This window comes from Nocardiopsis sp. LDBS0036 (assembly GCF_041228755.1).
Taxonomy (GTDB): domain Bacteria; phylum Actinomycetota; class Actinomycetes; order Streptosporangiales; family Streptosporangiaceae; genus Nocardiopsis; species Nocardiopsis dassonvillei.
The window spans coordinates 3,442,957-3,500,627 of sequence record NZ_CP141103.1; the positions used below are offsets into that span (position 1 = coordinate 3,442,957).

Consider the following 57,671-nt stretch of genomic DNA (forward strand, 5'->3'; position numbering starts at 1 on the left):
CCACCACCGACCTGGCCACCGTCCGCCACCGCGTGGACGACCTCAAGGCCGACCGCATCCTGTACGTGGTCGGCGCACCGCAGGCCATGCACTTCAAGATGGTGTGGGCCACCGCCCGCGAGGCCGGATGGCTGCCGGAGGGCGTGGAGACCGTCCACGTGCAGATCGGCAACGTGCTGGGCAGCGACGGCAAGATCCTGCGCACCCGCAGCGGCGCCCCGGTGCGCCTCATGGCGCTGCTGGACGAGGCGATCGAGCGCGCCGCCGCGGTGGTCGCGCAGAACCGCCCCGATCTGGACGCCGAGGGCCAGGCCGAGATCGCCCGCCAGGTGGGCATCGGCGCGGTCAAGTACGCCGACCTGTCGGTCGCGCACGACACCGAGTACACCTTCGACTTCGACCGGATGCTGGCCCTGACCGGCAACACCGGCCCGTACCTGCAGTACGCCCAGGCCCGGATCCGGTCCATCTTCCGCAAGGGCGGCCTGGAGCTGTCGCAGGCCAGGGGGGACATCAGCGTCTCCGAGGGCGCCGAGCGCGACCTGGCGCTCAAGCTGCTGGAGTTCGGCGCGGTGGTGGCGCAGGTCGGCGACCTGCTCCAGCCGCACCGGCTGTCCACGTACCTGTTCGAGCTGGCGCAGTCCCTGACGGCCTTCTACGAGCACTGCCCGGTGCTGACCGCTCCGAACGAGGCCGAGCGCGAGTCGCGCCTGGCGCTGGTCGCGGTGGCGTTCCGGGTCCTGGTCCAGGGTCTGGACCTGCTGGGCGTGGAGGCTCCCGAGCACATGTAGCGGAGCCCGCGCGGGTCCACCGGACGCGTGTGTGGGAGGAGGCCGGGGCGGCAGCGCCCCGGCCTCCTTCGTGTGCGCGCCGGCGCCCGTGGGCGCGCGGTCCTTCGCGTGCCGTGTCCACCCGGAAACGCACGGCTGACCGGTTCCGGCCGCCCAGGACCCTCCGGGAGATCTCACACGGCACGAATCGCCTCGTCAGAGGCGGTTCCAACACGTGCGCGGCCACCGAGTCGAAGATCTCGCCTCCGGCCGGGCCGGAACTCCGTTCTCCGTCGGGGCGTCAGACCTAAAGTATGTGGACAAAAGCCCCAGATAAGACAAAAGGGAGAAATCGGTAATGACAACCGCCTCCGCGCAGGTCGGTCCCGGACCCGGCACCTGGTACCTCGATCCCCTGCACTCCAGCCTGATCTTCGTCGCCCACTACCTGCGCTTCGGACGGGTCCAGGGCACGTTCGGCCAGGCCTGGGGCCGCGTCGCCGTCGCCGAGGAGCCCGAACGGTCCGCGGTGGAGGTCGTCCTCGACGCCGCCAGCGTCAACACCGGCGTGGGCGCGCGCGACGCCCACCTGCGCTCCCCCGACTTCCTGGACGTGGACCACCACCCCGAGCTGCGCTTCGCCTCCACCGGGCTGGAACCGGGCGGACGCAACCCCCACGCCTTCCGCCTGCACGGCGACCTGACCATCCACGGCACGTCCGTGCCCACCGTGCTGGACGCCCAGTGGGTGGGCGAGGCCCCCGACTACGCCTCCCCCGAGGACACCCACGGCCACTTCTTCTCCGCCACGACCCGGATCCGCCTCTCGGACTTCGGCGTGGGCGACGGCGGGCCGGTGCCCTGGGGAGGCCGCATGGTCGGCGACACGGTGGACATCGTGCTGGAGGTGCGCCTCCAGAACCAGGACCCCGCCCCCTTCCTCCGCCAGATCGGGCACGCGCCCTGAGGAGCGCGCCCGAACGGCCGGGGCCCGCGGGAGCCGGGGAGGGGCGGCGGCGGGCTCAGCCGCCCAGCAGCGCCTCGACCTCGTCCCGGGAGGCCATCGACGAACTGGCGCCGTGCCGCTGGACCGAGAGCGCGGCCGCCGCGGCGGCGAACCGCATGGCCTCCTCGGGCGTGCGGCCCTCCGCGCGGGCGACCGCGAACGACCCGCAGAAGACGTCCCCGGCCGCCGTGGTGTCCACCGCCTCCACCCGGCGCGCGGGAACGTGCAGCGGCTCGCCCCCTCTGCGGCCGTGGAGCGAGCCGTCCTCGCCCAGGGTCAGCAGCACCTCCGGAACCAGTTCCAGCAGCGCGGCCAGCGCCTCTCGCGGCTCGGCGCGGCCGGTGATCGCGGCCGCCTCGTGCTGGTTGGGCACCAGGACGTCCACCGACTCCAGGAGTTCGGCGGGCAGTTCGCGTGCGGGAGCCGGGGTCAGGTAGACCGGGACGCCCAGCTCGCGGCCGGTGCGCGCGGCCGAGACCACCGCCTCCACGGGCAGTTCGAGCTGGAGCAGCAGGGCGGCGCTGCCCCCGATGATCCCGGGGTCGCCCGCGGCCACGCCGGTGACCTCGCCGTTGGCCCCGGGCACGACGATGATCGAGTTGCCGCCCCCGCCGTCCACGACGATGTGCGCCACCCCCGACGCCCCGGGCACCGTGCGCAGCCCGGACACGTCGATGCCGCTGCCGACGAGGTTGGCGCGCAGGTCCTCCCCGAAGGAGTCCTCGCCCACCGCGCCGAGGAAGGCCACGTCGGCCCCGGCCCTGGCCGCGGCCACGGCCTGGTTGGCGCCCTTGCCGCCGGGCACCTGGCGAAAGGCCGTGCCCGTGACCGTCTCCCCGCTGGCGGGCACCTGTTCGACGTAGGCGACCAGGTCCATGTTGACGCTGCCGAAGACCGCCACGCGCGGTGCCGCGGCGCTCACTTGCCCGCCTCCCTGGCCACGGCCTCGCCGGTGTCGCCGTCCAGGCCCACGATGACCGGGGCGTGGTCGGAGGCGCCCTTGCCCTTGCGCTCCTCGCGGTCGATGCTCGCGCCGCTGACGCGGTCGCGCAGCGCCGGGGAGGCGAGCACGAAGTCGATGCGCATACCCCTGCGCTTGGGGAAGGCCAGGCCCTTGTAGTCCCAGTAGGTGTACACGCCGGGACCCGGGGTGTAGGCGCGCACGACCTCGTCGAACCCGGCGCCGACCAGCTTGTCGAAGGCCACGCGCTCGGGCTCGGTGACGTGGGTGCTGCCCTCGAAGGCGGCCATGTCCCACACGTCCTCGTCGCGCGGGGCGATGTTGAAGTCGCCGACGTAGGCGATCTGGGCGCCGGGGTCGGCGGCCAGGCTGGCGGCGCCCGCCTCGCGCAGCGCCTCCAGCCAGCGGAGCTTGTAGGCGTAGTGGGGGTGGTCGACCTCGCGCCCGTTGGGCACGTACAGGCTCCACACCTGCACGCCCCCGCAGGTGGCGCCGATGGCGCGGGCCTCGGCCTCCTCGGGGTCGCCGTAGCCGGGCTGGCCGGGGAAGCCGATCCGCACGTCCTCCAGGCCGACGCGGGAGGCGATCGCGACCCCGTTCCACTGGGACAGGCCGTGGTGGGCCACCTCGTAGCCGCGGTCGGTGAGGACCGAGGCGGGGAACTGGTCGTCCCGGGCCTTGGTCTCCTGGATGGCGAGGACGTCGACGTCGCTCCGGTCCAGCCAGGCGCCGATCCGCTCGGCCCTGGCCCGGGCACTGTTCACATTCCATGTCGCGATACGCACAGCAGAAGGCTAGGCCATGGCGGCGACGGGACCGGCCTCGCCGGGGAGCCGGTCCCGCGTGTCCGCCACCGCGCCTGCGGCCTCGCCGGAACCGCGCGGAGCGGGCCGCGCCGCCGCGGCGCCCGCGCGGCCGTCAGGGGTGGGAGCCCAGCACCCCGCCCACCGCCTTCGTGAAGTCCATCGCCTCCAGGTCGTGCCGGTACATGACCCACACCGCGTACCCGGTCCAGCCGGGGGCGCCGTACATCCCGTAGTGGGCCTGGGCCAGCAGCACGCGCTCCCCTCCGTCCCGCTCGTAGTCCGCCGGGGTCTGGACGAAGGGCGGGTCCTGCGGCGAGTAGGCGTACCCGCCCAGGATCAGGTCGGACCGGCGCACGTGCTCCAAGCCGTCGTACTGGTCCAGCCGGTGCTCCCGGTAGACCCGCTCGGTCTCCCCGTCCGCGACGACGGCGCCGTCGGCACCCGTCGGCATGCTCCAGGCAGTCCGGGCGTAGAGGGGGTACGGATCGGTGTGGGGGGTGCCCTCGTCGGGGACGCGTTCGACCGCGGCCGCCCCCGAGGGGACGTGGACCACGGCGCCGTCGCCCGCGGACCCCTCCAGGTCGCACCGGTTGGCGAAGAACAGCAGGTGACCGTCCTGCGGCAGCGGGAAGTCGAGCACGTCCCGGGGCAGGGCCGCGCAGTCCACGGAGGCGATGAGGTCCGGGAAGCCGTTCCAGTCGACGTCCGGTGGGAGGACGGGGCGGCCGCCGTACCGCCCGGCGAGGACCCCGCCGCCGCCGTCCGCGGGACCCAGCCCGATCTGGGGGCGGGCCAGGCGCAGGCCCGTGTCGACGGCGTGCTCCGGCACGCCGCTCCTGCGGGCCGCGTCGCGGTACTCCTCGAAACTGTCCATGACGGACATGCTGTCGCATCGGGGGGACATCCCGCCGCGCGGGTGCGCGCGTGACGGGAACGCCCGGTCGGGGGCGGCGCGGTGGAGGGCGCGGACCCCGCGCGGACACGGACGGACCCGCGGCGAGCTTGTCCAGCCCCTTGCCCGCCGAGGTGGACCCCGCGCGGACGCAAGCGGGCACGCGACGGGGAAGGAGAAAACAGCCCTGTGGACAACGGGAGCACGGGGCTCCGGGCGGGGAGAATGCGAGGAGGCGACCGTTCGTGCCCCGCTCCTCGGGGGCGCGGGGCACGGGAACGGTCGTGGCCCCGGTGCGGCCGTCCTCCGCACCGGGGCGTGCGCGACTCCCGGCACGTGCCCGGTGGTTGTCGTCGCGCTCTGTTGGACGGCTTCCCACCCCCGGAGGTTCGCATTGGGTCAAAGGTTTTTCGGCACTCCCCGCCGGTCCGACGCACGGGCCCCGCGGCCCGGAGGAACGGACTGTCGGCGGTCGGCGTTACGGTGGCGCAATGGCAGAACCGCACCCCCGCCGCGACGCGGAACTCTCCCTCTCCCAGGCGCGCAGGATCGCGCTCGCCGCCCAGGGGTTCAGCGACCCCCGGCCCGCCGGGAAGCCGACCCTCGCCCACCTGGCGCGGGTGGTGCGCAGGGTGGGCATCCTCCAGATCGACAGCGTGAACGTGCTGGCCCGCAGCCAGTACCTGCCGGTCTTCGCGCGCATGGGCGCCTACGACACCGCCCTGCTGGACCGGGCGACCACCTCCGCGACCGGGTCGGGGGCCGCGCGGCTGGTGGAGTGCTGGGCGCACGAGGCCAGCCTGGTGCCGCCCTCCACCCGCCAGCTCATGCGCCACCGGATGGAGCGCAACCGCGCCCAGGAGCGCGTGGGGTGGATGGACCGCATCCGGGAGGAGAAGCCCGAGCTGGTCAAGGCGGTGCTGGAGGAGGTGGTGCGGATCGGCCCGGCCAGCGCCCGGCAGGTGGAGGCGGCGCTGGCGCACGACGTGCCGCGCGCCAAGGACCACTGGGGGTGGAACTGGTCCGAGGTCAAGAGGTGCCTGGAGTACCTGTTCTGGGTGGGCGACCTGACCTCCAACGGGCGCAACGCGCAGTTCGAGCGGCTCTACGACCTGCCCGAGCGGGTGCTGCCGCCGGAGGTGTACGCGGCGCCGGAGACCACCCCGGAGGAGGCGCACCGGGAGCTGGTGTCGATCGCGGCCCGCGCCCACGGGGTGGCCACCGAGGCGTGCCTGCGCGACTACTTCCGCCTCAAGTCCACCGAGTCCCGGGCGGCCGTCTCCGACCTGGTGGAGGCGGGTGAGCTGGTGCCGGTGCGGGTGCGGGGCTGGGACCGCACGGCCTATCTGCACCGGGACGCCCGGGTGCCGCGCAGCGTGCGGGCGCGGGCGCTGCTGAGCCCGTTCGACTCGCTGGTGTGGACGCGCGACCGGGCGGAGGAGCTGTTCGGGTTCCGGTACCGGCTGGAGATCTACGTGCCCGCCGCCAAACGGGTGCACGGCTACTACGTGCTGCCGTTCCTGCTGGGCGAGGACCTGGTGGCGCGGGTGGACCTCAAGGCGGACCGCGCCTCGGGGACCCTGCTGGCGCAGCGGATCACGCTGGAGGACGGCGCGCCCGCCGAGACGCTGCCCGAACTGGTCGAGCAGCTGACCGAGATGGCGGCCTGGCTGGGCCTGTCCAACGGCGTCGGCGGCCCGGCGCTGGCCTCCGGCGGACGCTAGGCGCCGCCGCCCGTGGGAAGGGCCATGACCTGACCAGTTGCCACCGGAACGTCCCCTTCGCCCCGAAGGCGGTCGGTTGACCGACCGCCTCCTCCGGAAACGGTTGCGGTACACGGTCCACCCGGTGCCGCCCCGGCTCTGCCCTCGTAAAGCACCGGTCACATCTCCGGAAGCAGGGAGAAGCCTTCCATCGCCGCCGCGCCTCGGAGGTTCTTGTCGAAGGCGGCGAAAGTGGAGCACCCGGGGTCCAGCGAACGGATGGCCTTGCCCGAGGCCAACTGCACAGCGTCATACGCGCGCAGGCCGTGGACGGCCGTGAGCCGGACAGCCTCTTCGAGGACCTGCGCCGCCACCGTCACCGGAACGAAACGGGAAGGCCCTTCCAGGACGCCGAAGTAGTCCGCTTCGAACGCCGACACGAGGATTCTCGTGTCCTCGACGCCCAACTCCCCCATTCTCTGTTTCCGCCAGAGAGCGGCCGGCACCTCGACCCGGGTCAACTGTGACACCACGATCGGTCCCGTCACGCCGAGCATCACATCGCTGCCGTGCTCGACGGTGTACAGCTTGACCACAGCAGAGGTGTCCGCGAAAACGCTCATTCACGGCCTTCCGCGACAAGGTCCTCCAAAGGAGTCCCTCCAGCGGTCGCCCTGCGTGCCCTCTCGAACGCTTCCCTGCTGGGACGTGTCCGAGGCGTCCCAGAGGAATCGAGGAGCCCCGCCTGGGCGAGCTTGGCGCGGATCGCCTCCGCTTCGTCGCCCTCGAGTTCGGGGTCGGTCGCGGCGCTCAGTACACGCGTCAGATACTCGTTCATGCTGACGCCACGGCGCTCAGCGGTACATCTGACCCGTCGGACCAGTTCTTCCTCGGCTCTCCACGTCACCTGACTCATAAAGGAAGCCTAAGTGCTTGCATTCATGCATGCAAGCACTTAGGCATCAGGGTTGGGGAAGTTCAGACCCGCTCGATGATGGTGACGTTGGCCTGGCCGCCGCCCTCGCACATGGTCTGGAGGCCGTAGCGGCCGCCGGTGCGGTGCAGCTCTGCGACCAGCTTGGCCATGAGCACGGTGCCGGTGGCGCCCAGCGGGTGGCCGAGGGCGATGGCGCCGCCGTTGGGGTTGACCTTGGCCGGGTCGGCGCCCAGCTCCTGGATCCAGGACATCGGCACCGGGGCGAAGGCCTCGTTGATCTCGGTGACGTCGATGTCGTCGATGCCCAGGCCCGCCTTCTCCAGGGCGATCCGGGTCGCCGGGATGGGCGCGGTGAGCATGTACACGGGGTCGTCGCCCACCAGCGAGAGCTGCACGATCCGGGCCAACGGGGTCAGGCCGTGCCGCTCGACCGCCCGCTCGGAGGCGATCAGGACCGCGCCCGCGCCGACGGAGATCTGGCTGGCCACGGCGGCGGTGAGCGCCCAGCCCTCGCGCAGCGGCTTCAGGCCCGCCATCTTCTCCAGGGTGGTGTCGGGGCGCACGCCCTCGTCGCGCTCCACCCCGGCCAGGGGGGCGATCTGCTCGTCGAAGTAACCCGCCTCCAGCGCCCGGGCCGCGCGCCGGTGGCTCTCCAGGGCGAACTCCTCCAGCTGCTCGCGCTTGAAGCCCCACTTCTCGCACATGAGCTGGGCGCCGCGGAACTGGGAGATCTCCTGGTGGCCGTAGCGCTCGACCCAGCCGTCGCCGTACAGCCCGAGCCCGTTGTCGAGGGCGTACTGGACGTTGGCCCCCATGGGGACCATGCCCATGTTCTCCACGCCCGAGGCCACGACGAGGTCCTGGGTGCCGGACATGACGCCCTGGGCGGCGAAGTGGACGGCCTGCTGGGAGGAACCGCACTGGCGGTCGATGGTGACGCCGGGGACGGACTCCGGGAGGCCCGCGGAGAGCCAGGAGGTGCGGGCGAGGTCGAGCGCCTGCGGCCCGACCTGGCTGACGCAGCCCATGATGACGTCCTCGACCGCGGCGGGGTCCACCCCGGTCCGGGAGACGAGTTCCCTGAGCACGTGCGCCCCCAGGTCCGCCGGGTGCACGGCGGCCAGGGCGCCCTTCTTCGTCCCGACGGGGGTGCGTACTGCGCCGACGATGTATGCCTCGGCCACGGGGTCCTCCAAGGGCCTGGGTGACGGTTACGAACCGAACTGTATTCGGTTTCTCGGATCCGGCAAGCCCCCGCCCCCGCGAACACGGCGTCGCGCGGGTTGTCCACAGGGAGAGGCTTCCCGTGGCGGCGGACCGTGCTCGGTGCCAGTCTGGAGAAAAAAGCTGAGAAGGGGGGCTTGGGTCCCCCTCCCCTGGGGTGCCCTCACGCCCGGTGCGCTCCCCGCTCCAGGTGCCCGGCGTCCCCCTCGTCCCCCAGGACGTCGGTGGTGATCCGCTCCAGGGCGGCCACCACCTCGGGGTGCTCCTCGGGCCCGTAGTCGGCCAGCAGCGAGCGCAGCGCGGTGCGCTGGGCCTCGAACATCCTGCGGGCGGCGGACACGCCGCGCCGGCTGAGCTCCCAGGGCTCGCCCCCACCCGCCAGGTAGCCCGCCTCGACCAGCTCCCGGTGGACCGGCGCCCAGTAGTCGGCGGGCAGCCCGGACATCTCCACCAGCTCCCCGGGCGACAGCGGCCCCGTCACGCCCAGGTGGCTGAGCACCCAGCACGCGCGCGGCGAGACCTCCAGGCCCGCCGCCTCGCGCAGGCGCTCGTACATCTGGTCGGCACCCTCCCGGCCGCAGGCCCGGAACACCTCCTTCTCCACGTGCGCGACGGCGCTGCGGCTCGCTGCGGCCACGGGCGGGATGGACTCGTCCAGGTCCGGGGAGTCGATGGTGGTGCGCAGCGGGATCTGCCGCAGGAACAGCGCCAGCACGAACCCGGCCAGGGCGACCGGGACCGCGCACAGGAAGACGGTGTCCACGGCGTCCGCGTAGGCCTGGAGGAAGGACGCCTGCGCCTGCGGGGCCAGCTGGTCCAGGCTGCGCGGGTCGCTCTCCAGCGCCGCGGGGTCCACCCCGGGCGGCAGCTGGATCTGCGCGGCCCGCTCGGCCAGGTTGGCCGCCAGCTGCCCGGAGAAGACGGCGCCGAACACCGCCGTGCCGAACGACCCCCCGATGGAGCGGAAGAACGTCGCCGCCGAGGTGGCCACTCCCAGGTTCGCGTAGCTGGCGGCGTTCTGCACCACCACGACCACCACCTGCATCACCAGGCCCAGGCCGAGACCGAGGACGAAGAAGTAGAACCCCATCTGCGTCATCGAGCTCTCCGGGCCCAGCCGCGAGAGCAGGAACAGTCCGAGGGAGGTCACCGCCATCCCCAGCACCGGGTAGACCTTGTAGTGGCCGGTGCGGGTGACCAGGCGCCCGCTGGTGATCGAGGTCAGGAACAGGCCCAGCACCATCGGCAGCAGGTGCAGTCCCGAGGCCGTGGGCGACAGGCCGTGCACGACCTGGAGGAACAGCGGCAGGAAGGCCATCGACCCCATCATCGCGAAGCCCACGCAGAAGCCGATCGCCATGGCCACCACGATGGTCGGGTCGCGGAACAGGCTGAGCGGCATGACCGGGTCCTGCGCCCGCCGCGCGGACAGCCACCAGCCCACGCCGAGCACCACGGCTACGGCGCCGAGCCCGAGGACCTGCGACGACGTCCACGGGTAGAGGCTGCCGCCCCAGGAGGCGACCAGCGTCAGGCAGATCGCGGTGGCGGCCAGCAGCACGATCCCGGAGTAGTCGATGCTCTGGCGGCCGGTCGGCTGGCGGCGCGGCAGCACCACGAGCACCGTGACGAAGGCCAGCACCCCCAGCGGCAGGTTGACGTAGAACACCCACCGCCAGGACAGGTGGTCCACGAACAGTCCGCCGAGCAGCGGACCGGCCACGCTGGAGATCCCGAACACCGCGCCGAACAGCCCCTGGTACTTGCCGCGCTCGCGGGGCGAGACGACGTCGCCGATGATGGCGGAGGCCAGCACCATGAGTCCTCCGCCGCCCACGCCCTGGAGCGCGCGGAAGAGGATGAGCTGGAGCATGCTCTGGGCGGTCCCGCACAGGGCCGAGCCCGCCACGAAGACGGCGATGCACACCAGGAAGAACTGCTTGCGGCCGAACTGGTCGCCGAGTTTGCCCCACAGCGGCGTGACGGCCGTGACCGCGAGCAGGTAGGCGGTGATCACCCACGACAGGTGGTTGAGCCCGCCGAGGTCGGACACGATCGTGGGCAGCGCGGTGGACACGATCGTCTGGTCCAGGGCCGCCAGCAGCACGGTGAGCATCAGCGCGCTCATGATCACCGCGATCCTGCCGCTCCGGTGCTCCCTGCGCGCCCGATGCCTGGCCTCGTACTGGACCATGGCCCTCCCCTCCCCCGGCCGGGCCGCACGCGGTCCCGTCCCTCGGCTACCGGCTCCGCTGCCGCCACCCTAGGAAGCCGTCGCGCCCGCGCCCCGCCGGAACCGCCGGACGGGCTCCCACGGGCACGGGAACTTTGCCGGGGCTTGGACTGTCCCCTTCAAAACCGAATCTTGTTCGGTTACTGTGGCGTCACGCAGGAATCCCCGACACCCCGGAGCAGAGCATGAAGCGGGAACTCTTCGACGCCGACCACGACCTCTTCCGCGCATCGGTGGCCGAGTTCCTCAAGCGCGAGGTCACGCCCCGCCATCCGGAGTGGGAGAGGGACGGGATCGTGCCCCGCGAGGTGTGGACCAGGGCGGGCGAGGTCGGCCTGCTCGGCCACGGCGTGCCCGAGGAGTACGGCGGCACCGGGCTGCGGGACTTCCGCTACAACACCATCGTCAACGAGGAGATCTGCCGGGCCCGCGCCAGCGGCCTGGGCGTCACCCTCCAGAACGACGTCATGGCCCCGTACATGGTCGACCTGACCGACGAGGAGCAGAAGCGGCGCTGGCTGCCGGGGTTCGCCAGCGGCGAACTGATCACCGCCATCGCCATGACCGAACCCGGGGCGGGCAGCGACCTCCAGGGCATCGCCACCTCGGCGGTGCGCGACGGCGACGAGTACGTCGTCAACGGGTCCAAGACCTTCATCACCAACGGCGTCAACGCCGACCTGGTGATCGTGGTCGCCCGGACCGACCCCGACGCGGGCGCGCAGGGCTTCTCGCTGATCGCGGTGGAACGCGGCGCCGCCGGGTTCACCCGGGGCCGCAACCTCGACAAGATCGGCATGAAGGCGCAGGACACCGCCGAGCTGTTCTTCGACGACGTGCGCGTCCCGGCCGCCAACCTCATCGGCCGGGAGGGCGGCGGGTTCGTCCACCTGATGGAGAACCTGCCCCAGGAGCGGTTGTCCATCGCCACCTGCGCGGTGGCCTCCGCCGACGCCGTGCTCCAGCACACCATCGCCTACTGCCGGGAGCGGACCGCCTTCGGCCGTCCGATTGGGCGCTTCCAGAACACCCGTTTTGTTCTGGCCGAGTTGGCCACCGAGGTGGACATCGCCCGCACCTACGTGGACCGCGGCATCGGCCTGCTCAACCGCGGTGAGCTGACCGTGGAGGACGCCGCCATGGCCAAGTGGTGGACCACGGAACTGTGCAACAAGGTCGTGGACCGGTGCCTCCAGCTTCACGGCGGGTACGGGTACATGATGGAATACCCCGTGGCACGGGCCTGGCAGGACACCCGCGTCCAGACGATCTACGGTGGCACCACCGAGATCATGAAGGAGATCGTCGGGCGCGGCCTGGGTCTGTGACCGCACAACCCCCTCCCCAGAAGGGTCGGAGCTGGAATGAGCGGTGCTTGGGACGGCCTCATCGTCATGGGCCTGCTGGTCGTGCTGCTCGTGATCGGGGTGCGCAAGCTCCGGCCCCGGGTCCACATCCCGTGGACCACCAGCGGGATCGTGGTCTTCTTCGTCTTCCTGTGCCTGCTGCTGTGGGCCTGGTCCTGGCGCTAGACAGGACCCTCCTTGACGGGCGGGCCGGTGCCGCGGCCCGCTCCCCCTCCGCGACAGGCGTCAGCGGACCGCCGGCGGCCGCCGAAGGGACGGGCCCGGCGCGTCGCGGCGGTTCCACGACGGCGCCGGGCCCGCAGGCGGCGGGAGGCTAGTCCCGCCCGGCCTTCTCCCCGTCGTCGGCCCTGTGCTGCTCCCCGGTCTCCTCGGAGTGCATGGGCATCTCGAACCAGACCGCCTTGCCGTCCGGGGTCGGCCGCGCCCCCCACCGGCTGGCCAGCTGCTCGACCAGGTACAGGCCGCGGCCGCCCTCGTCGTCGGCGGCGGCGCTGCGGATGCGGGGCAGGCGCAGGTCGTTGTCGAAGACCTCCACCCACACCGTGTTCGCGCCCCGCCGCAGCCGCAGCAGGAACTCCTTCTCCCCGGCCTCCTCGGCGGGTTCGTCGGCCTCCTCGGCCACCGCCTCCAGCAGGTCGGTCCAGTCCTCGTCGAACTCGTCGGCCACCGCGTCGAGCGGGGTCTCGGAGTCCAGCACCCCTCCGCCGGTGAACTCGCGGTGAACCGGGTGCGGGGTGGCGTGGATGACGACGTTGGTGACGATCTCCGAGACCAGCAGGCAGGCCAGCTCGGCCTGGTCGCGGTCCACCCCCCACTCGCTGAAGGTGTGGGCCGCCATGTGGCGGGCCTCGCCCACGGTGGAGGCCTCCGAGGGGAACCAGCCCTCGCGCAGCGCCAGCTCCTCGGAGTGGGTGCGCACGACCAGCAGAGCGGTGTCGTCGTCGTGTTCGCCCGGGACGCTGTGCACGGCCGCCTCGGCGATCTGGTCCACGTCCTTGTCGGCGACCTCGGCCACCCGCTCCGCCAGCAGCTCGAAGGCGCTCTCGGGGTCCGCCCTGCCCCCGGCCGGGCGCCGGTCCACGAGCCCGTCGGTGTACAGGACCAGGGTGGCGCCGATGGGCAGGCGCAGGTTGGCCTGGTGGTAGACCACGTCCTCGCCCGATCCGCCCTTGGCCCGCACGCCCAGCATGCGGTCGGTGACCTCCAGGTCGATCTTCTCCACCGACTCGGAGGTGACCAGCAGCGGGGGCGCGTGCCCGGCGTTGGCGTAGGACAGCTCGCGCGACCAGGCGTCGTAGACCATGTACAGGCAGCTGACGCTGGGGATCCAGGTGCCGCCCTCCTCGTCCTCCTGGCCCAGCTGGCGGACCCACTCGTCGAGTTCGCGCAGGATGTCGGCGGGCTCGCGGTCGGCCTGGGCGAAGGCGCGCAGCGCGGCGCGCAGCTGGCCCATGACGGCGGCGGCGTGCGGGCCGCGGCCCTCGACGTCGCCGATGACCAGGCCCACGCGTCCGGCGGAGAGCGGGATGGCGTCGTAGAAGTCCCCGCCGATCTGGGTCTGGACCCCGTACCCGTCGGAGCGCAGCGGTCCCGCGGGCAGGTAGCGGTGGGCCGCGGTCAGCCCGTCCAGCCGGGGCAGGCTGCTGGGCAGCAGGCTGCGCTGGAAGGCCAGCGCGGTGCTGCGCTCCTGCTCGAACAGGCGGGCGTTGTCGATGGCCAGGGCCACGCGGGAGGCGATGGCGCCGACGAGGTCGCGGTCGAAGCCCCCGTAGGTGCTCTTCTGCCGCGGGGAGAGCCCGGACAGCGCCAGGGTGAGCACGCCCAGCACCTCGCCGCGGGCCCGCAGCGGGGCGGCGATGGCGGAGGTGACGCCGACCTGGCGCGAGACCTGGTCGGAGCGCGTGCTGGGCGAGTTCTCGAACAGGTACTCGCTGCTGACCACCGTCTCCAGGCGGCGCAGGGCCTGGGTGACGAAGTGGCGTTCGGGGTAGCGGACCTCGTCGCCGACCTCGAACCAGGTGCGCGGCGGGGGCGTCCACCCCTCGGCGTGCACCGACACCTGTCTGACCAGGCGGTCGCGGTCGTAGAGGTCGATGAAGCAGTGGTCGGCGAACTGCGGCACGAGGATGCCCGCGACCCCCCTGACCGTGGAGTCGAACTCCAGGGAGCTGGTCAGGCGGCTGCCGATGCGCTCCAGCAGGCCGTACTGCTCCTCCACCCGTCCGCTGCGCAGGGCCTCCCTGGCGATCAGGGTGATGCCGTCGATCTCGCCGGCCTCGTTGTGCATGGGCACGGCCTGGGCGCGCACGTGGATCCAGGTCGAGTCGCCCCGGAGCACCGCGAAGGTGCCCTCCCACGGCTCGCCGCGCAGGACGCGCCGGGCCAGCTGGGAGGCGTGCTCCCGGTCGGACTCGTGGATACCGATGTCGAGCAGGGAGAGGCCGACGTAGTCGCGACCGCCCACGAACCCGAACAGCTCGCGCGCGAAGGGGTTCCAGTAGCGCAGGAGGCTGGCCCGGTCGATGACGACGATGGCGATCTGCGCCTGGTCCGCCACGGCGGCCGCGGCGAGCGCGTCACCCTTGGGGAAGGGCTCACCCCACCGTGTCATCTAGCCGCCACCTCGCCGTCATGAGCTGCATACATGCCCGCTCCGGGTACCCCGAACGACCGCACCTTGGAGCGAGCGTAGCAACACCGTCAACGTTCCCGCAGCGCAATGTGACAATCCTGATGAGCAACCAATCAACGCGTCCGTACGGTTCACGGCTTGGCGACGAAGATGTGCCCGGCGACGAGCGCCGAGAGCTCGGTTTCCCCGGTCTCACCGTCGGTCACGCGGACCCCGTCGTCAGAGGCTCGCAAGACCACTTCCTGTCCCGGTTGTACCCCGGATCGGCGCAAGGTGAGCATGATGTCGGCGTCCGACTGGATCTGCTCGCTGATACGCCGCACGGTGACCGTGGTCTCGCTGTTCCCGGCGACGTCGATCATCGGGACGATCGAGTCGTCGGTGAAGGGCTCGGGGGAGTAGTCCTCCAGGCCCAGCTCGTCCAGGCCCGGGATCGGGTTGCCGTGCGGGCACACCGAGGGGGCGTTGAGCAGCGTGACCAGACGCTCCTCCACGGCCTCGGAGATGACGTGCTCCCAGCGGCAGGCCTCGATGTGCACGTCCTCCCAGGGGAGTCCGATGACGTCCACGAGCAGGCGCTCGGCGAGCCGGTGCTTGCGCATGACGTGGGTGGCCAGGCGGCGCCCCTCGGCGGTCATGACCAGGTGCCTGTCGTTCTCCACCCGCAGCAGGCCGTCGCGCTCCATGCGGGCCACGGTCTGGCTCACCGTGGGGCCGCTCTGGTGCAGGCGTTCGGCGATACGGGCCCGAAGCGGGACGATGCCCTCCTCTTCGAGCTCGAAGACCGTACGGAGGTACATCTCCGTGGTGTCGATCAGCCCGTGTGCGGTCAAGTCTCCCCTCCCAAGGCTCTGTGCCCGGCGCGCGGTCACGACGGGCACGGCGGGTCTCTCACAACACAGGCCGGGGCGACGTGATTCCCAGGGGCCGAGTGGGGACCGGGGCGTCCGCAGGACCGCGGGAGCGACCACCGATACACGCAAGCATATCGTGGCGCGGGGCGCCCGGATTTCTGCCCGGTCTCACGATGCGGATACGTTCTCCCCCTGCGGCAAGGGCACTTGGTCACGCAGACGGGGGCCTTCCAGCCCACCGCGTGCGCCGGAGGGGCGTCGGGCCGTCGCCCACCTGCGGGAACCGCCCCCGAACTCCCGTACGAAGCGGCCAAGATCACTCTCGGAAGCGGCGCGCGACGAGCGCGTCACCGGACGGCCCGGTCAGGGCGCCAGGCGCTCCACGCTCCAGGAACCGTCGGGTTCGCGCAGGTAGCGGAACCGGTCGTGCATGCGGTCGGCACCGCCCTGCCAGAACTCCACCTCGCTCGGCACGAGCCGGAAGCCGCCCCAGTAGGCGGGCCGGGGGATCTCCTCCTCGGCGGCCCAGACCGTGTCGAACTCCCGGTAGAGCCGGTCGAGTTCGGCCCGGTCCGCCACCGGCCGCGACTGGCGCTCGCTGGCCCAGGCGCCCAGCTGGGAGCCGCGCGGACGCGAGGCGAAGTAGCGGTCGTTCTCCTCGTCGCTGAGCCGCTCCACCCGTCCGGCCAGCAGGACCTGGCGCCGGATGGCGTGCCAGGGGAAGACCGCGCTGGCGCGCGGGTCGGCCTCCAGGGCCCGTCCCTTGCGCGAGGTGTAGTTGGTGAAGAAGCGCAGTCCCGTGCTGTCGTAACCCTTCATCAGCACGGTGCGGGCGCGGGGCATGCCCGAGGGCTCCACGGACGCCAGGACCATGGCGTTGGGTTCGGCCAGTCCGGAGTCGTAGGCCTCGTCGAACCACAGGTGGAACTGCGTCATGGGGTGGTCGGCGAGGCCGGAGCGCCTCAGGGGCGCGCCCAGGTACGGTTTGCGCAGTTCGGCGGGGTCTTGGTGGTCCACACGGGGCATCCTCTCGTGTCGGGTGCCGCGCGCGCCACCCGGACCCGCGCGTCAGGCGCATGCCGGTCCGGGGTCGACCGTGCCCGTGCTGACCTGGCCGCAGGCGGCGATCACGTGCTGGCGTTCGCCGTCCGAGCCCAGCGGGCCGACCACGACGAGCTGGACCATGCGGTCGCGGTACCAGTTGCCCTCGGAGGGTTCCCCGAAGCCGAGGTAGCCGGAGACGGCGGACAGGTTGTGCGTGCCCTGGATGTTCTCCACGAGCGCCTGCTGCTCCTGCTCGTACCCGGCGTCGGTGCCCAGGAACGGCGAGGGCCGCTCGGTGGGCGCGGCCGAGGCCTCCCGGGGCCCGTCGCTCTGGGGGAGGGGGTGGGAGATGCCCCGCAGCGCGCGTGAGACCACCTTGAGCGCGTCGTGGGCGACGGCGGCGTGGGTGATCGAGGGCATGCCGCCGTCGGCCGCCACGGCCTCGGCGTCGGTCCCCCGCTCCTCCCCGGTCTCCTCGTCCTCCTCCTGGCCGTTGTAGAGCTCCCCGATGAGGGCGTCGGCCTCGGCGTAGAAGGCGCGCTCGCTGCCGCGCGTGTACTGGCTCCAGGCGCCGCTGGCGGCGAGCGGGGTGTAGAAGACGGGGTACCCGGAGGCGTGGCCGAGCGTCTCGGCGTGGTCGGTGACGAACTTGGCGATGTCGTCCCCGCCGAGGATGTCGACCCCGGCCTCCACGCACATCCCCTCCTCCTGGATCTGGTTGTGGAAGTCCATGAAGTCGGTGGAGCGGCCCGCGAAGTAGATGACGTCGGGCGGGTCCTCGGCGCACACCCGCGACAGCTGGTCGGCCTGGGTGGGGCCGCCGTCCTGGTAGGGCAGCACGCCGGGGAAGGGGTCGGCGCCGCCGTCGGCGAGGGTGACGGGGTGGGCCTGCCCGCCGTCCGTCCAGGGCTGGCCGCCCAGGGCGCGGAAGGCGTTCATGAACCGCACCGCCAGGTGGGGGCCGTAGCTCTCCCCCTCCTGGTTGTCGGCGATGGCCACGGCGGTGCGGGCGGGGCCCAGCGACTCGGGCTCCTGCCCCTCGACCAGCCCCTCGCCCGTCCACGGCACGCCGCGGTAGGCCCACAGGGCGGCCTGGTCGGCCAGGCGGGTGTTGGAGGGCGCCACGGGGAAGAAGTACTGGCTGTACTTGCCCGAGGTCTCCATGGCCACGTCGTCGAAGGTGGCGGTGGTGCCGACCATGGGGATCCGGGCCCCGCTGAGGACGCGGACGGCCTCGGTGTTGGGCTGGACGCTGTGGCCGAAGCCGACGGCGGCCACCGGCCGGTCCATGCCCAGGCCCTCGTCCTGGGCGCGTTCGACGATCGTCTCGGCGGTCTCGCGCGCGTACCGCCAGCCCTCGCCGGTGTTGGCGATCAGGATCTTGATCCGGGGCAGGGAGGCGTCGCCCGAGGCGTTGTGCTCGGCCTGCTGGTGGGCCAGGCCCAGCAGCTCGCCCTGGACCCCGGCCAGGGACAGGTCGCTGCCGCCGGTGGTGCTGAGTTCGGCGACGTAGGCGATGGTGACGTGGTTCTCGTCGTCCTCGTCGATCCGCTCGTTCTGCTCGTGGATGCGCTCGGTGACCTCGCGCAGGCGCTCGTGGAAGACGAAGTCGCCGAAGGTCACCCCGACGCAGTCCTTGCCGTGCCGTTCGATGCCCCGGGGCGTCCAGACCCCGCCCGACGCGCACGGGTTGAAGCGCTCGGCCACGACCGGGCCGACCACCCACAGGGCCAGGACGGCGACGGCGGTGGCCGCGGCGGTCGCCGTGGCCGCGACCCCGGTGATCGCACCGGCGGTGAGCACCCGGGCGCGCTCGGGCGGGTCGGGGTTGCCCGCCCAGGCGGAGGAGTCGGCCGGGATCCGCAGGGTGAGCAGCCGGGAGCGGCCCAGCACCCCGGCGGCGTGGCGCTCGCGCAGCCACCGCGACACCGCCTCCTCGGGGCGGCTGCCGTTCTCGGCCTCGGGCAGCGTGGGGTAGCGGGAGACGTCCACCCGGTCGTCCACCAGCGGCCGGGTGCCGCGGTCGCGCACCTGCACGACGAGCAGGGGGTCGGGGAAGGCGCGGCGCAGCCGCTCGTCCTCGATGAGGCGGACCAGGTAGCGGCCGACCCGGTCGAGGCGGTCCTGGTCCACGAGGAGCACGGGGCGCTGGCGGCGCCCGCGGCGCGGGGAGAACGGGCGGCGCCCCGGGGAGCCGCCGTGGGTGTGCGCGAGGTCGTCGAGGAAGGCGTTGACGGCGAGCCGGTGGACGCCGGGCGGACGCTCTCCGCGCGGGCGTTCGGCGGCGTCGTCGTCCTTCCCGCGCTCGGGCCGCTCCTGCGGGGGCACGACCGCGACGACCGCGTGCCGTCGGCGGCGCGGGGCCAGGGTCGCCCACCAGCCGTCGTGCGCGGGCGTGGTGTCGGGGCGCTCGGGAGGGCGGCCGCCACCGGCCCCGCCGGGCTCACCGCGTTCTCCGTCGGCCCCGGGGTCGCGGACGAGGCGTCCGGTGAGGCGTCGGCGGTTGAGCAGGTTGAGGACGTGGACGCCGCGGGCGCGGTGGTTGCGCGGGACCGACTCCTTGTCGTCGCTGGCGGCCTGGGTGTCCACCACGTACCGGTGGTGGTTGAGCCAGCGGTAGGAGCGCCAGGGCAGGACGAGGAAGAGGCCGAGGCAGGCGTAGACGACCGCCAGCAGCAGGCCCACGCCCAGCGTGACCAGGTTGTTCAGCCCCTGGAGCACGAGCCCGAAGACACCGGCGACGACACCGCCCAGGATGACGGGCGCGGCCAGGGTGGCGAGGTTGAGGAGGAAGCCCCAGGGGGTGAGCACGTGTGTGTCGGCCTTGCCGAAGGTCACCCGTCCGGTGAGGCGGGCGACGAACACGGCGGTCCGCTGGAAGGCGCGGTCGTAGAGGCCGCGCAGGCCCGAGCGCAGGCGGTGGGGGTAGCGGCGCACGGCCCCGGTGCCGTCCGCCGCCCGGTCGGCGCCGCGGTCCGCGCCCCGGCCGTGTTCGAGCTTGGCCCGGCTCAGCTCGGCGACGACGTAGATCTGCGCCTTGGCGTTGGCGTCGAGGTCGGCCTCGTCCTGGACGACCTCCTCCCCCGAGACCGCGGAGCGGATGGCGCCGAGCCTGCACACGCGCAGCCACAGCAGGGAGCGCAGCCGCGCGAAGCGGGGCCAGGGCGGGGGCCTGCGCCCGCGCTCCTTGGCGGGCCGTACGGCGTCGGCCTCGGCCAGCAGGCCCGACATCAGGTCGTAGAGCTCCTCGGTGGTGGCGTGGGCCTCGTGCGCCCGGGACCGCGCCCCGGGCGCGGGGGCGTCGGAGGGGCGCGGGGGCAGCCGCCAGACCGGCTGGTCGCCGCAGCGCTCGGTGAGCACCCGCAGCAGGGCCTCGCGGTCGGCGCCCTCCTCCAGTTCCAGGTCGAGCACGGGCGGGGGCTCGGCCACGTCGCCGCGCTGGGCGCCGCCGCGGTTGCCGACGGGGAGCCTGCGGGCGGCCCGCCGCTCCATCCTGCCCATGAGGCGGGTGTCGGCCCTTGTGGGGCGTACGCGCAGGGCGTCGAAGACCCGCAGGAAGGCGCTGCCCTCACGCCCGCGGGCGGTCTCGGGGTCGGTGCTGCTGTCGGCCACGTGTGGACGCCCCTCCGTATCGCGCGTCGTGTTCTGGCGTTCCCCCCGAAACCCCTCCCATAAGACCGCACTCCTAGCGGAAAATGCACCTGTATGAATGGAAATGCGACTGGCCTATACCGGCCAGAACCTTTGGGAACGTGACATAGCGCCCGCTTCCCCGCTTCATTTCAGGAGCCCCAACAGCGGCCCTGACCGGCTCTGCCGCCTCCACCGCCACTACGCTGGTGGTCGTGACCGACGAGATTCAGATCCCCGCGAACCTGCTGCCCTCCGACGGCCGTTTCGGCAGCGGCCCGTCCAAAGTCCGCCCCGCCCAGATCGAGGCCCTGGCCGCCTCCGGCTCCCGCTACATGGGCACCTCCCACCGGCAGAAGCCGGTCAAGTCCCTGGTCTCCCGGGTCCGCTCCGGGGTGAGCGAGCTGTTCTCCCTCCCCGACGGCTACGAGGTGGTCCTCGGCAACGGCGGCACCACCGCCTTCTGGGACATCGCCGCGCACGGCCTGCTGCGCGAGAAGTCCCAGCACCTCGCCTTCGGCGAGTTCTCCAGCAAGTTCGCGAAGGTCGCCAAGGGCGCGCCCTGGCTCCAGGAGCCCACCGTCATCAGCACCGACCCGGGCAGCCACGGCGAGCCCGCGGCCGAGGCCGGCGTGGACGTGTACGCGCTGACCCACAACGAGACGTCCACCGGTGTGGCCGCGCCCATCAGGCGCGTGGCGGGCGCCGACGAGGACGCGCTCGTCCTCGTGGACGCCACCAGCGGCGCGGGCGGCCTGCCGGTCGACATCGCCGAGACCGACGTCTACTACTTCGCGCCGCAGAAGAGCTTCGCCGCCGACGGCGGGCTGTGGCTGGCCGTCATGTCGCCCCGGGCCCTGGCCCGCGTGGAGGAGATCGCGGCGAGCGGCCGCTACGTGCCGGAGTTCTTCTCGCTGCCCACGGCGATCGACAACTCCCGCAAGGACCAGACCTACAACACCCCGGCCGTGGCCACGCTGCTGCTGCTCGCCGAGCAGCTGGAGTGGATGAACGGCCAGGGCGGCCTGGAGTGGACCGTGGCGCGCACCGCCGAGTCCTCCTCGGTCCTCTACGACTGGGCGGAGAAGTCGCCGGTCGCGACGCCGTTCGTCACCGACCCGTCCAAGCGCTCTCAGGTGGTCGGCACCATCGACTTCAGCGACGACGTGGACGCCGCCGCGGTGGCCCGGGTCCTGCGCGCCAACGGCGTGGTCGACACCGAGCCCTACCGCAAGCTGGGCCGCAACCAGCTGCGCGTGGCCATGTTCCCGGCGATCGACCCGGACGACGTGCGCGCGCTCACCGAGTGCGTGGACCACGTGCTCACCGAGCTGTCCTGACCCGTTCGCCCCGCGTTGCACAATGGAGGCCGACCCGCGTCGGGTCGGCCTCCCCCTTTTCCCGGCATCTCGCTTCTCAGGACGGTTCGGCTGTGCGCAGGAACAAGAAGGAACCCCCCATCAAGATCATCTCGCACCGCGGTGCGTCGGGGCACCGCCCCGAGCACACGCTGGCCTCCTACGAGCTGGGGGCCCGGCACGGCGGCGACTTCATCGAGATGGACCTGGTCTCGACCAGGGACGGGAGGCTGGTCTGCCGCCACGAGCAGGAGATCGGCGAGACCACGGACGTGGCCGAGCGCCCCGAGTTCGCCGACCGGCGCACCACGCGCACCGTCGACGGGCGCGAGGTGACCGGGTTCTTCGCCCAGGACTTCACGCTGGAGGAGATCCGGACGCTGCGCGCGGTGGAGCGCCTCCGGGACGTGCGCGCGGACAACGCCGTGATGGACGGGACCTACGGGATCCCGACCCTGGAGGAGGTCATCGAGCTGGCGCTGGCGCTGACCAAGGAGCTGGGCCGCCCGATCGGGATCTACCCCGAGACCAAGCACCCCGCCTACCACGAGGCGCAGGGCCTGGAGCTGGAGCCGGTGCTAATCCAGGCCCTGCGCGAGGCGGGGCTGACGGGCCCCGAGCCGCTGGTGCCGGTGTTCCTCCAGTCCTTCGAGGCCGACAGCCTGCGCAAGCTGGCCGTGACGGAGCTGCCGCTGGTCTACCTCATGGGCTCCGAGGAGCGCTGGCTGCACCACACCGCGCCGGACGGCCTGGCCGAGGTGGCGACGTTCGCGCACGCGATCGGCCCGGCCAAGAGCCTGGTCGTGCCCGTGGAGGACGGGGTGCTCGGGGAGCCGACCGACCTGGTGGAGAACGCGCACGCGGCCGGGCTCCTGGTGCACCCGTACACGTTCCGCAGCGAGAACCACTTCCTTCCCGCCGAGCTGCGCTCGGAAGGCGGACCGGGCGACTACGGCTCCTTCGCCGCCGAGTACGAGGCCTTCTTCGAGGCCGGGGTGGACGGCGTGTTCACCGACTTCTCCCGGCACGCCTTCCTGGCGCGCGAGCACTTCCTGGACCCGCAGCCCGAGGAGTAGGGGTCAGCCCCGTCGGGCCAGCAGGACGATCGCGACGATGACCAGGGCGGCGACCGCGCCGCCGCCCACGATGAAGGGCAGCGCCCCCCGCGTCTCGGGCTCGACGGTCCCGCCCTCCCCCGCGGGCGCCTCCCGCGCGGCGACCTCCCGCACCGGGGGCTCCTCGGCGAGGTAGCGGTCCTCCAGCGGGATCCGCCAGACCGGCGCCCCGGGTCCCTCGGTCCCGGCCATGAGGGCGGTGCCGTCGGGGGTGAAGGCGATGGCCTCGCCCTGGTCGGACTCGGGCAGGTCGAAGGCGCCCAGGGAGGAGCCCGGCACGCCCCCGGTGGCGTCGTAGACCGTGGCCCCCCAGTAGGTGCGGACCACGTAGCGGCTGCCGTCAGGGCTGAAGGCGGCGTCGGTGGCGAACAGGGGCGCCGAGTCGATCCGCTCCAGGATGTGCTCGGCCCCCGGTTCGAGCTCCTCGGGCGCGGCGTACAGGCCGCCGGAGAACTCCTTGGTCACCACGTACATCCGGCCGTCGCGGGGGTCGACCATCAGCGACTCGGCGTCGCGTCCCCCGTCCTCGTAGGTGAAGGTGAACACCTGCGGGTCGACCGCCGTGTCGGCGAGCGCCCCGGGTTCGGGGAAGCGGTGGACGCTGACGTCGGGCCAGCCGCCGTCGAAGTTGTCGCCGATGTCGGCCACCAGGACCGACGGCGTCCCGTCGGGGGCCTCGGCGACCGTGATCGCCTCCCAGTCACGGCGGTCCAGGTTCAGCGTGACCGTGGCGAGGGTGTGCCCCTCCTCGTCGACCGCGTACACCTCGTTCAGGTGCTCGCCGCTGTCGTTGTGGGTCCACCACACGCCTTCGTGCAGCAGGGAGGGGGCGATTCCACTGGACTCGGAGATCCTCGGGTCCTGGAACTCGAAGGCGATCTCGGAGCCCTCGGGCCCCTCGCCTCCGCGGGGGTAGTCGACACCACCGGTGCCGGGGTCGCTCGGGTCCTCGGGGAAGGCCAGGGCCGGGGCGGCCGGGAGGGTCGCGAAGAGGGCTGCGGCGGCAAGAACGAGCGGAGTTCTCATGACCGACATCCTGCCAGGGAACGCCACGGATGGCTTGTACCCGTGCGGTAACGGGCACATTGGGCTTACGGAGCGCCGTTAGGAGGGCACCCATGAGGATCGTCGCCTGTCTCAACGGGGACCGCCGCCCCGGAGCGCACCCCGCCCTGCCCGTGTCCGTGGACCAGCTGGTGGCGGACGCGCACGCGGTGGTGGCGGCGGGCGCGACCGAGCTGCACCTGCATCCGCGCGACCCCACCGGAGCCGAGTCGCTGGCGCCCCAGGTGGTGGGCCCCCTCATGGAGCGGCTGCGCGCCGACGGGCCGCGGGTGCCGGTGTCGCTGACCACGTCGCTGTCGGCGGAGTCGGATCCGTGGCGGCGCTACGACCTGGTGCAGCGCTGGGCCTCGTCGGCGCTGCCGGACTCGGTCACCGTGAACCTGCACGAGGCGGGCTCGGTGGACCTGGCGCACCTGCTGGAGGACCGCCGGATCGGGGTGGAGGCCGGGGTGTGGACGGTGGAGGCCGCGCGCATCCTCGTCGCCACGAAGCTCAGGGTGGCGGCGGTACTGGTGGAGCCCACGCAGGTCGCGGTGGAGGACGCCCGGCGCAACGCCGAGGCGATCTGCTCCCTGCTGGACCGGGCGGGGGCGAACCAGCCGCGGCTGCTGCACGGGGCCGACGCGACGGCCTGGCCGGTCCTGGAGACGGCGGTGGCCTCGGGCTACGACATCCGGATGGGGCTGGAGGACACCATGCGGCTGCCCGACGGCGGGGAGGCGCACGACAACGCGGACCTGATCACGCGCGCGGTGAGCCTGGCCTCCGCCTCCGCGTGACCCCGGGACGGCGGGGAGAGCGGCCGGTGACCGTCGGGGCGGGGGCGGGCCGCCGTCGTCGGCCTGGCGCACGCCGGTCGGGGGCCGCCGCGCGGCGGCTCAGCCGACGAGGGCGCCCAGGAGCACGATGAGCATGATGCCCCCCAGAACCACGGGCAGCAGCCAGCGCTGCTTGCGGTTGTTGGTGAGCATGCTCATGACGTGCTCCGCTCAGGAGGTCGGGTGGGATCCGCCTCCCAGCCTAACCGCCAGGTCCGGACGGTTCGGTAGCGGTCCTCCCGCTCCGGCCTGCTCTCCACCAGGTGCGCCTCGCGGACCGGCCACCCGTGGCCTGGCAGCGGGCCGAGGGCGTCGGCGGTTCCGGTGAGGTCGCGCGCGGGACGGCTGCGGGCCACCGTGATGTGCGGCACGTAGGGGCGGTTCTCGACGGGTACGCCGACTTCGGCGGCGGCGGCGCGCAGTCCGTCGGCGAGGGCGTGGAGGGACGCGGTGTCGCCGCCGAGCCCGGCCCAGAGCACGGAGGCGCGGCGGAGGTCGCCCGGAAAGGCTCCCCAGCCCTCGGCGGTGATGCGGAAGGGCCGGTGCCCGCGGGCCTCCCGGCCGAGGGCGTCGCCGAGCGCGGGCAGGAGGGCCTCGTCCACCTCGCCGAGGAAGACCAGGGTGAGGTGCCACTCGCCGGGATCGGCCCAGCGCAGGCCGGGGGTGTGGCCGCGGCCCCGGTCGACGGCCCGGCGCAGCGCGTGCGCCGTGTCGGGGGGCGGGTCCAGTGCCGCGAACAGTCTCATGCCCCCATTCTCCCCGGGAGCCGCGGCCTGCCCGGCGGTTGCGGTCTGTCGGGGGCGCCGGGTCCGCTCCCCGGGAAGTCCGCCGGAGCCCCGCCGGGCCCGCGGGCGGCCGGTTCGGCGGCGACACGGGCTCCGAAGGGCCGGAACGGCCGCCCCGGTCGTGCCCCGAGGACGGCGGGGCACGACCGGGAGTCTCAGGTACGGGTGACCGTGTCCGGTCGGGTCCCGTCCCCGTCCGGGACGAGGCGGACCCGGGTGGAGCCGTCCGGGAGGCGCTCGGCGTCCACCCGCTCGCGCTCCGCCTCCGGGGCCTCCTCGCGCTCGCTCCCGGTCTCCGCGGTCTCCTCCTCGGCGGTCGCCTCCTCGGCGGTCTCCGCGTCCGAGGAGGGGCGCCGCCCCGGGAGCACGTCGCGCGGGCGCACGCCCTTGGCGCGGAAGAGCAGGGCGGAGATGACCGCGACGACCACGAGGGTCACCGCACCGCCGATGACCAGGCTCGTCTCCGGGCCGAAGGTGTCGGCGAGCAGGCCCACCACGGGCGCGCCGATGGGCGCCACGCCCATGAACACCAGCAGGAACATGCTCATGACGCGTCCGCGCATCCGCGGGTCCACGCTGAGCTGGAAGGTGGCGTTGAGCGTGGTCACGTACGTCATGAAGGCCACGCCCATGGGCACCAGCACCAGGACGAACGGCACGTAGCCGGGCATGAGCCCGGCGACGACCTGGAGCGCGCCGAAGGCCAGCGACCCGATCAGCACCAGCCGCAGCCGGGGCCGGTCGCGGCGGGCGGCCAGCAGGGCGCCGGCGAGGGCGCCGACGGCCAGGAAGGCGGCGGCCACGCCGAACGCGTCGGCTCCGGCCTCGAACACGTTGTTGACCATCAGCGCGATCTGGTTCTGGCTGTTGGCGCCGAAGAACTGCGTGGCGGCGGCCAGCACCAGCAGCAGGACCAGGTCGCGCCTGCCGCCGATGTAGCGCAGCCCCTCCCGGATCTGCCCCTTGCCCCGGGCCACCCGCTCGGTGGGGTTGAGCTCGGAGGTGCGGATCATCATCAGGGCGAGGATGGTGAACCCGAACGACGCGCCGTTGATGAGGAAGACCGGTCCGCTGCCGATGACCGCGATGAGCAGACCGGCGACGGCCGGACCGGTCACCCGGCCGAGCTGGAAGCTGGCGCTGTTGAGCGCGATGGCGTTGGACAGGTGCTCGCGCTCGACCATCTCCGGGACGAAGGCCTGCCGCCCGGGGTTGTCGAGCACGGTGATCAGGCCGAGCACGAAGGCGAACAGGTACACGTGCCAGACCTGCGCGGCCCCCGCGGTGGCCAGGATTCCGAGGCCGACCGCGAGCACGCCCATGGCGGCCTGGGTGCACACCAGCAGCCTGCGCTTGTCCAGCCGGTCGACCAGCGCCCCGCCCCACAGCCCGAAGAGGAGCAGCGGCAGGAACTGGAGGGCGGTGGTCATGCCGAGCGCGATACCGCTGCCCCCGCTGAGCTGGAGGACCAGCCAGTCCTGCGCGATGCGCTGCATCCACGTGCCGGGGTTGGACAGCAGCTGGCCCAGGGCGTACAGCCGGTAGTTGCGGTTGGCCAGGGACCGGAACATGGCGATACGCCGCATCAGTCCCTCCCCTCGGACGTGAGGGGAGGGACTGATGCGGCCATCGGCGGTCGGCTTCGATCCCGGCCGGGTGGACAAAGCGGGCAAATAAGTAAACGGCGTTGACTCATCACCGGAGTCAACGCCGTCCACCGCCGCCGGAATTCCCGGACGGCGCGAAAGCCGTGCCTCAGCCGATCAGGGCGTTGATCGGCGCCTCGGCGAAGTGGATCAGGAAGACCAGCGAGATCAGCCACAGCAGCGGATGGACCTGGCGCCCCTTGCCCGTGACCAGGCTGACGAAGGCGTAGGTCAGCAGGCCGAACCCGATGCCGTTGGCGATCGAGTAGGTGAAGGGCATCATGATGATCGCCATGAAGGACCCCAGGCCCAGCGCCGGATCCCTGAAGTCGATGTTGACGACCTGGACCATCATCATGAATCCCACGATCACCAGCACCGGCGTGGCGGCCTCGAAGGGCACCAGGTTCACCAGCGGGGTGAACAGGGTGGCCAGCATCATCAGGACGCCGGTGACGATCGGCGCGATACCGGTGCGGGCGCCCTCGCCGACGCCCGCGGCGGACTCGGCGTAGATGGTGGCGACCGAGGCCGAGCCCAAGCCGCCCAGGATCGTGCCGACGGAGTCGGCGGCCAGCACCTCGCGGGAGCCCCGGATGTTGCCGTCCTCGTCGGCCAGGTCGCCCTGGTGGGCGACGCCGACCATGGTGCCCATGGTGTCGAAGAAGTCGGCGAGCAGCAGCGTGAAGATCAGCATGACCACGGTGGCGACGCCGATGTCGGCCCAGCGGGAGAACACGTCGAGACCGCCGTCGGCGAACATGCCGACGAGCGAGAAGTCGGGGACCGCCACCACTCCCCCGCCGGTGGACAGGGTCGGGACCGTCAGACTCCAGCCGAGGCGGTTGTCGCCGCCGCCGAACAGCGACTCCACGAGGAGGGCGACGGCCGTGGAGACGATGATGCCGATGAGCATCGAGCCCGGCACCTTGCGCACGTACAGCGCGACGGTGATCAGCAGGCCGATGACGAAGATCAGGATCGGCCAGCCCTGGAGGCCGCCGTTGCCGAGCTGGACGGGGGTGCCCTCACCGGCCTGCACGAAACCGGCGTTGACCAGGCCGACCAGGGCCAGGAAGAGGCCCACTCCGACGGCGATGGCGACCTTGAGGCCGGGCGGGATGGCGGCGAAGACCGCGGTGCGGAACCCGGTGAGCACCAGGATCAGCAGCAGCACGCCCTCGATGATGATCAGCAGGAAGACGTCGGACCAGGGCATGACCGGCGCGATGCCGTAGGCGACGACGGCGTTGAGCCCCATGCCCGCCGCGATCGCGAAGGGGTAGCGGCTGACCACGCCCATGAGCACGCAGGAGATCGCGGCGACCAGGGCGGTGACGGCGGCCACCTGGGGGATGCCCAGGGTCTCTCCGTTGACGTCCTCGGCCGTACCGATGATGAGCGGGTTGAGGACGACGATGTAGGCCATGGCGAAGAAGGTCGCCAGGCCGCCCCGCACCTCGGTGCCGAAGGTGGATCCGCGCTCGGAGACGCGGAAGTAGCGGTCGAGGCGGCCGGATGGCGTCTTGCCGGTGCCGCTGGGGGATGGACTCGGAGTTTTCACGTCGTCAGCCTGACCTGGTCGTACTTACTGGACAAGAAGGATTCTGCGTCAGATTAGTTGCATGTTCACACAACACCGACCACGCGTTTCCCTGGTTTTCCGTAGGAAAGACCAGAGGGCCGGAGGATCGGCTCTTCGAATGTGACGAATCCGTCCCCACGCGGCGGGGCGGCCCGGTGCGCGCGCCGCCCGTCCCCCTCTCCGGTGCGCGCGCCGCCTCCCCCGCACGCACGCGCCCTCCCCCGCGGTGAGCGGATAGCCTGGAACCGTGCGCAAACCTCGCCAGCCCGACCCGGACGTCCACGAGAGCGACTACCGCGTGCCCGCCGCGATCGGCACCCTGGCGTGGACGGTGGCGCTCGTGGTCCTCATCGCGATGGGCGACGGCCTGCCCGCGTCCGAGCGCTGGTGGATCGGCGTCTGCGTGACCGGCATCGTGCTGGGCGTGTTCGGGTTCCTGTACATACCCCATCTGCTGCGCAGGCGCTCCGACGCCGCCGAGCGCCGGGCCGACCACTCCTGACCAGCGCCGGGCACCCCCCGGCGGGGCACCGCGGTTCTGCCCGATAATGGGCGGGTGTCTGAGACGAGATTTCCGCGCGGTCTGGCCGAGCGACTCCGCGGCATCCTCATCGACGCCGACTACACCGTGTCCGGCGTCCGCGACCGCCTCGGCGACGCCGCCGCGCGCGCACTGGCCCGCGAGGAGTTGGTGCCCGCCCTGCGCGCCACCGGCGGCGACGAGCGGCTCGGACTGCTGCTGCGCCTGTGGTGGCTGCGGTCGTCCATCCCCGCGCGCGCCGCGCGTTCGATCCTGCCCGTGGACGAACTGGCCGAGGCCGGGCTGGTCACCGTGGAGGAGGGGCAGGGCGGGCCCGTCGTGCGCGCCCTGGTGCACCTGGGCCCCTGGGAGCTGGAGGACGGCAGGCCCGGGTTCGTGGTCTCCGACCCCAAGGTGCGCCCCGGCAGCGGCGCGGTCCCCGCTCCCGACCACGTGGTGGGCGCGGGCGGCGCCTCCTCCACCCTGTCCCAGCTGATCGTGGACGGACCGGTGGAGCGCGCCCTGGACGTGGGCACCGGCTGCGGGGTGCAGGCCCTGCACCTGGCCTCGCGGGCGCGCGAGGTGGTGGCCACCGACCTCAACCCGCGCGCCGTGCGCCTGGCCGGGATCAGCCTGGCCCTGTCCGGGGTCACCGACGCCCGCCTGGAGCAGGGTTCGCTGTACGAGCCGGTCGAGGGCGAGCGCTTCGACCTGATCGTGTCCAACCCGCCGTTCGTGATCACCCCCGACTCCTCCCGGTACACCTACCGGGAGTCGGACCTGCCCGGCGACACCGTGTGCGCCGAGCTGGTGCGACAGGCCCCGGCGCACCTGACCGAGGGCGGCTGGTGCCAGATCCTGGCGAACTGGGTGCACCGCGACGGCGACGACTGGGAGGACCGGGTCGGCGGCTGGGTGACCGGGACCGGGTGCTCGGGCTGGGTGGTCCAGCGCGACGTGCAGGACCCCGCCGAGTACGTGGAGCTGTGGCTGCGCGACTCCTGCGAGCACGGCACCCCCGAGTACACCCGCCGCTACGACGCCTGGCTCGACTACTTCGAGCGCGAGGGCATCAAGGGCATCGGGTTCGGGTGGATCTGCCTGCGCAACGACGTCGCCCAGGACGCGACCGTGCGCGTGGAGGAGCTGCGGCACGAGATCGAGCGGCCCGTGGGCCCCTACCTGCCCGACGTGGTGGACGGGGCGATGACCGCACTGCGCCTGACCGACGCGGCGCTGCTGTCCGCGCACGTGGCGCTCGCGCCGGGCGTGGTGGAGGAGAGGGTGGGGCGCCCCGGCGCTCCGGACCCGGAGAAGATCCTGCTGCGCCAGCGCGACGGCCTGCGGCGCGTGGCCCGCGTGGGGACGGTGGAGGCCGCCCTGGCGGGGGTGTGCGACGGCACCATGCCGGTCGGCCCGCTGCTGAACGTCATCGCCGAGCTCATCGGCGAGGACCCCGCGCTGGTGCGCGAGCGCACGCCCGACGCGCTGCGCACCCTCATCGCGGAGGGGTTCTTCCGGGTGGCCCGCTGACCGGGGCCGCCCGGGCGGACGGCCCCGGCGGGCCGGAAGGCGCCGAACTCGGCCCGTACGCCCCCGGTCAGCTCGCCCGAGGAGCGCTCGCCCTCGTCGAGCAGTCCCAGCGGGCGGCGCCGGACGGGGTCTCCGAGGACGTCGAAGGCGCGCATGACCTGGCCTTACAGGCGAAGGCTTGTACAAGCTGGCGTTGACGAACCGATGCGCTAGCGTTCTCCCATGGCGCGAATCGAGGAACTCGTCCACTACCCGGTCAAGGGATGCGCGGGCACGTCCGTGCGGACCGCCGAGATGACGTCCGCCGGTATCAGGCACGATCGCACGTTCATGGTGGTCGACGACGCCGGGGGCTTCCGCAGCCAGCGCAACGACCCCCGCATGGCGCTCATCCGCGCGGGGATCACCGCGGACGGCGCGCGTCTGAGCCTGGGGTGGGCCCCCGGGGCGGGGACCGGCGGGTCGGCGCCCCTGGAGGTCGGGGTGGACCCCGAGGGCCCGCGCCTGGACGTGACCATGCACCGGCAGCCGTTCGTCGGCGTGGACCAGGGCCGTGAGGCCGCGGAGTGGCTGTCGGAGGCGCTCGGCGCGCCCAGCCGCCTGGTGCGGGTGCCCGACGACCACGACCGCCACGTGGGCGGGCTGACCCCGGGCACCAGCGCGTTCGCGGACAGCACCGCGGTGCTGATGGCGTCGCTGGCCTCCCTCGACCTGCTCGGCGAGCGCATCCTCGCCCGGGGCGCCGAACCCGTGCCGATGAACCGCTTCCGGCCCAACATCGTGGTGTCGGGGTGGGCCGAGCCGCACACCGAGGACCGCGTCCGCGCCCTGCGCCTGGGCACCGCGGAGCTGGGCTTCGCCAAGGTGTGCGTCCGCTGCGTGGCCACGACCGTCGACCAGGCCCGGGGCGTCAAGGCGGGGCCCGAGCCGCTGCGCACCCTGGCGGACTACCGCCGGGCCGAGGGCGGGGTGGCCTTCGGCGCCAAGTTCGCCGTCACCCGCACCGGAACGCTGGCCGTGGGCGACGAGGTGGAGGTGCTCGCCTGGGAGCAGGCCCGGGACGGGGACGCGGACCTGGCGGTCGCTTCGGCCTGACCTGCGTCCGCCGCACGCGGCGGGTGCGGCGGACGGGCTCCGCGGCCCCGGTACCGGGGCCGCGTCCCTCGTCGTCGGGCCGGGCACGGAAGGCCGGTCGGCCCCCGGGCGCTCCCGTGGGCGCCGGAGACGGCCTCAGTCGTCCAGGTCGGCCTCGGCCAGCAGCCGCGCCACCGCCCCCGGTTCCCGCAGCGCGTCGGCCAGCACGTGCCTCCTGGACCACTGCCCCGCGCGCCAGCACAGCGCCCGGGCCAGCCCGTCCGTGGTCGAGGCGTGCGCCGAGCCGTCCGCGACGTACCACTCCACCTCCACCCCGTCCACCGTGAGCGTCTGGTGGTGCAGGTAGGTGCGGTCGGGCTCCCCCGCCGGGTCGAGGAAGAGGTCCGCTTCGTCCGGGACCTGGCGCATCTGCCCCGCGGACCCGACCCTTCCCGTCACGGCCTCGCTGGCCAGGTCCAGGTCGAGCACGTCCGCCACGGCCTCGGCCGTCTCGGCCGGGGCGAGCACCAGGGCCCGCTCCTGCTCCTCCAGCAGCGGCAGCAGGTCCGGGGAGTCCACCACGACCGCGTCCTCGGCGTCGGCCACCACGATCGACCCGCCCCGCACCGCCCGCACGCGGGACGGCGGGGTGACCAGGTCGGCGTCCACCCCGGCCAGGGCGGCCCACACCCTGCGCAGCGACGCGCGGTCCACGTGCCGCTGGGGGTCGGCCAGCCGGGCGAGCAGGTCGTCCGCGCCGTCCGGGTCCGCCAGCACGTCCTCCAGGGTGGTGCGCACGCCCAGCGCGCGGGCGAACTCCGGATCGACGTCGGCGCTCACCTCGTCGTACAGGCCCACCAGGGCGGGGTCCGCGTCTCCGAGCCGCAGCCCCGCGGGCGCGCTCCCGCCCAGCAGGGCCCGCGTGCGCAGCCACCAGGCGGTGTAGGAGGGCACGTCCGTCACGCGGCCGTCGGGCAGCAGCACGCGGGCGGGGGCGGTCACCGCCTCCCGCAGCGGCCCCTCGGCGAGCATGGCCAGGGCGCGGGGCCACTGCTCGTCGGCCACGTAGTCCAGGTCGGCGACGCACACCAGCTCGGGGACGACCGGCGGCAGCTCCGGGTCGCCCACGCGTTCGAGGACCTCGTCGGCCCAGTCCTCCAGGCCGTCCGGGCCCTCCTCGCCCGCCGCGCCGTCGAAGACCGAGGCCAGGTCCTCGCCCAGCGCGACCTCCTCGGCGCGGACCGCGGTCAGCTCCCACAGCGCGCCGACGGCGCGCAGGACCCCGGTCCCGTGCCGTTCCACCAGGTCCGGGTGCACGGTGCCGAAGGGGGCGTCGTCCACGAGGAGGTCGGCCAGGGGCGCGCCGGGCACGAGGAGCTCGGCGGCGACCGAGTAGCCGTCCTCGTCGTCGCGCAGGGCCAGCTCGGAGAGCCAGGGCACGTCGGCGGCGCTGATCCCCGAGGCGGACACCAGACCGAGCACGGCCTCGGCCACGGGTTCGGGGTCGTCGGCGTCCAGGGAGGCGCGGACGGCGGCCTCGGTGCGCCCGTCGCGCAGAACGGTCGCGGCGCTGGCCTCCACCGCGCCCAGGCGGTTGAGGAGGGGGTGCACGGCCTCGGGGTGCACGACGCGCACGCCCAGGGCGGCCAGGGCGTCCAGGGGCCCGCGCTCGCGCCGGTCGTCCCCTTCCCCTCGGTCGTCCCGGTCGTCCCGCTCTCCCCGGTCCTCCCAGCCGTCCCGGTCTTCACCGCGCGCGCCGTCCGCCGACCAGTCCTGCGAGGGCACCAGCAGCGAACGGGGACCGCGCACGAGCCTGCCGTCGGCCAGCGGGACGGGCAGGGCGCCGAGTTCGTCCAGGTCGGCGCCGCCCCTGCCCGCCCGGTCCAGGGCGGCGTAGAGCGCGGCCCACCAGTGCGGGGGCCGGTCGGTGTCGGCGAGCAGGTCGGCGACGTCGGCCAGGCCGAGGCGGTGGACGCGCAGGGCGGCCAGCGCCGGGTGGCGCGGACTCCAGCTCCCGGGCAGCAGCGGGGGAACGAGTTCGGACAGGACGCGGACGAGGTCGGCGGCGGGGCCGTCGGTCCCGCCCGGCCCCCCGGTGTCGAGGAGCACGGCGTCGCGCGGGGCGACGGGCGCACCGGCCGCCGTCACCAGGAACGGCGTGTCCTGGAGGGGCTCGGCCACCCGGGCGCGGAAGACGGCGTCGACGGCGCCGCCGCCCACACGGGTTCCGGGCACCAGGTCGAGCGACGCCCGGGGGTCGAAGCGCCGCAGCAGGGCGCAGTAGGCCTCCGCGGCCTCCATGAGCAGCAGGTCGGTGGCGGCCCCGGGCTGGACCGCGCGCCGGTCGCTGCCCAGCGGGAAGGTGCCGATGAGGACGGCGGGCAGGTCGAGCTCGGTGTCGGTGGGCGTGGGCGCGTGGACCACGGACTCGACGTCGGCGGGCAGGGCGGCGACCGCACCGTCCTCGTCCACGGGGACCGCCCACGTCAGCGACCACGACGTGCGGTCCCGTTCCTCGGTGGGCCGGTCGGCGAGCAGGGCGGGGTCGAAGGAGCCCGAGCGTTCGAGGGTCCGCCAGAGGGTGGTCCGGGTGCCGTCGCCGTCCAGGTGCGCGGTGACCAGGTCGGCCGTTCCGGCGGCCTCCTCGCGGGTGAGGACGCGTTCGGCGCCCTCGACGTCCACGCGCACCTCGACCAGGCCGGGCAGGGCGAGCAGGAGCGCCTCGCCGGTCCGGTCCAGGAGTTCGCGCACCCGGTCGCGCGCGCGGTCGTCGCGCAGCAGGAGGGTGACGACGGTGTCGTAGCCCTCGGCGCCCTCTCCTGCCTCAGGGGCCTCGGAGGTCACACGGTTGACGGCCTCTGCGGGGAAGGGCAGCCGCAGCATGGGCACGTGCCCGGAACGGCTCTCCACCTCCTGCGCGAGGCCGCTGTGGGCGCCGTCGTCGCCCAGCAGGTCCGTGACCGCGGCGCGGGCGGCCTCGGCGCTGAAGCGGACGGCCGAGCCGCCGGAGTCGACGGTGACGTCGTCGCTGAGCGCCGCCACCGCGGAGAAGCCCACGCCGAAGCGTCCGGCCGAGCCCTGCTCGCCGCGCTTGGTGGAGGCCCTCAGCGTGGCCAGCGACTCCACGCCCTCGGCGGTCAGGGGTGCGCCGGTGTTGGCGGCGGTCAGCCGGTGGCCGGTCAGCGCCAGACGCAGCCGGCCCGGGACACCCGCGCGGCGGGCGGCGTCGGCGGCGTTCTGGGCCAGTTCGACCACGACCCGGTCGCGGTAGCCGCCGAGTGCGAAGTCCTCCTCCGCGTTGGCGTCCTCACGGAAGCGCGCGGGGGCGTCGGCCCACGCGGCGAGAACGCGTCGGCGCAGCTCGGCGGTGTTGTAGGGATCGGCCACCGAAGCGGTCAGCGGCTCGGCCATGGCGGTTTCCTCCTGCGCTGCGGGCACGCCCGGCACGGTGCACCCGGGGCGGGATCGGATGCGGTAAACCGACCCTAGCCCACCGGAGCGGAGGGCTGGGGCCGGACCGTGCGGCGCGGCGGCACAGCGTCAGCGGGAGGCGCGTCCGGACGGCTCCGGGACGCGGCGGCTCCAGACGGCACCGGGGCTCGGCGTCGGCCTCGGACGGCACCGGCGTACGCCGACGTCAGGAATCCGAGGAGACCAGTTCCAGCTCGGCCGTGTCGTCGAAGACGATGTGGTCGTAGCCCATCTCGTCCACGACAGGCTTGACCGGATCGTTGCGCGACTCGGGGCGGCGCACCTCGGAGTGGGCGCCGCAGCCGTGGTCCATCGAGACCACGCGGCCGTCGTCGGGGGCGTACTCGTTGGTGCACACACCGAACATCTGGCGCAGCTCACCGGCGAGCGGGGTCATGAACCCGCAGGTGAGGCAGCGTGCGGGCGCGGCTGCCGCGATCGGGCTGCGCGGGCCGCCCTCGCCGTTGTACCAGCGCTCGGCGGCCTGCTCGCGTCCGAACTCCGAGAGCACCTGGCGTCGGCCCAGGCCCAGCTCCCAGATCGCCTGCCGGTCCTCGCCCTCGGCGTCCAGCTCGCTGTCGGGCACCTGGGCGTAGCCGGGGACGAGCCGTTCGTCGTCCTCCTCGGCGGGCAGCAGGTCGCCCACGCCGAGGTCGCCGGGGCGCAGGCGCTCCTTCCAGGGCACCCACTCGGGCGGGGCGAGGGCGCCTTCGCCGGGCAGCAGAACGACCTCGTTCACCGTGACCTGTTTGGCGCGCGAGGCGCGGACCACGGTGACGGCGTAGTTCCACCCCGGGTAGGCGGGGTCCAGGCAGGTGAAGAGGTGAGTGACCAGGCGGGTGTCCTCGACCTGGGGGGCGAGGTGCTCACCCACCCACTCGGGTCGCCCGACCTCGGCGGCCACCGAGCGAGCCAGCTCCACCGCCTCGATACATGCCTTGTCCGGTACAGGAGAACGTCGAGTAGGGCTCACGCCCCCATTCTCACTGATCGCGAGCACCGATTTGACCATAACGAGGGTCAAGGTTCGCCCGATACATCCTCCGGACGCGGTCTCGGACCCGTGACCGCCCGGGGACCGGGGACACCGGGCCGGGCCGAGGCGAACCGGGGCGGGCCCGGCCCCCGGACGGACCGGGTCCCGCCGCCCCGCGAGCCGGGGGCCCGGCCCTCCCGCCCGGGGGCGCGCGGACCGCTCAGGCCTCCAGGTCGTCGGCGACCACGCGCAGCACGGAGGCGATCCTGGACGCCTCGCGCCGTTCGGGGTGGCGTCCCCGGCGGTAGCCGTTGGACAGGCCCTCCAGGAGCTTGATGAGGTCCTCGGTGATCACCACCATCTCGTCCGGCTTCTTGCGCCGCGCCCGGGCGACCGAGTGCTGGTCCTCCAGGAGCCTGACCTGGAGCGCCTGGGCGCCCTTGCGGCCCTCGGCCACGCCGAAGTCGACCTTCTGGCCGGGCCGCAGCGACGTGGTGCCCGGAGGGAGCGAGGAGGAGTGCACGAAGACCTCACCGCCGTCGTCGCGGGTGAGGAAACCGAAACCCTTGTCGCCGTCGTACCACTTGACCTTGCCGGTGGGCACCTGGGGACCTCACGCTTTCACTGGCGGGTGTGCCGGGAACGGGCCGCGGGCGGGCGCGGTGGAGTCCGCGCGGCCCGCGCGTCGCCGGGACACCCCTGGTTTTTCCACGGGTGCCTCCAAAGTAGTGCCCGGGGACTCACCGGCGCGAGGGCATAAACGGCCGCCGGTCCCCGCTCGCGTCCGGCCGGGCGGGGCCTTCCGGAGGAGCCACGGGCCCGGACACGGCGAGGAGGCCCGGATGCGGATCATCCGGGCCTCGCGGCGCCGACTGCGGCCCCGCACCGCTGGGTGCGGAGTGTGGGACGGGACTCGGCGGAGACGTGGGCCGCCTCGGCTGCTGTGGCGACCGGGCTGGAGGCCGGGGCGCCGGTACTGACGCGACCGCCTGAAGCGAAAGAGGCGGTGTACCGACATGACTACCCGAATCCGTGTGTTCGGACGCGCGGTAACGGGCCGACCGGAAAAGGTTATTCCCCAGCGTTTGCCAAGCAATGACCAGCGGGACCAGGCCGTTGAACTGGGAGGACACCGCACGTGCCCCGCCACGGCGCACGGCCGCGCGCACGCCCTCAGCGCGGTGCCGCGTCCCGCGCGTACGGCGCCGGGCGCGGGAGCCGGGCGTAGAGGTAGACCGCGCACACCAGGGAGGCCGCGCCGAGGCCGATGACCCCGGTGGCGGTCAGGGACTCCTGGACGTACTCGTCGACGAACTCGGCCTCGCCGCTCCACAGGGCCATGCCGAGCGCGCAGGAGAGCAGGGGCAGGCCCACGCCGATCCACTTGTCGCGGGCGGGCCACACCTGGCTGAGCAGGATCAGGGCCGCCCCCAGGACCCACAGGAAGGCCAGGTCCCACCACCAGGGCACGGCCAGCAGCAGCAGGAGCAGGGCCGCGGCCTCGGGCGGGTGGCGGCGCAGCACCGCCACCGGGCCGCCTCGGTCGGGCCGGTCACCCCGTCCGGGCCGGTCGCCGCGGTCCGCGCGGCGGCCCCGGACGCGCATCTCCGTCTGGCGGGGCCCCTCCAGCAGGGACCTGATCCCGCGGTCGGGGCCGCCCCGCCAGGGCGGCGGCGGCCGGTCGGCATGGCGCGGCCTGGAGGGGATCAGCTCGTCGTCCTCGACGTCGAGGTCGCGGCCGTCGAGGTCGCGTTCCACCAGGTCCCGGGGCGTGCCCAGACCCCTGAGGATCCCCCGGACGGTGTCCACGTCGTGTCCCGCGGCGGCGCGGCGCGCGTCGATGCGCGAGCGCACTCCGGCGAGGTAGGCGGTGCGTTCCTGCGCGGTCATGCGACCGTGCAGCTCCAGGCCGACCTCGGACAGATAATCCAGTACCAGTTGTTCCGAGCGCTGGTTCATGCCCCCATATTGGCTCAGGATGACCTGGCTTTTAAGCCCTACTTCCCAGTTTCGGTCACCGATTTTCCTTCGGATACGGTCCACGACGGTGTGCCGGAGGCAGTCGCGGAAGCCACAGGGGACGGACGCGAACACCGGGGCCCCGATCGCTTAGCGTTGAACCGATGAGCGACAACGCACCGCCCGACGGGCGCGGACCGGGCACGGGGAACCGCACGGCCCCCGCGTCGGGCCGTCCCCCCACGTTCACCTCCTGGCTGCGCGGCCGGTCGGACGACGCACTCGTCGCCCTGCTGCGGGCCCGCCCGGACCTGGCCCGGCCCGTCCCCGCCGACATCGGCGCGCTCGCCTCACGGGCCGCCACCCGCAACACCGTTCTGCGGGTCCTGGAGCGGCTGGACCGGTTCACGCTCCAGGTGCTGGAGTCGGTGGTCGCGCTCGGTGACGACCGGTTGTCCGAGCCGGTGGGGGTGTCCGCCGCCGAACTGGCCGACGCGCTCGGACCGGTGGTCGGCCGCGCGGCCGACCGGGCGGACGCAACGGCGGGCCGCCCGGGCGGCCCCCCGGGCGGCGCCGCGGTCGGCGGACCGGCCGCGGGGGCGGCCGACGCGCGGACCGGCGCACCGGCGCACGGCACGGTGGGCGGGCCGGTCGGCGAGGCCCTGGACACCCTGCTGCGCCTGGCCCTGGTCTGGCCCGACCGGGGGCGGCTGCGCCCCGTCCAGGTGCTGCGCGACCTGCTCCCCCAGCCCGCCCAGCTCGGCCCGCCCGCGCGCGTGCTGCTCGCCGCGCTGCCGCACGCCGCCCTCAGGAGGCTCGCCGACGACCTCGCGCCGGGCGGCGGGGACACCCCCGTCGAGGCGGTCGCCGCCGTGCTGTCCGCCCCGCCCGGACCGGTCGGCGACCAGGCCCGGCGGCTGCTGGACAGCATGGCGTGGGGGCCGCCGCACGGGACCGTCTCCGACGCCCGCCGCGAGGTCACCCTGGACACCGCCGCCTCCCCGGTCGAGGAGCTGATCGCCCGCGCCCTCCTGCTGCCGAGCGGCGACGACACCCTCACCCTGCCGCGCGAGGTGGGGCTGCACCTGCGTTCGGGCCGGCTGTTCCGCGAGGTCACCACCGCGCCGCCGCCCTTCGAGGGGACCGCGCACCCCGCCGAAGCCGTGGCGCGGGCGGCCGCCGGGCAGGCCTTCACGGTGCTGCGGGCCGTCGAGGAGCTCCTGGAGCACTGGTCCGAGGACCCGGCCGCGGTGCTGCGCAACGGCGGCCTGGGCGTACGCGACCTGCGCCGCGCCGCCCAGACGATGGACACCGACGAGGCCACCGCCGCGCTGTTCGTGGAGGTCGCGTACGCCGCCGGGCTGCTGGGCGCCGACGACCGGGTCGAGGGCGAGTGGCTGCCCACCCGCGAGTACGACCTGTGGCGGGAGCGCGCGCCCGCGCACCGGTGGCTGCGGCTGGCCTCCGCCTGGCTGGAGTCGGACCGCGTGGCGTCGCTGAGCGGGTCGCGCGACTCGGGCGGACGGATGCGCAACGCGCTCGGTCCGGGCCTGGTCCGTCCGGCCGCGCCGCAGGCCCGCCGCGACCTGCTCACGGAGCTGGGCACCGCGGAACCGGGTCTGGCCCCGCTGCCGGACTCGCTGTCGGCGCGCCTGTCCTGGCGGCGCCCGCGCCGCCAGTCGCCGGTCTACGCCGAGCTGGTGCGGGCGGCGGCGGCCGAGGCGGCCGCGCTCGGCCTGACCGGGCGCGGCGCGCTGGCCGACCACGTCCGGCCGCTGCTGGACGGCGACGAGGACGCGGCCGCTCGTGTCCTGGGCGAAGAGCTGCCCAAGCCGCTGGACTACGTGCTGGTGCAGGGCGACCTGACGGCCGTCGCGCCGGGCCCGCTGGTGGCCGAACTGGCCCGTGAGCTGGCCCTGGTCGCCGACGTGGAGTCCACCGGCGGGGCCACGGTGTACCGGTTCACGGAGGGGTCGATGCGTCGGGCGCTGGACGCCGGGCGGGGCGTCGCCGACATCACCGCCCTGCTCGAACGCCACTCGCGCACCCCGCTCCCCCAGGCCCTGCGGTACCTGGTGTCGGACGTGGGCCGGCGGCACGGGCGGTTGCGGGCCGGTTCGGCGTCGAGCTACCTGCGCTGCGACGAGCCCGCGCTGCTGGAGGAGCTGGTCAGCGACCGGCGGGCCGACGACCTGGGACTGCTGAGGCTGGCGCCGACCGTGGTGGCGAGCCGGTTGACCCGCGCCGCGCTGGTGGAGCGGCTGCGGCAGCTGGGGTACCACCCGGTGCCCGAGGGCGGGGACGGGTCGATGCGGCTGAGCCGTCCCGAGGTTCGCCGGGCCGACGCGGCGGACGCACCGCCCCCCGCGATGGACGGATCGGCGGTGTCGCGCGCGCTGGCGGCCGAGGCCGTGCGCGCCGTGCGGGCCGGGGACGAGGCCGCCACGGCGGCGCGCACACCGGTCCCGCTGCCCGAGAACGGCCCGCCGGGATCGCGGTCGGCGGCGGTGCTGGAGGTGCTCGCGGGAGCCGCCAGGGACGGTCGGAGGGTGTGGATCGGCTACACCGACACCGACGGCCGACAGGTGAGCCGGATCGTGGAGCCGTCGGGTGTGGACGGGGGCTTCCTGACCGCCTACGACGCGACCCGGGCGGCGGTGCACCGGTTCGCCGTGCACCGGGTGACCGCCGTGGCCGAGCTGGACCCGGAGCCGGGGGAGGAAACGGGGCGGCAGGAGCGGGTGGAGCCGCGCTAGGCAGTGTTTTTGGACCTCCGCTCCGCTTCGTCCCACCCGTCGCCCGCCACCACCCTCGACGGACGCCTGCGGCGCGGTCCTGCTCGTGCTCGGGCGTCCTTCGACGCGGGAACCTTCGGTGACTACGGCGGGCGGGCCCACGGGGGCGGGCCGCGCCGTACCGGACGGCGACGGCGCGGGGCGCACCCGGGTTCCTCACGACCGCCCCGGAGGCGGCGGGCTAGTCTGGAACCGAGTTGGTCGACCCACCGACAGCGAGAGAACCCCCATGAGCAACGCATCGCTGCCCCCCGGGGCATCGTCCCCCCGTGAGCACGGACGCGACGACGACCGCGAGCGCCGCAGGTCCCGCGCCCCCGGGCGCGGCGGGGGGCGCGAGGCCGGGAGCGACCGCCGCGACGACCGCGAGGACGAGCGCGACGGACCCGACGCACGCCAGGCGGCGATCGGGGCCAGCAGTTCGACGATGGCGCTGATCCTGCACGCCCTGACCTTCGTGTGCTGCATGAACTGGCTGTTCGGCGTCGCCGGGATCGTGTTCGCGGTGCGCGCCGCCCACGCCCGCGACCGGGGGCGCGCGGTCCAGGCGGAGACGCTCACGCGCTACTCCTGGTACTGCCTGGGCGCGGCCGGGGTGATGCTCTTCGTGATGCTGGTGCTGACGCTGGTGATGTTCACCCAGGCGGGCTCCTGGATCCAGGGGATCGTCCCGGTCACCAACTACTGAGCCGTGTTTGGCGGACGGGGCCACCGGGCACCGCGTCTGCACGGAGCGCGGGGGGACGTCCGGCGGCGACGGCGCCGGAAGCGGTACGAGGCGGGTCCGGCAGGCAGGGGGAGGGGGACGAACGGTGATGAACGGCGGAGGCGGCCCGAAGGCCTTCTGGGAGAGGACGCACGGTCACACACCGGGGTCCGTGTCCGGAGGCGGCCGGGGACGCCCGGCGCCGTTCCGGCTGCCCGGGGCCCGGGTCGCGCCCGGACCGGGCGGTGTGCCGGGCGCGCCGGGACCGGGCGGTGTGCCGGGCGCGCCGGGACCGGGCGGACACGCCACGGGCCCCGCCCCCGCGAGCGCCTCCCCGCTGGCGGCGCCCGCCGACCCCGCGCTTCCCCCCGGGGCGGTCCCCCCGGCGGCCCCTCCCGCCCGCGTGGGCGGCGCCGTGGCCGCGCTGGTGGTGGCCGTCCTCAGCGCGGCGGCGTCGATCCTGATGATGTACCTGGGCTTCTGGTTCTTCCTGCTGGCGGTGAACGTGCCCGGGGTCTGGTTCGGCATCGCGACGCTGCGCAGGCTTCCCGACCCCGAACGGGTGGAGCGGTACATCCGGTACACCTGGGCCTGCAACTTCGCCTACTTCGCCCTGTTCGTCCTGTTCCTCATCCCGGTCGTCGTCCTGGCCATGGTGATGCTCATGTTCACCTCCTGACCGGGCCCCTGCCGGGTCCCCCCGGTGCCGCGCACCGCGCTCCACGGAAGGAGCACGGGCGTGGACCGGCGGCTACACCCCGTACGGCGGCCGCGGCGTCCCCGGGAGCGGCCGCGGTCCCGAACGGCCCGGTCAGCGGGGTCCACGAGAGCACGGGCCCCGCGGGCATGATCGGAGGCCCGGATGCGTTGCACCTGTGGCCGCCCCCGCCCCGCGAGATTGAAGGTCCGTGTTGTCCTGCCTGATCGTCCAGTCCGACAAGACGCTCCTGCTGGAGGTCGACCACGAGCTGGCCGGCGAGTGCCGCCGGGCCATCGCCCCCTTCGCCGAACTCGAACGCGCGCCCGAACACGTGCACACCTACCGGATCACACCGCTGGCCCTGTGGAACTCCCGTGCCGCCGGGCACGACGCCGAGCAGGTCGTGGACGCGCTGATCCGGTTCTCCAAGTTCCCGGTGCCGCACTCGCTGCTGGTGGACATCGCCGAGACGATGGACCGCTACGGGCGGCTGCGGCTCGTGGGCGACCCGCGGCACGGTCTGGTCCTGGAGTCCTCCGACCGCGCCGTGCTGGAGGAGGTCGTCCGCGCCAAGAAGCTCAAGGGCATGCTGGGCGAGCGGCTGGGCGAGGACTCGGTCGCCGTGCACCCGAGCGAGCGCGGCAACCTCAAGCAGGCGCTGCTCAAGATCGGGTGGCCCGCCGAGGACCTGGCCGGGTACGTGGACGGCGAGGCGCACCCCATCGACCTCGACCAGGACGGCTGGGAGCTGCGCGGCTACCAGAGGGAGGCCGCGGAGAGCTTCCACGCGGGCGGGTCCGGCGTGGTGGTCCTGCCGTGCGGCGCGGGAAAGACCGTGGTCGGCGCGGCGGCGATGGCCATGACCGGGGCGACCACGCTCATCCTGGTGACGAACACGGTGTCGGTGCACCAGTGGAAGACCGAGCTGCTGCGGCGCACCTCGCTGACCGAGGACGAGATCGGCGAGTACTCGGGCACCCGCAAAGAGATCCGCCCCGTCACCATCGCGACCTACCAGGTCATGGCGGCCAGGCGCAAGGGCGTGTACACGCACCTGGAGCTGTTCGACGCCCGCGACTGGGGCCTGGTCGTCTACGACGAGGTGCACCTGCTGCCCGCGCCGATCTTCCGGATGACCGCCGACCTCCAGGCCCGGCGCCGACTGGGCCTGACCGCGACCCTGGTGCGCGAGGACGGCCGCGAGGGCGACGTGTTCTCGCTGATCGGCCCCAAGCGCTACGACGCGCCGTGGAAGGACATGGAGAACCAGGGGTGGATCGCCCCCGCGGACTGCGTCGAGGTGCGGGTGGACCTGTCGGAGGCCGAGCGGCTGGCGTACGCGACCGCCGAGCCGGAGGACCGCTACCGGTTCTGCGCCTCCTCCGAGACCAAGACCTCGGTGGTCCGGGAGATCGTGGAGCGCCACCCCGATGAGCAGGTGCTGGTCATCGGCTCCTACATCGACCAGCTGGACGAGCTCGGCGCGTCGCTGGGCGCGCCGGTGATCAAGGGCGAGACCCGCAACAAGGAGCGCGAGCGCCTCTTCGACGCCTTCCGCTCCGGGGACCTGCGGACGCTGGTGGTGTCGAAGGTCGCGAACTTCTCCATCGACCTGCCCGAGGCCGGTGTCGCGGTGCAGGTGTCGGGGTCCTTCGGCTCGCGGCAGGAGGAGGCGCAGCGGCTCGGCCGGGTCCTGCGCCCCAAGGCCGACGGCCGCGCCGCCCGCTTCTACGCGGTGGTGGCGCGCGACACCCTCGACCAGGACTACGCCGCGCACCGGCAGCGCTTCCTGGCCGAGCAGGGGTACGCCTACCGGATCACCGACGCCGGCGACCTGCTGTCGGGCGAGGAGATCTGACCGGGGCGGGCGGCCCCGCACGCGGCCCGGCGGGGCGCGTCCGGCCGGGGTTCGCGTCGCTCAGAAGGACGGCAGACCGCCCATGACGTAGGTGCCCGCGGCGATGCCCCAGGCCACCAGGGAGTAGCTCAGGGTGCGGGTGCGCAGGAGCCGGTCGCCCCGCACGGACGGCGCGGTGAAGGCCGCCACGAGGAGCGCCATGCCGAGCAGGGCGGGGATGGCGGAGGCCAACGCGAAGAGCTGGGTCTGGGCGGCGCACGCGGTGTAGCCGGATGTGCCGGGATCACCACAGAACACGTCGTTCCCCGATCGTTCGGTGCGGTCGGTACTCCCCGACCGTACCGTTTCGGCGGGGGCGCGCCGTCAACGGCCGCGGTCGGACATCCGCCGAGTCGGATTCGGTTTTTGGCGCCGCACACCCCGTTCGCTCTTTACACGAACCCCTTCCGTGTCCAATCATGAGGGCACAGCAGCTCCCCCCAGCGGCCAGGAGGTCCTCCCCATGCCCGTCTCCCCCGCCCCGCCCCCGCCCTCTCCCGCGCGGCGCCGCACCGGCTTCCACTCGCTCCGGGGCGGCGGCCTGAACTGGGACTCCCTCCCTCTCAAGCTGTTCGCCAAGGGCAACGCCCGGTTCTGGAACCCGGCCGACATCGACCTGAGCCGGGACGCCGAGGACTGGGAGGGGCTGGGAGAGGGGGCCCGGGCGCGGATCCTGCGGCTGTGCGCGTTCTTCGTGGCGGGAGAGGAGGCGGTCACGGAGGACATCCAGCCCTTCCTGCGGGCCATGGCCGCGGAGGGGCGGCTGGGCGACGAGATGTACCTGACCCAGTTCGCTTTCGAGGAGGCCAGGCACGTCCAGGCGTTCCGGCTGTGGCTGGACGCGCTCGGGGTCCACGAGGACCTGCACGGGTACGTGGACGCCAACCCGGGGTACCGGACGCTGTTCTACGAGGAGCTGCCCAGCTCGCTGGAGGCGCTGCTGGAGGACCCGAGCCCCCGCAACCAGGTGCGCGCCTCGGTGACCTACAACCACGTCATCGAGGGCTCGCTGGCGCTGACCGGGTACTACGCCTGGAACCACCTGTGCACGGCGCGCGACGTCTTCCCGGGGATGCGCCGGATCGTGCGCATGATCGGCGACGACGAGCGGCGCCACATGGCGTGGGGCACCTTCACCTGTCGCCGCCACGTCGCGGCCGACGACGCCAACTGGGACGTGGTGCGCGATCGGCTGGACGAACTGCTGCCGCACGTGACGTCCACGGTGGAACGCGGTGAGGAGCCCTCGGGCGACCCGGCGACCCGCCGCTACGAACTGCCTCCGGGCGAACTGGTCCGCTACGCGGGCGACCGCGCGCTGCGCCGCCTCGGCGCGATCGGGTCCGCGCGCGGGGTGCCCGTGTCGCGCATCGACCTGGACGCCACGCCCGAGGACCTGGAGGAGCGGTTCGGCGAGGAGGACCGGGAGGCCGTGCGGAGGCTGGCGGCCCGGGACTGAGAACCGGCCGGGCCCGCCCGGACGGCAGCCCGCCGGGCCGCTCAGACCGCGCTGCGCGGGGCGCGCCCGGACGCGTGCCACAGCTCCCGGCGCCCGCGTTCGGCCTCCAGGGCGACGCGCCCGAACGGCTCGGTCCGCCAGTCGTCCTCCTCCCGGTGGTTGGCGTAGAGCACGTCGCCGTCGCGGGAGAGGACGTAGAGCGAGTCCGCCAGCCGGTGGGTCTCCAGGAACTCCACCGTGTTGGGGAGGCCCAGATAGAAACGGTCATGGTGGAGTTCGGGCATCCACCTGCCGAAACCCTGGTCGGCGCGGGCCCGGGCGTACCGGTCGGCGATCGCGAAGCGGCTGTTGGAACTGTGGGTGGCCACGAGGGCGACCTCCACCCGGTACCCGGCGTCGCGGAACCCCTCCACCCAGGACGCGGCCCAGTCGGCGCGGCCGAGGGGGTGGCTGCACACGGCGTCCACGCGGCCCGCGCGCATGTGCGCCATGGCCAGCCCGTGCAGGCCGCCGACCTGCCGGGCCAGGGCGGCGGAGGCGGCCCGGTCGTCGGCGGCCATCGCCCACTCGTAGTCCGGCGCCAGGCGCAGCAGGTCGTCGCCGTCGTAGCTGACGGTGCCCTCGGGCAGGAACGGCAGGACCAGGCGCTGGAGGGTGGACTTGCCCGAGCCGGGCTGGCCGCCCAGGAGCAGGAGCCGGGGCCGCTCGCGGGCCGGTCCGGTGAGCCGGTCGCGGAGCGCGAGGTCGAACAGCGCGTCCAGGTCGGCCCCGGACAGGACGGGGCCCGGATCCCCGGGGGTCGCGCCGTCGCGGACCCGGATCGGCTCGGCCCGCAGTTCGGCGACGATCCCCGGGAGCTCCCGGTTGACCCGGGCGACCTCCCCGTCGTCGAGGAAGGGCAGCCGTGCCTCCCGGGCGAGGAGTTCGGCGGCGCGCTCCCGGAGCCCGGTCCTGCTCAGGCAGGCGCCGACGGCCGCGCTGTAGAGGTTGTAGGCCCGTTCGCGGGCCCGCCGGGAACCGGCCTCCTGCGCGGGGAAACCGCCGCAGGCGCTGTCCTCCACCAGGGTCCGCTCGCCCACCTGTGGAACCGTCATCCGTGTCCGCCCTTCGCCCACCGGGGATGCTAGTGGTTCCCCGGCCCCGGGGTACGGGGTTCGGCGCGGTTGGCCGGAGGCGGCCAGGAGGACGGGGCGGGACCCGCTGGGCCCCACCCCGTCAGTGCGGTCAGGCCGCGGAGCACGTCACCTCGGGCGCGCCGTTGCTACCGCCGTGGGTCCCGGTGAACCCGAACTCGGTGCTGCCGCCGGCGCTGAGCGTGCCGTTCCAGCCGAGGTCGGAGGCGGTGACCCGCGACCCGCTGCTGGAGAACTCGGCGTTCCAGCCCTGGCTGAACCGCTGCCCGTCGGCGTAGGTCCACGTCACGGTCCAGCCGCTGAGGGAGTCCTCGGCGGTGACCGTCACCGCCGCCTGGAAGCCGTTGCCCCACTCGCTGACGACCCTGTAGTCGGCCGTGCAGCCCTCGCCCTCGGGCGGGTCGGTCGGCTCGCCGGGGTCGGTGGGGTACTCGGGGGCGTTCACCGCCATGTCGTAGGCGGCCTGGGGCACGAACTGCCCCGCGGGCGCGATGCAGCCGTCGGCCTCACCGGGCAGCTTGGTCCAGATGAAGGCGTCGATCAGCGGGTTCCCGGTGTCGGTGGTGCTGGGGCGGCCGATCATCCGCCCCGGCGGGTCGCACCACTCGTTCTGGGGGGCGGGGCCGTTGCCGTTGCGGCTGGTGTCGATCACGGCGCCGAGGCCGGGCACGCCCGTCGCGGCGATGACGGCCTCCGCGAAGGCGACCTCGTCGTGGGTCCAGTTGTAGTTGGAGGTGTTGGTGGCGACGCCGTGCGCGCTGTTCGCGACGTCCGCGCCGTTGAGCAGGCCGGCGGCCTCCTGCGGGTCCAGCCAGGCCGAGTTGCCGATGTCGAAGTAGACCCTGGCCTCGGAGGAGCCCTCCATGAGCGCCTTGCCCGCGTAGGCCATGGAGTCCAGGAGCTCGGACGGGTCGCTGCAGCCGCTCACCAGCGGCAGGGCGTCGGGCTCCAGGACGATGGTGGCGGACCGGCCCTCCAGCCCCGCGGCGACCTCGTCGACCCAGGCGCGGTAGGCGTCGTGGCTGGGCGCCCCGCCGCCGCTGTGGTTGCCGCAGTCGCGGCCGGGGATGTTGTAGACCACCAGGATGGGGGTCTGGCCCTGGGCGTCGGCGGCGCTGACCACCGCGTCCACGTCGTCGCGGACCTCGGCGGGGTTGTACTGGGTGAACCAGGTGGCCTGGGCGACCGAGGCGATGCGGTCGCGGATGACGTCGGCCCGGGGGTCGTTCGGGTTCTCCTCGACCCAGACGGCCGCCGACGTGTTGGGGTTGACGTAGAACTCGGAGTCGGCGGCCGAGGCGGGCGCCGTGGCGAGCAGCGCCGTTCCCAGGGCCAGTGCCGAGACGGAGCTCACTGCTGCTCCGACGGCTATGCGTGTGCGGGACATGAGCCTTCCTTCGGTGTGGTGTTCCCCGGTTTCCCTGCTTCCCCGTTACTGCGCGCATGGGAGCGCTCCCAAAAAGTCACATTACCCGGCGGAGCCCCTCGCCCCCAGGGGGGTAACGACTGTGTTTCCCAAAGGTGACATCCGCGCCCTGGCATAGGGTGGTCGCATGTCACCCATCCCGCCCTCCTCCCCCGCCGTCATCGACGCCCTGGCCTGGGTCCACGTCCGCGAGGGGCGCCTGCTGTGCGTCCGCACCGACGGAGTGGACCTGTTCTACCTGCCCGGGGGCAAGCGCGAGCCCGGGGAGAGCGACGAGGCCGCGGTGGCCCGCGAGGCGCTGGAGGAGGTCAGCGTCGTGCTGCGGCCGGACACCGTCCGCCGGATAGCGGTGATCGACGAGGCCGCCCACGCCCAGGGCCCGGGCACCCGTGTGCGCCTGTCGTGCCACACCGCCGAGTACGACGGCGAGATCTCGGCGGACAACGAGATCGCCGAACTGGCGTGGATCGGCTTCGCCGACCGCGGGCGCTGCGCCCCGGCGGTGCGCCGCCTCATCGAACTCCTCCATGCCGAGGGCACCGTCGTCTGATCCGGGCCCGGCCCCTCCCAGCCCCGGAAAAATGGGTGGCCCGCGCCCCTCCCCGCTGGTTACAGTCCGGATACTGTGCGGACACTTCCCCAGCCCACCGGCGTTCCCGAACGCCGTTCGGCCGACCGGTTCCTGTGGTGGCTCGCCCGGAAGGAGTGCCGCTCACTGCTGTGGGCCGGGACCACCACGGGCGCCTTCATGCTCACCGGCGTGCTCATCTCCGCCGCGCTCGGCGCCGCCCTCGACTCCGGGGTCACCCGAGGCGACCCGGACGCCCTCCTCGGCTGGTTCGGCGTCCTCAGCGCCCTCGTCGCGGTCTCCGTCGCACTCGTCCCCCTCTCCCACCGGGCCGACTGCTTCAGCTGGTACGCGTCCGCCTACCGCACGATCCAGGTGGTCACCAACCATTCCGTGCGCATGGGCCCCACGCTCACCCGGCGTCTGCCCTCCGGCGAGGTGGTGGCCGTGGGCACCGAGGACATCGACCGCGTCGGCGACTTCTACGAGACGGTGGGCCAGCTCCTGGCCGTCTTCGTGACGGTGGCCGCGGTCAGCGCCCTCATGCTCACCTCGCACGTCGCCTTCGGCGTCATCGTCCTGGTGTCGGTCCCGCTCATCATGGCGGGGATGGTCCCCCTGCTGAACCTGTTCTCCCGCCGCCAGGAGCACCAGCGCGACCGGCAGGCCGAACTCACCACCCTGGCCACCGACCTGGTCGCGGGCCTGCGCGTGCTCCGGGGCGTGGGCGGCGAGCGCACCGTGGACCACCGCTACCGCACCGCCTCCCAGGGGGTCCGCTCCGCCGCCATGCGCGTGGGCTGGGTGGACGCCGCCCTCAACGCCGTGCGCGAGCTCCTCCCGGGCCTCCTCCTCGTGGGCATCGTCTGGTACGGCGCGCGCCTGGCCCTGACCGGGGAGATCACCGTCGGCCAGCTCGTCGCGTTCTACGGCTACGCCGGAACGCTCTCCATGGCCGTGCGCCACCTGATGCGTTCCCTGTCCATGTACGTCTCGGCCCGGGTGGCCGCCGGTCGCGTGGTGCGCGTGCTGCGCCTGGAGCACGACCACCCCGACCCCGAGCGCCCCGAGCCGGAACCGGCCGGCCCCTGCGACCTGCACGACCCGGGCAGCGGAGTGACCCTCGCCGCGCACCGCACCACCGGCGTGGTCTGCGCCGACCCCGCCGACGCCACCGCCATCACCGAACGCCTGGGGCGCTACCGGGACGAGGAGGGCGCGCACGCCGCACTGGTCGAGACGGCCACGGGCCGGACCGTGCGCCTGCGCGACCTGCCCCGGTCCCGGGTGCGCCGCCGCGTCCTGGTGGCCGCCAACGACGCGCATCTGTTCTCCGGAACCCTGCGCGGTGAACTGTCCCCGGACCAGGGGATCTCCGACGAACGCCTGGCCGAGGTCGTGCGCGCCGCGCACGCCGACGACGTGGTGCGCCAGTCCGCCGCCGGACTGGACGCGCTGCTGACCGAGCGCGGCCGCGAGTACTCCGGCGGCCAGCAGCAGCGCCTGCGCCTGGCCCGCGCCCTGGCCCTGGAGCCGGAGATCCTGATCCTGGTGGAGCCCGCCTCCGCCGTGGACGCCCACTCCGAGGCCGCGATCGCCGCCGGGCTGCCCGCCGAGCGGGCGGGGCGCACGACCGGCCTGGTCACCACCAGCCCCCTGCTGCTCGACCACACCGACCACGTGCAGTTCGTCGAGGAGGGCCGCCTCACGGCCGAGGGGACCCACCGCGCCCTCCTCGCCGAGTGCCCGAACTACGCCGCCACCGTCCTGCGCGCCGTTCCCACGGAGGGGAAGCCATGACCCGGGCCGCCGACAACGCCGAGACCCTCGGCCCGCCGCAGGCGTCCGGAGTGTTCGAAACGCCCCGAGCGCCCGAGGCGGCCCGCGCACCCGGAGCGCCCGCCGATCCCGCCGCGTCCGCCGCTCCCGCGGAGCACCGCGCGGCGGGACTGCCGATCGCGCCGGTCGCTGCCGTGTGGCGGCGGCTGCGCCGTGCCGGGCGCGAGCACGGACGGCTGCTCGCCGTCGTCGTCCTGCTGTACGGGACGGCCGCGCTCACGGCGCTGGCCTCGCCCTGGATCCTGGGTCTGATCATCGACACCGTGCGCGCCGAGGGGGCGCCGTCCGCGGCCTCGGAGCAGGCGGCCTCGCGCGTCGACGTGCTCGCCTGGCTCATCGTCGCGGCGCTGGTGCTGCACGCCGGGTTCACCCTGGCCTCCGTGGCGGCCTCGATCCGGTTCGGCGAGAGCGTGCTGGCCGAGCTGCGCGAGGAGTTCGTGCGCGCGGTGCTCCGGCTCCCGATGGGAGTGGTGGAGCGGGCGGGCACGGGCGACCTCGTGGCGCGCACCGGCCGCGACATCGGCCACCTGAGCCACACCGTGCGCGTTTCGGTGCCGGTGATGGCGGTGAGCACGGTGACCCTGGTGGTCGTCACCACGGCGCTCATCGTCCTGCACCCTCTCCTGCTGCTGGCGTGGCTGCCGTCGGCGCCCGTGCTGTGGCTGTCCACGCGCTGGTACGCGCGCAGGGCCCCGGACGGGTACGTGCGCGAGCTGGGCACCTACTCGGAGCTGACCCAGAGCGTGACCGACACCGTGGAGGGCGCGCACACCATCGAGTCGCTGGGACGCCAGGCCCGGCGGATCGCGCTCAACGAACAAAGGGTGGGGCGGGCCTACGCGGCGGAGCGGTACACGCTGTGGCTGCGCTGCGTCTGGTACCCGCCGCTGGAGTTCGGGTACATGTTCCCGATCGCGCTGACCTTCCTGGTGGCTGGCCTGCTGTACGCCGACGGAGCGCTGAGCCTGGGCGGGATCGCCACCGCGGTCTTCCTCAGCAGGCAGATGGCGCGGCCCCTGGACCAGTTGCTGGACCAGGTGGACAGCCTGATGATGGGCTTCACGAGCATGCGCAGGCTGCTGGGCGTGGAGCTGGCCGGGGAACCGGAGGGGAGGGCGCGCTCCGCGGCGGACGCGGCCGGGACCGCCCGGCCCGGCGAGGTGCGGGTGGAGGACGTGCGCTTCGCCTACACCGACGCGGAGGTCCTGCACGGCGTCGACCTGGTGCTGGCGCCCGGTGAACGCCTGGCCGTGGTGGGTCCGAGCGGCGCGGGCAAGTCGACCCTGGGCAAGCTGATCGCGGGCGTGCACCCGCCCACCTCGGGCGCCGTCCGCGTGAGCGGTGCGCCGGTGTCGGGCCTGCCTCCCGAGGAACGGCGCGCGCGGGCGATCCTGCTGAGCCAGGAGAGCCACATGTTCCGGGGCACGATCGCCGAGAACCTGGCGTTGGCGCTGGACCGGCCCGAGGGCGCGGCCGAGGTGGACGAGGAGCGCCTGTGGGAGGCGCTGGCCGCCGTGGACGCCGAGCCCTGGGTGCGCGCGCTGCCGGAGGGGCTGGGCACGCGGGTGGGGTCGGGCCACGCCCCGCTGGACCCGGCGCACGTGCAGCAGCTGGCCCTGGCCCGCGTGGTGCTGGCCGACCCCGACGTGCTGGTGCTGGACGAGGCCACGTCCCTGATGGACCCGCGTTCGGCCCGCCACCTGGAACGCTCGCTGGCGGGGGTGCTGTCGGGGCGCACGGTGGTGGCCATCGCGCACCGGCTGCACACCGCGCACGACGCCGACCGGATCGCGGTGGTGGAGGACGGCCGGATCAGCGAGCTGGGCAGCCACGACGAGTTGCTGGCCCGCGGCGGCTCCTACGCCGACCTGTGGCGGGCCTGGCACGGCGAGGACTGAGGGGCCTCGGGCCGCTGCCGCCCGCGTGCTCGGGGGTGCCGCTGGCGCTGGGCCTGGAGGCCTTCTGCGCGGCTGAGGACGCGGTCCGCACCCTCGGGAGTACCGCTGGCCGGAGCCGGAACCCGGCGGGCGTACGCCCCCGGGCCGCCGCTGCGTCCGCGCCCGGGTCAGGAAGACCACTGGTCGGGGCCGGGGAACCTGGACGTGTCCAAATCGACGTCGAAGGGCTCCGGCAGCCGAATCTTCGCGCCGAAGTCCACGGTCGTGGCGTGGTTGTAGCGGCCGTTGCCGGGCTGCTCGTAGAGGGTGACCGACGGCCCCGCCTCGTCCCAGGCGTCGATCAGCAGGTAGAGCGGGACCGGCGCGTGCGCGTAACCCCACAGCTTCTTCCTGCGGTCGGTGTCCCTGCTGCTCCGGGAGACGATCTCGACCACCAGTTCCGCCTCGTCCGCCGGGCAGGGGGTCCAGGAGGGGTCGGGGAGAACGTGCTCGGACATGACGACCAGATCAGGCATGTACAACTGCTCGACCGCTGGCAACTGAATTCCGAGGACCTGGTAGACACCCCGGTCATCGGGGATGGTGGCGAACAACGACCGGCTCACCCGGGACGCGATGACGTTGTGGGGGCATGGACGGGGGCGCCACGAGCCGAATGCTGTCCTCATCGAGGATCTCCGCCCGCCAACCGTCGGGCACGTCCAGCTCTCGACAGATGCCCAGCAGGTAGTTCCACCGCGACAGCCCCACCGCCGGGGCGGCTTCCGTCATGGCCGGACTCCTCCAACTCGTGCCTTCATACCGGAAGCGTAGGACTCCGCGCCCGCGTCCGTCCGACGCTTCGCGGAACAACCCGGCTTAGCACGAGGAAGAGCGCCGTGCCTCACCCCGGAAAAGGCGAAACCGGGCGACCCCCGAAGGGGCCGCCCGGTCGTCGCGGGCGAGGTCGCGTATCCGGACCTCAGACACCTGCGGGCCCGGGGGCCCGAGGTCTCACGGACCTACTAGAAGTCCATGCCGCCCATGCCACCGGTCGGGTCGCCGGCGGGAGCGGCGGCCTTCTCCGGCTTCTCGGCGATGACGGCCTCGGTGGTCAGGAACAGACCGGCGATGGAAGCCGCGTTCTGCAGAGCCGAGCGGGTGACCTTGGTCGGGTCGATGACGCCGTCCTTGAACAGGTCGGTGTACTCGCCGGTGGCGGCGTTCAGGCCGAACCCGGGCTCCAGGTTCTTGACCTTCTCCGCCACGACGCCGCCCTCGAGGCCGGCGTTGATCGCGATCTGCTTGAGCGGCTCGGCGATGGCGCGGCGCACGATGTCGGCGCCGATGGCCTCGTCGCCCTCCAGCTCCAGCTTCTCGAAGGCCGGGACGCTGGCCTGGAGCAGAGCGACACCACCGCCGGGCAGGATGCCCTCCTCGACCGCGGCCTTGGCGTTGCGGACGGCGTCCTCGATGCGGTGCTTGCGCTCCTTGAGCTCCACCTCGGTGGCGGCACCGGCCTTGATGACGGCCACGCCGCCGGCCAGGCGGGCGAGACGCTCCTGGAGCTTCTCGCGGTCGTAGTCGGAGTCGGTGCGCTCGATCTCGTTGCGGATCTCGTTCACGCGACCGGCGATCGCGGTGGCGTCACCGGCGCCGTCCACGATGGTGGTCTCGTCCTTGGTGACGACGACCTTGCGGGCGCGGCCGAGCATGTCGAGCTCGGTGCTCTCCAGCTTGAGGCCGACCTCCTCGGTGATGACCTGGCCGCCGGTCAGCACGGCGATGTCGCCGAGCTGGGCCTTGCGGCGGTCGCCGAAGCCCGGGGCCTTGACGGCGACGGACTTGAAGGTGCCGCGGATCTTGTTGACGACCAGCGTCTGGAGGGCGCCGCCCTCCAGGTCCTCGGCGATGACGACCAGCGGGCGGCCGGCCTGGAGGACCTTCTCGACAACCGGCAGGAACTCGTTGTTGTTCGAGATCTTGGAGTTGACGATGAGGATGTAGGGGTCCTCGAGGACCGTCTCCATGCGCTCCAGGTCGGTGGCGAAGTAGGGCGAGATGTAGCCCTTGTCGAAGCGCATGCCCTCGGCGAGCTCGAGCTCCAGCCCGAAGGTCTGGCCCTCCTCGACCGTGATGACGCCTTCCTTGCCGACCTTGTCCATGGCCTCGGCGATGGTCTCGCCGATCTGGGGGTCGCCGGCGGAGATCGAGGCGGTGGAGGCGATCTGCTCCTTGGTCTCGATGTCCTTGGAGAGGTTGCCGAGCTCCTCGTTGATGCGCGCGACGGCGGACTCGATGCCGCGCTTGAGGCTGATCGGGTTGGCGCCGGCGGCGACGTTGCGCAGGCCCTCGCGAACGAGCGCCTGGGCGAGCACGGTGGCGGTGGTGGTGCCGTCACCCGCGACGTCGTCGGTCTTCTTGGCGACCTCCTTGACCAGCTCGGCCCCGATCTTCTCCCACGGGTCCTCGAGCTCGATCTCCTTGGCGATGGAGACACCGTCGTTGGTGATCGTGGGGGCGCCCCACTTCTTCTCCAGGACGACGTTGCGGCCCTTGGGGCCGAGCGTGACCTTGACGGCGTCAGCGAGCTGGTTCATGCCGCGCTCAAGGCCGCGACGGGCCTCCTCGTCGAACGCGATCAGTTTGGCTGCCATTGAGTTCTTGTCCTCCCGTGACCGGGCTGATACGCGATGGGACGAGGCATGCGCCCGCGACGGACGACCGCGGAACCTCCCGGCAACCCTGCTGCCGGGAGCCGCGATCTCGCAGCCTCGATCCGGTTAGCACTCAGTGAAGGCGAGTGCTAACCAGTTCCCTTTTTAGCACTCGACCCCGGCGAGTGCAAACGATGTGGTCACGATTTCCCATCCCGGCATTTCCGCATCTACCTGCATAAACACCGTATGACATGCGGGTTTTCCGCGCTGAGCGGACGGAGCCGCGCACCGGTTCCCACCTCTCCCGGCGCGCGGCTCCGCTCCCGCTCCGACCCTGCTCCACCGCCCCCGGCCGGGCTTCGCCCCCGGCTCCGGACGGACCCCGGCCCGACCCCGACAGCGGCGCCCCGGTCAGGAGCTGAGGCGGCGCATCGCCCGCGACCCCCCGGCCAGCGCGGCGACCGCCAGCACCACCGCCACGGCCCAGCCGAGGGCGACCGAGGCGTCCCACTGCCCGGCGAACAGGGCGCGCTCGGCGTCCACCACGTAGGCCACCGGGTTGGCCCGCGAGAGCGCGTACAGCCACGGCGGCGCCAGCTCCATCGGCAGCAGCACGCCGGACAGCAGCATCAGCGGCATGATCAGCGTCTGCACGATGGGCGCGAACACGTAGGTCTGCTTGACCGCCAGGGCCGCCAGGTAGGACAGCGTGGCCAGCCCGGCACCCAGGACGGCGAGCAGGAGCAGCCCCACGACGGCTCCCGCCAGCGACGCCTCGAACCCGAGCGGCACCACCAGCACGAGGATGAGCACCATCTGCGCCAGCATCATCACCACGTCGCGCAGGACCCGCCCCAGCAGCAGCGACACCCGGCTCACCGGGGTGGCCAGCAGCCGCTCGTGCGCTCCGGAGGACATCTCCGGCAGCAGCCCGAACCCGGCGAACCCGGCCGTGAACAGGCCGAGCATCACCAGCAGGCCGGGGACGAACCACTGCCACGGGTCCTGCCCCTCGGCGCCGGCCAGCCCCGTCAGCAGGGGCGCGAACAGCACCAGGTACAGCACCGGTTGCAGCATGCCGAAGAACAGCATCGGCGGCCGGTGCAGGAACGGCCGCATCTGGCGGGCGAAGACGGTCACGGTGTCGCGCACCAGGCCCGGCCCCCGCGCCGCGGGCGCCCCCGCCGGGGTCCCGGTCATCTCGTGGAAGCTCATGCCCCCTCCTCCCTCAGGCTGCGTCCGGTCAGGGTCAGGAACACGTCGTCCAGGGTGGGCCGCTGCACCCGGACGGAGAGCAGCGGGACCCCGGCCGCGTCCAGTCCGCGCAGCAGCTCGGGCAGCACGGTGTCCCCGCGTTCCACGCGCAGGCGCACCTCGGCGTCGCGCCCCGCGTCCGCGAGCACCTCCGCGGTTCCGGCGGAGGGCGCACGTTCGGCGATCCCGGCGGCGGTGCGCGCCTGCTCTGCGTCCGGCACGGTGAGGGTGACCAGGTCACCGGAGACCTTGCCCTTGAGCTCGTCGGCGGTGCCGTCGGCGATGACCCTGCCGTGGTCGATGACCAGGACCCTCTCGGCCATGTCGTCGGCCTCGTCGAGGTAGTGGGTGGTGAGCACGACCGTGGTGCCCGTCCGGTCGCGCAGCCGGGTGATGTGCTCCCACAGGTTGGCCCGGCTGTGCGGGTCGAGTCCGGTGGAGGGCTCGTCCAGGAACAGCAGCCCCGGCTCGTGGATGAGCCCCATGGCGATGTCGAGGCGCCTGCGCTGTCCGCCGGAGAGCTTGGTGACCTCGCGGTCGGCGGCGCCGCCCAGCTCCAGCTGGTCGAGGAGACCGTCGGCGCGGCGGCGCGCGGTGCGCCGGTCGAGCCCGTACAGCAGCCCCTGCGTGTACAGCTCCTCCCGGGCCCGCTGGTCCTCTCCGGCGCCGTGTCCCTGGCCGACGAAGCCGATCCTGCGGCGCACCTCGGCGGGCGCGGTGCGGACGTCGTGCCCCGCGACCACGGCGGTGCCCGAGGTGGGTTCGAGCAGGGTGGTGAGCATGCGCAGCGTGGTCGACTTCCCCGCGCCGTTCGGTCCGAGCAGGGCGACCAGTTCGCCCTCCGCGACGTCGATGTCGACGCCGCGGACGGCCTGGACGACCTCCTTGCCGACCCGGAAGTCCCGGGTCAGCCCACGTGTGTGGATCATCCCTCTCCTTATTAAAACTTGAGTACGAGAGAGAGTGTGCACCACCGGACGGAATATTCAAAGTTTAATAAGCGCTCGGTCCGCGCCCCGGGGATCCGACCTGGTCGGCGGGGCCCGCGCGGACGGGGGAAGCGGAGGCGGCGGGGCCGATGGAGGCGGGAGGGCCGCCGGGTCAGCGGTCGCGGGCGGCCGCCCCCGGCACCGGGGGCAGCCCGAAGGCATCGGGGCCGTCGTCGGCCATGGTGTACTCCCCGGCCCTCAGGGAGGCGACGAGTTCACGCGTCCAGCGGGCCTCGGCCCCGAGCGTGCCCCGCCACAGGCCGAAGAGTTCGCGCACGTGCGCGGGCTTGCCCCAGTCCTCGGAGGGGCGCAGCTCGCCCTCGGTCCTCTCCAGCAGCTCCAGGCGCTGTTCCAGCAGCGCGACGACCTCCGCGCGCGGCAGGGCGGTCATGAGGGTGACCGCC

Annotated in this window: 45 protein-coding genes (2 of these 45 only partly in view); 19 read left to right on the forward strand and 26 right to left on the reverse strand. The window is 73.5% G+C overall.

Annotated elements, in window-relative coordinates; all coding sequences use genetic code 11:
* Both argS and UIS43_RS14470 read left to right on the forward strand, forming a co-directional pair.
* Positions 1–791: the 3' end of an arginine--tRNA ligase gene (argS, locus tag UIS43_RS14465; protein WP_013155158.1), read on the forward strand. It extends 955 nt beyond the left edge of the window; the window shows 791 of its 1,746 coding nt (coding positions 956–1,746); its start codon lies off the left edge, out of view; the stop codon is at positions 789–791.
* A gap of 337 nt (positions 792–1,128) precedes the next feature.
* Entirely contained in the window at positions 1,129–1,737 is a 609-nt protein-coding gene (locus UIS43_RS14470; protein WP_013155159.1) for a YceI family protein, read from the forward strand.
* 55 nt (positions 1,738–1,792) lie between these two features.
* Here the strand turns inward: UIS43_RS14470 and UIS43_RS14475 are convergent, their stop codons facing one another.
* From UIS43_RS14475 to UIS43_RS14485, 3 genes are all read right to left on the reverse strand, one after another.
* Positions 1,793–2,698 (reverse strand): ribokinase, encoded by a 906-nt coding sequence (locus UIS43_RS14475; RefSeq protein ID WP_013155160.1) that lies wholly within the window; start codon positions 2,696–2,698, stop codon positions 1,793–1,795.
* Positions 2,695–3,522: an exodeoxyribonuclease III gene (locus UIS43_RS14480; RefSeq protein WP_198662345.1), complete on the reverse strand. Its 828-nt coding sequence runs from the start codon at positions 3,520–3,522 to the stop codon at positions 2,695–2,697. Before UIS43_RS14480 ends, UIS43_RS14475 begins: the two co-directional genes overlap by 4 nt.
* A gap of 133 nt (positions 3,523–3,655) precedes the next feature.
* On the reverse strand, positions 3,656–4,426 hold the full coding sequence (locus UIS43_RS14485; protein ID WP_013155162.1) for a DUF1963 domain-containing protein: 771 nt from the start codon (positions 4,424–4,426) through the stop codon (positions 3,656–3,658).
* Between the two features lie 500 nt (positions 4,427–4,926).
* Between UIS43_RS14485 and UIS43_RS14490 the strand changes: the two genes are divergently transcribed.
* A complete protein-coding gene (locus UIS43_RS14490; protein WP_358454030.1) occupies positions 4,927–6,159 on the forward strand; it encodes a DNA glycosylase AlkZ-like family protein in 1,233 nt (410 codons plus the stop codon).
* 158 nt (positions 6,160–6,317) lie between these two features.
* Here the strand turns inward: UIS43_RS14490 and UIS43_RS14495 are convergent, their stop codons facing one another.
* From UIS43_RS14495 to UIS43_RS14505, 3 genes are all read right to left on the reverse strand, one after another.
* On the reverse strand, positions 6,318–6,761 hold the full coding sequence (locus UIS43_RS14495; protein ID WP_094804880.1) for a type II toxin-antitoxin system VapC family toxin: 444 nt from the start codon (positions 6,759–6,761) through the stop codon (positions 6,318–6,320).
* A 355-nt stretch (positions 6,762–7,116) separates the two neighbouring features.
* Positions 7,117–8,259, reverse strand: coding sequence for an acetyl-CoA C-acetyltransferase (locus UIS43_RS14500; RefSeq protein WP_094804881.1), 1,143 nt, complete (start codon positions 8,257–8,259; stop codon positions 7,117–7,119).
* Between the two features lie 203 nt (positions 8,260–8,462).
* Positions 8,463–10,493 carry a DHA2 family efflux MFS transporter permease subunit gene (locus UIS43_RS14505; RefSeq protein WP_370010325.1) on the reverse strand — a complete coding sequence of 677 codons (2,031 nt, stop codon included), beginning with the start codon at positions 10,491–10,493 and terminating at the stop codon, positions 8,463–8,465.
* 224 nt (positions 10,494–10,717) lie between these two features.
* Between UIS43_RS14505 and UIS43_RS14510 the strand changes: the two genes are divergently transcribed.
* Positions 10,718–11,860, forward strand: coding sequence for an acyl-CoA dehydrogenase family protein (locus UIS43_RS14510; RefSeq protein WP_013155166.1), 1,143 nt, complete (start codon positions 10,718–10,720; stop codon positions 11,858–11,860).
* Between the two features lie 36 nt (positions 11,861–11,896).
* Entirely contained in the window at positions 11,897–12,064 is a 168-nt protein-coding gene (locus UIS43_RS14515; protein WP_013155167.1) for a hypothetical protein, read from the forward strand.
* Positions 12,065–12,212: 148 nt separating this feature from the next.
* On the opposite strand, the gene UIS43_RS14520 is transcribed toward UIS43_RS14515, so the two are convergent.
* The 4 genes from UIS43_RS14520 to UIS43_RS14535 form a co-directional block, all read right to left on the reverse strand.
* Positions 12,213–14,510, reverse strand: a complete 2,298-nt coding sequence (locus tag UIS43_RS14520) for a SpoIIE family protein phosphatase (RefSeq protein WP_013155168.1) — start codon at positions 14,508–14,510, stop codon at positions 12,213–12,215.
* A 152-nt stretch (positions 14,511–14,662) separates the two neighbouring features.
* Positions 14,663–15,364 carry a metal-dependent transcriptional regulator gene (locus UIS43_RS14525; protein WP_013155169.1) on the reverse strand — a complete coding sequence of 234 codons (702 nt, stop codon included), beginning with the start codon at positions 15,362–15,364 and terminating at the stop codon, positions 14,663–14,665.
* Between the two features lie 384 nt (positions 15,365–15,748).
* Positions 15,749–16,402: a pyridoxamine 5'-phosphate oxidase gene (gene pdxH, locus UIS43_RS14530; protein WP_013155170.1), complete on the reverse strand. Its 654-nt coding sequence runs from the start codon at positions 16,400–16,402 to the stop codon at positions 15,749–15,751.
* Between the two features lie 51 nt (positions 16,403–16,453).
* On the reverse strand, positions 16,454–20,041 hold the full coding sequence (locus tag UIS43_RS14535; protein WP_370010328.1) for an ABC transporter substrate-binding protein: 3,588 nt from the start codon (positions 20,039–20,041) through the stop codon (positions 16,454–16,456).
* A 227-nt stretch (positions 20,042–20,268) separates the two neighbouring features.
* On the opposite strand from UIS43_RS14535, the gene serC reads away from it, so the two are divergent.
* Both serC and UIS43_RS14545 read left to right on the forward strand, forming a co-directional pair.
* A complete protein-coding gene (serC, locus tag UIS43_RS14540) occupies positions 20,269–21,399 on the forward strand; it encodes a phosphoserine transaminase (protein ID WP_071622806.1) in 1,131 nt (376 codons plus the stop codon).
* 92 nt (positions 21,400–21,491) lie between these two features.
* The gene (locus tag UIS43_RS14545) at positions 21,492–22,493 is read left to right on the forward strand and encodes a glycerophosphodiester phosphodiesterase family protein (protein ID WP_370010330.1); all 1,002 of its coding nucleotides are present in this window, start codon (positions 21,492–21,494) and stop codon (positions 22,491–22,493) included.
* A 3-nt stretch (positions 22,494–22,496) separates the two neighbouring features.
* Here UIS43_RS14545 and UIS43_RS14550 read toward each other — a convergent pair whose 3' ends face one another.
* On the reverse strand, positions 22,497–23,558 hold the full coding sequence (locus UIS43_RS14550) for a hypothetical protein (protein WP_013155175.1): 1,062 nt from the start codon (positions 23,556–23,558) through the stop codon (positions 22,497–22,499).
* A 92-nt stretch (positions 23,559–23,650) separates the two neighbouring features.
* Between UIS43_RS14550 and UIS43_RS14555 the strand changes: the two genes are divergently transcribed.
* Entirely contained in the window at positions 23,651–24,376 is a 726-nt protein-coding gene (locus tag UIS43_RS14555) for a 3-keto-5-aminohexanoate cleavage protein (protein ID WP_071622807.1), read from the forward strand.
* Positions 24,377–24,570: 194 nt separating this feature from the next.
* Here UIS43_RS14555 and thpR read toward each other — a convergent pair whose 3' ends face one another.
* From thpR to UIS43_RS14570, 3 genes are all read right to left on the reverse strand, one after another.
* The gene (gene thpR, locus UIS43_RS14560; RefSeq protein ID WP_013155178.1) at positions 24,571–25,161 is read right to left on the reverse strand and encodes an RNA 2',3'-cyclic phosphodiesterase; all 591 of its coding nucleotides are present in this window, start codon (positions 25,159–25,161) and stop codon (positions 24,571–24,573) included.
* Positions 25,162–25,355: 194 nt separating this feature from the next.
* Positions 25,356–26,786 carry an MFS transporter gene (locus UIS43_RS14565; RefSeq protein ID WP_370010334.1) on the reverse strand — a complete coding sequence of 477 codons (1,431 nt, stop codon included), beginning with the start codon at positions 26,784–26,786 and terminating at the stop codon, positions 25,356–25,358.
* Between the two features lie 169 nt (positions 26,787–26,955).
* Complete coding sequence (locus UIS43_RS14570) at positions 26,956–28,410, reverse strand: NCS2 family permease (protein WP_013155180.1); 1,455 nt, start codon at positions 28,408–28,410, stop codon at positions 26,956–26,958.
* Between the two features lie 268 nt (positions 28,411–28,678).
* On the opposite strand from UIS43_RS14570, the gene UIS43_RS14575 reads away from it, so the two are divergent.
* The 3 genes from UIS43_RS14575 (at position 28,679) to UIS43_RS14585 (ending at position 31,579) form a co-directional block, all read left to right on the forward strand.
* Positions 28,679–28,933, forward strand: coding sequence for a DUF2530 domain-containing protein (locus tag UIS43_RS14575; protein ID WP_013155181.1), 255 nt, complete (start codon positions 28,679–28,681; stop codon positions 28,931–28,933).
* A gap of 54 nt (positions 28,934–28,987) precedes the next feature.
* The gene (locus tag UIS43_RS14580) at positions 28,988–30,484 is read left to right on the forward strand and encodes a methyltransferase (protein WP_071622811.1); all 1,497 of its coding nucleotides are present in this window, start codon (positions 28,988–28,990) and stop codon (positions 30,482–30,484) included.
* Positions 30,485–30,706: 222 nt separating this feature from the next.
* A complete protein-coding gene (locus UIS43_RS14585; RefSeq protein ID WP_013155183.1) occupies positions 30,707–31,579 on the forward strand; it encodes an MOSC domain-containing protein in 873 nt (290 codons plus the stop codon).
* Positions 31,580–31,714: 135 nt separating this feature from the next.
* Here UIS43_RS14585 and UIS43_RS14590 read toward each other — a convergent pair whose 3' ends face one another.
* The 4 genes from UIS43_RS14590 to UIS43_RS14605 all read right to left on the reverse strand — a co-directional run bounded on the left by UIS43_RS14590 (position 31,715) and on the right by UIS43_RS14605 (position 37,964).
* Positions 31,715–34,969, reverse strand: a complete 3,255-nt coding sequence (locus UIS43_RS14590; protein WP_013155184.1) for a sacsin N-terminal ATP-binding-like domain-containing protein — start codon at positions 34,967–34,969, stop codon at positions 31,715–31,717.
* Between the two features lie 226 nt (positions 34,970–35,195).
* Positions 35,196–35,951, reverse strand: coding sequence for a DUF3027 domain-containing protein (locus UIS43_RS14595; protein ID WP_019607894.1), 756 nt, complete (start codon positions 35,949–35,951; stop codon positions 35,196–35,198).
* A 274-nt stretch (positions 35,952–36,225) separates the two neighbouring features.
* On the reverse strand, positions 36,226–36,609 hold the full coding sequence (locus UIS43_RS14600; protein WP_013155186.1) for a cold-shock protein: 384 nt from the start codon (positions 36,607–36,609) through the stop codon (positions 36,226–36,228).
* Positions 36,610–37,178: 569 nt separating this feature from the next.
* Positions 37,179–37,964: a hypothetical protein gene (locus tag UIS43_RS14605; RefSeq protein ID WP_041552895.1), complete on the reverse strand. Its 786-nt coding sequence runs from the start codon at positions 37,962–37,964 to the stop codon at positions 37,179–37,181.
* A gap of 164 nt (positions 37,965–38,128) precedes the next feature.
* Between UIS43_RS14605 and UIS43_RS14610 the strand changes: the two genes are divergently transcribed.
* The 4 genes from UIS43_RS14610 to UIS43_RS14625 all read left to right on the forward strand — a co-directional run bounded on the left by UIS43_RS14610 (position 38,129) and on the right by UIS43_RS14625 (position 44,023).
* Positions 38,129–40,720, forward strand: a complete 2,592-nt coding sequence (locus UIS43_RS14610; RefSeq protein WP_370010338.1) for a helicase-associated domain-containing protein — start codon at positions 38,129–38,131, stop codon at positions 40,718–40,720.
* A 268-nt stretch (positions 40,721–40,988) separates the two neighbouring features.
* Entirely contained in the window at positions 40,989–41,447 is a 459-nt protein-coding gene (locus UIS43_RS14615) for a hypothetical protein (RefSeq protein ID WP_013155188.1), read from the forward strand.
* 292 nt (positions 41,448–41,739) lie between these two features.
* Positions 41,740–42,144, forward strand: a complete 405-nt coding sequence (locus UIS43_RS14620) for a hypothetical protein (RefSeq protein ID WP_358454014.1) — start codon at positions 41,740–41,742, stop codon at positions 42,142–42,144.
* Between the two features lie 232 nt (positions 42,145–42,376).
* A complete protein-coding gene (locus UIS43_RS14625) occupies positions 42,377–44,023 on the forward strand; it encodes a DNA repair helicase XPB (protein ID WP_013155190.1) in 1,647 nt (548 codons plus the stop codon).
* A gap of 60 nt (positions 44,024–44,083) precedes the next feature.
* Here the strand turns inward: UIS43_RS14625 and UIS43_RS14630 are convergent, their stop codons facing one another.
* Positions 44,084–44,320: a hypothetical protein gene (locus tag UIS43_RS14630; RefSeq protein ID WP_013155191.1), complete on the reverse strand. Its 237-nt coding sequence runs from the start codon at positions 44,318–44,320 to the stop codon at positions 44,084–44,086.
* 205 nt (positions 44,321–44,525) lie between these two features.
* On the opposite strand from UIS43_RS14630, the gene UIS43_RS14635 reads away from it, so the two are divergent.
* Positions 44,526–45,521, forward strand: coding sequence for a R2-like ligand-binding oxidase (locus UIS43_RS14635; protein ID WP_370010341.1), 996 nt, complete (start codon positions 44,526–44,528; stop codon positions 45,519–45,521).
* A gap of 41 nt (positions 45,522–45,562) precedes the next feature.
* On the opposite strand, the gene UIS43_RS14640 is transcribed toward UIS43_RS14635, so the two are convergent.
* Both UIS43_RS14640 and UIS43_RS14645 read right to left on the reverse strand, forming a co-directional pair.
* Positions 45,563–46,615: a zeta toxin family protein gene (locus tag UIS43_RS14640; protein WP_071622814.1), complete on the reverse strand. Its 1,053-nt coding sequence runs from the start codon at positions 46,613–46,615 to the stop codon at positions 45,563–45,565.
* Positions 46,616–46,745: 130 nt separating this feature from the next.
* Positions 46,746–48,041, reverse strand: a complete 1,296-nt coding sequence (locus UIS43_RS14645) for a glycoside hydrolase family 6 protein (protein ID WP_370010343.1) — start codon at positions 48,039–48,041, stop codon at positions 46,746–46,748.
* 166 nt (positions 48,042–48,207) lie between these two features.
* On the opposite strand from UIS43_RS14645, the gene UIS43_RS14650 reads away from it, so the two are divergent.
* The 3 genes from UIS43_RS14650 to UIS43_RS14660 all read left to right on the forward strand — a co-directional run bounded on the left by UIS43_RS14650 (position 48,208) and on the right by UIS43_RS14660 (position 52,385).
* Positions 48,208–48,630, forward strand: a complete 423-nt coding sequence (locus UIS43_RS14650) for an NUDIX domain-containing protein (protein WP_013155195.1) — start codon at positions 48,208–48,210, stop codon at positions 48,628–48,630.
* 75 nt (positions 48,631–48,705) lie between these two features.
* Positions 48,706–50,448 (forward strand): ABC transporter ATP-binding protein, encoded by a 1,743-nt coding sequence (locus UIS43_RS14655; RefSeq protein ID WP_013155196.1) that lies wholly within the window; start codon positions 48,706–48,708, stop codon positions 50,446–50,448.
* Entirely contained in the window at positions 50,445–52,385 is a 1,941-nt protein-coding gene (locus UIS43_RS14660; protein WP_117197810.1) for an ABC transporter ATP-binding protein, read from the forward strand. The genes UIS43_RS14655 and UIS43_RS14660 overlap by 4 nt, the downstream gene beginning before the upstream one ends.
* Positions 52,386–52,552: 167 nt before the next feature.
* On the opposite strand, the gene UIS43_RS14665 is transcribed toward UIS43_RS14660, so the two are convergent.
* The 5 genes from UIS43_RS14665 to UIS43_RS14685 all read right to left on the reverse strand — a co-directional run.
* Complete coding sequence (locus UIS43_RS14665) at positions 52,553–53,053, reverse strand: Uma2 family endonuclease (protein ID WP_358170464.1); 501 nt, start codon at positions 53,051–53,053, stop codon at positions 52,553–52,555.
* A gap of 336 nt (positions 53,054–53,389) precedes the next feature.
* The gene (groL, locus tag UIS43_RS14670) at positions 53,390–55,021 is read right to left on the reverse strand and encodes a chaperonin GroEL (RefSeq protein WP_013155198.1); all 1,632 of its coding nucleotides are present in this window, start codon (positions 55,019–55,021) and stop codon (positions 53,390–53,392) included.
* Positions 55,022–55,435: 414 nt separating this feature from the next.
* The gene (locus UIS43_RS14675) at positions 55,436–56,239 is read right to left on the reverse strand and encodes an ABC transporter permease (RefSeq protein WP_370010346.1); all 804 of its coding nucleotides are present in this window, start codon (positions 56,237–56,239) and stop codon (positions 55,436–55,438) included.
* Positions 56,236–57,207, reverse strand: a complete 972-nt coding sequence (locus UIS43_RS14680; RefSeq protein WP_013155200.1) for a daunorubicin resistance protein DrrA family ABC transporter ATP-binding protein — start codon at positions 57,205–57,207, stop codon at positions 56,236–56,238. Before UIS43_RS14680 ends, UIS43_RS14675 begins: the two co-directional genes overlap by 4 nt.
* 172 nt (positions 57,208–57,379) lie before the next feature.
* Positions 57,380–57,671 carry the 3' portion of a PadR family transcriptional regulator gene (locus UIS43_RS14685; RefSeq protein ID WP_370010349.1) on the reverse strand. Its footprint extends 302 nt past the window's final position, so the window shows 292 of its 594 coding nt (coding positions 303–594); its start codon lies off the right edge, out of view; the stop codon is at positions 57,380–57,382.

Bases quoted from the DNA above. Each gene is read 5' to 3' on its own strand.
- UIS43_RS14660 (WP_117197810.1), top strand. From the start codon at position 50,445: ATGACCCGGGCCGCCGACAACGCCGAGACCCTCGGCCCGCCGCAGGCG.
- UIS43_RS14665 (WP_358170464.1), bottom strand. From the start codon at position 53,053: ATGAGGACAGCATTCGGCTCGTGGCGCCCCCGTCCATGCCCCCACAAC.
- UIS43_RS14640 (WP_071622814.1), bottom strand. From the start codon at position 46,615: ATGACGGTTCCACAGGTGGGCGAGCGGACCCTGGTGGAGGACAGCGCC.
- UIS43_RS14565 (WP_370010334.1), bottom strand. From the start codon at position 26,786: ATGCGGCGTATCGCCATGTTCCGGTCCCTGGCCAACCGCAACTACCGG.
- UIS43_RS14645 (WP_370010343.1), bottom strand. From the start codon at position 48,041: ATGTCCCGCACACGCATAGCCGTCGGAGCAGCAGTGAGCTCCGTCTCG.
- UIS43_RS14590 (WP_013155184.1), bottom strand. From the start codon at position 34,969: ATGGCCGAGCCGCTGACCGCTTCGGTGGCCGATCCCTACAACACCGCC.
- UIS43_RS14470 (WP_013155159.1), top strand. From the start codon at position 1,129: ATGACAACCGCCTCCGCGCAGGTCGGTCCCGGACCCGGCACCTGGTAC.
- UIS43_RS14515 (WP_013155167.1), top strand. From the start codon at position 11,897: ATGAGCGGTGCTTGGGACGGCCTCATCGTCATGGGCCTGCTGGTCGTG.
- UIS43_RS14510 (WP_013155166.1), top strand. From the start codon at position 10,718: ATGAAGCGGGAACTCTTCGACGCCGACCACGACCTCTTCCGCGCATCG.
- UIS43_RS14680 (WP_013155200.1), bottom strand. From the start codon at position 57,207: ATGATCCACACACGTGGGCTGACCCGGGACTTCCGGGTCGGCAAGGAG.
- UIS43_RS14615 (WP_013155188.1), top strand. From the start codon at position 40,989: ATGAGCAACGCATCGCTGCCCCCCGGGGCATCGTCCCCCCGTGAGCAC.
- UIS43_RS14610 (WP_370010338.1), top strand. From the start codon at position 38,129: ATGAGCGACAACGCACCGCCCGACGGGCGCGGACCGGGCACGGGGAAC.
- UIS43_RS14495 (WP_094804880.1), bottom strand. From the start codon at position 6,761: ATGAGCGTTTTCGCGGACACCTCTGCTGTGGTCAAGCTGTACACCGTC.
- UIS43_RS14520 (WP_013155168.1), bottom strand. From the start codon at position 14,510: ATGACACGGTGGGGTGAGCCCTTCCCCAAGGGTGACGCGCTCGCCGCG.
- UIS43_RS14485 (WP_013155162.1), bottom strand. From the start codon at position 4,426: ATGTCCGTCATGGACAGTTTCGAGGAGTACCGCGACGCGGCCCGCAGG.
- UIS43_RS14555 (WP_071622807.1), top strand. From the start codon at position 23,651: ATGAGGATCGTCGCCTGTCTCAACGGGGACCGCCGCCCCGGAGCGCAC.
- UIS43_RS14605 (WP_041552895.1), bottom strand. From the start codon at position 37,964: ATGAACCAGCGCTCGGAACAACTGGTACTGGATTATCTGTCCGAGGTC.
- groL (WP_013155198.1), bottom strand. From the start codon at position 55,021: ATGGCAGCCAAACTGATCGCGTTCGACGAGGAGGCCCGTCGCGGCCTT.
- UIS43_RS14550 (WP_013155175.1), bottom strand. From the start codon at position 23,558: ATGAGAACTCCGCTCGTTCTTGCCGCCGCAGCCCTCTTCGCGACCCTC.
- UIS43_RS14635 (WP_370010341.1), top strand. From the start codon at position 44,526: ATGCCCGTCTCCCCCGCCCCGCCCCCGCCCTCTCCCGCGCGGCGCCGC.
- UIS43_RS14585 (WP_013155183.1), top strand. From the start codon at position 30,707: ATGGCGCGAATCGAGGAACTCGTCCACTACCCGGTCAAGGGATGCGCG.
- UIS43_RS14505 (WP_370010325.1), bottom strand. From the start codon at position 10,493: ATGGTCCAGTACGAGGCCAGGCATCGGGCGCGCAGGGAGCACCGGAGC.
- UIS43_RS14650 (WP_013155195.1), top strand. From the start codon at position 48,208: ATGTCACCCATCCCGCCCTCCTCCCCCGCCGTCATCGACGCCCTGGCC.
- UIS43_RS14675 (WP_370010346.1), bottom strand. From the start codon at position 56,239: ATGAGCTTCCACGAGATGACCGGGACCCCGGCGGGGGCGCCCGCGGCG.
- thpR (WP_013155178.1), bottom strand. From the start codon at position 25,161: ATGAGACTGTTCGCGGCACTGGACCCGCCCCCCGACACGGCGCACGCG.
- UIS43_RS14490 (WP_358454030.1), top strand. From the start codon at position 4,927: ATGGCAGAACCGCACCCCCGCCGCGACGCGGAACTCTCCCTCTCCCAG.